This window comes from Amycolatopsis umgeniensis, from assembly GCF_014205155.1.
GTDB lineage: Bacteria > Actinomycetota > Actinomycetes > Mycobacteriales > Pseudonocardiaceae > Amycolatopsis > Amycolatopsis umgeniensis.
In genome coordinates this window covers 3,536,239-3,591,365 of sequence record NZ_JACHMX010000001.1, presented here as the reverse complement: position 1 = coordinate 3,591,365, position 55,127 = coordinate 3,536,239, and the positions used below count along the sequence as shown (strand labels likewise).

The window sequence follows — 55,127 nt, the reverse complement described above, 5'->3', positions numbered from 1 at the left end:
CGTTCCTGGTGGTCAGCCTCGAAGGCGCGTTGCGCGGTGCCGGTGACCGGTACGAACGGGTCGCTTCGACGCTGGGCGCCCGGCCGTGGACGGTCTTCCGCCGCGTCACCTTGCCGCTGCTGATGCCCGCGCTCGGCTCGGGAATCGTGCTGAGCTTCGCGCGGGCGCTGGGCGAGTTCGGCGCCACGATCACCTTCGCGGGCAGCCTGGAGGGCGTGACCCGGACCTTGCCGCTGGAGGTCTACACCCAGGCCGAGGTCGACGTCGACAGCGCCGTGGCGCTCGCGCTGCTGCTCATCCTGGTCGCCGTCGCGGTGATCGCGCTCGCCCGGCCGCGCGCGCTCGAAGGAGTCCGGTCGTGACCCTTTCGGCCGAGATCGCCCTCCGGCGCGGCGAGTTCGAACTCGCCGTCGAGTTCGACGTGCCCGACGGCGGGGTGCTCGCGCTGCTCGGCCCGAACGGTTCGGGGAAGTCCAGTGTGCTCGGTTGCCTCGCCGGTCTGCTCCGGCCGGACAAGGCGCGGATCACCCTGGACGGCCGCGATCTGAACGGCCTGCCGCCGCACGCGCGCGGCATCGGCCTGCTCTCCCAGGACGCCCTGCTCTTCCCGCATCTGTCCGCTTTGGACAACGTCGCCTTCGCGCCGCGTTCGACCGGCGTCGGACGCGCCGAGGCGAAGGTGCGCGCGCGGGAGTGGCTGGCCGAAGTGGACGCGCTCGAACTGGCGGCCCGGCGGCCCGCACAGCTTTCCGGCGGTCAGGCGCAGCGGGTCGCGATCGCGCGGGCGCTGGCGGCCGAGCCGGGACTCCTGCTGCTCGACGAGCCCTTCGCCGCTCTCGATGTCGACGCGGCGCCGGCGATCCGCGGCCTGCTCCGGCGCGTGCTGCGGTCCGGACCGCCGACCGTGCTGGTCACCCACGATCCGCTCGACGCGCTGGCGCTGGCCGATCACGTCGCCGTCCTCGACGGCGGCAGGATCGTCGAACGCGGCGAGACCCGGAAGGTCCTCGCCGCGCCGCGCACCGCGTTCACCGCGCGGATCGCCGGGCTGAACCTGGTGCCCGGAGTCGCCGTCGAGGGCGGTTTGCGCACGTCAGGCGGGCTGTCGCTGGCCGGGATCCCGGCGGAAGACGTCGCCGAGGGCGAAGCGGCTGTCGCCGTCTTCGCGCCCAGCGCAGTTGCCGTGTACCTGAAGGACGGGGAGCATCGAGGCAGCCCGCGTAACACCGTCGAGGGATTCGTCGACGCGCTCGAACCACACGGACCGGTGATCCGCGTCCGCGCTCGCGGGGACGGCTGGGCGGCGGGCCTCGCCGCCGACCTGACCCCCGCCGCGGTCGCCGAACTGGCGCTCGAACCCGGGACACCGGTCAATCTTTCGGTCAAGGCGGCGTCCGTGGCTGTTCACGCCGTCGCGGATCATTAGGCCCGGACCCCGCCCCACCACCGCCCTCAACTGACAGGCTTCGCCTGGCTGTCTAGATTGAGAGCATGAACGAGCGCCGTTGGACGTACCTCAGCGACATGGATGGCGTGCTGGTCAAGGAGGAGCACCTCGTGCCCGGCGCGGACGAGTTCCTCAAGGAACTGCGCGCCAACGACATCGGCTTCCTGGTGCTGACCAACAACTCGATCTACACCCCGCGTGACCTGCGGGCGAGGCTCGAGCGGACCGGTCTCGACATCCCCGAGGAGGCCATCTGGACCTCCGCGCTGGCGACGGCGAAGTTCCTCGCGTCGCAGCGGCCGAACGGCTCGGCGTTCGTGATCGGCGAAGCCGGGCTCACCACGGCGCTGCACGAGGTCGGCTACGTGCTGACCGAACGCGACCCGGACTACGTCGTCCTCGGCGAAACGCGCACGTACAGCTTCAGCGCGATAACCCGCGCGATCAGGCTGATCGAGGGCGGCGCGAAGTTCATCGCCACCAACCCTGACGCGACCGGCCCCAGCGTGGAGGGCTCCATGCCCGCCACCGGCTCGGTCGCCGCGCTGATCGAAAAGGCGACCGGCCGTTCGCCGTACTACGTCGGCAAGCCGAACCCGCTGATGATGCGCTCGGCGCTGCGGCGGCTCGGTGCGCATTCGGAGTCGACGCTGATGATCGGCGACCGGATGGACACCGACGTCCACTCGGGAATCGAGGCCGGGCTGCAGACGATCCTGGTGCTGACCGGCATCTCCAGCAGGGAGAGCGCCGAGCACTATCCGTACCGGCCGACCATGATCATCGACTCGATCGCCGATCTCGTCGGGCGCACCGGCGACCCGTTCGGAGAAGGCTGAGCGAGGCATTGGCGGGCGGAGGGATTATCGTCACAGAGATGCACGACGATCAGCCTCCGTCCCCGACCTATGTGGTCGGTGACGTGCACGGACACCGGGACGAGCTGGCCGGGGCGCTCCGGGAGAAGGGGCTGCTCGACGCCGACGACGACTGGGCCGGTGGTGAAGCGACCCTCTGGTTCCTCGGCGACTTCGTCGACCGGGGGCCCGACGGCGTCGGCGTCATCGACCTGGTGATGCGGCTGGAACGCCAGGCCGCCACGGCGGGCGGGCGCTGCGGGACGCTGCTGGGCAACCACGAGATCCTGCTGCTCGGGATGTACCACTTCGGCGACACGGAGGTGCCGTCCGACTTCGGGCCGCGCAGCTTCGCCCGCAGCTGGGAGATCAACGGCGGGCTGCTCGCCGACCAGGACAGGCTCACCCCGCAACATATCGAATGGCTGACTTCGCGCCCGATGCTGACGCTGGCCGCGGACCACCTGCTGATGCATTCGGACACGCTCGAGTACCTCGACTGGGGCGAGGACATCGACGGCATCAACGCGCGCGGCCGCGAGATCCTCGAAGGCAGCGACATCCAGGCCTGGTGGGACGTGTGGCGGCGGATGACCACGCGCTACGCGTTCCGCGGCCCGGAAGGCGCCGACGTCGCGCAGCAGCTCATGGACCGGCTCGGCGGCGAGCGGATCGTGCACGGGCACAGCGTCATCGCCGACCAGCTCGGGATCCACCCCGCGCAGATCGAAGGGCCGTACCTCTACGCGGGCGGGAAGGCGCTGGGGATCGACGGCGGCTTGTTCGTCGGCGGTCCGTGCCTCATCGTTTCGCTGCCGTGGGAGCCCGAGGACTGAGCTTTACGGGAGCTCCACGATCTCCTTGCCGAGGGGCATCAGCGAAACCGGGATCATCTTGAAGTTCGCCACGCCCAGCGGGATCCCGATGATCGTGACGCACAGCGCGACCCCGGTCAGCACGTGCCCGATCGCGAGCCACAGCCCGGCGAAGACGAACCAGATGACGTTGCCGATCGTCGACGCCGCGCCCGCGTCGCGCCGTTCGACCACCGTGCGGCCGAACGGCCACAGCGCGTAGGCCGCGATCCGGAACGACGCCAGCCCGAACGGGATGGTGATGATCAGGATGCAGCAGATGACGCCGGCGACGACGTAGCCGAGTGCCATCCACAGGCCGCACAGCACGAGCCAGATGACGTTCAGGATCAGGCGCATCAGACGTGCAACTCCCCACTGGCCACGGTGACCGCCTGCCCCGACAGCAGGACACGGTCACCTTCTAGACTCATCCGTACGATGCCGCCGCGAGCCGAAGCCTGCTCGCCGACGAGCTCGTCCTTACCGAGGCGCGCGGCCCAGTACGGCGCCAGGGCGCAATGCGCGGAGCCGGTGACCGGATCCTCGTCGACACCGACGCCCGGCGCGAAGAACCGGCTGACGAAGTCGACCCCGCCGGCGTCGCCGGGAGCGGTGACGATCAGCCGTCCGGTCCACCGCGCGCGCAGCGCGACCAGGTCCGGTTCGAGCGAACGGACCACCGAAGCCTTCTCCGCTACCGCGAACAGGTTCTGGTGACTGCGCGCGACGTAGGAGAAGGCGACTCCCGGCAGGATCGCCGACAGGTCGTCGTCGGACTCGCGGGGCGGATCCGACGGGAAGTCCATCGACACCCAGCCGTCTTCGGCGCGGCAGCGCAATTCGCCACTTCTCGTCGTGAAGGTCTGTTCGCCACCCAGGACGTGCGTGGTGGCCAGCGTCGCGTGCCCGCACAGGTCGACCTCGGCCTCGGGCGTGAACCAGCGAAGCGACTTCGGGCCGTCGCCGCCGACCTCGACGAAGGCCGTCTCGGCGTGCTTCAGCTCGGCCGCGACGGACTGCATCCAGCCCGCGTCGCCCGGCGAGTCCAGCAGCACGACTCCGGCGGAGTTACCGGCGAAGGCCTCGGAGGTGAAGGCATCGACGATGTAGAGGCGCATGTCCTCGACGATATCGGGCACCGCCGGACGCGGCCTCCGGGTTTCCCCTGAGGTGGCGAGGGTCTCCACTTGCAGGTGGCCGCGGTCATGCCGCGTTCCTAGACTCGACGCGTCGATGCCGCCGAACGCAGGAGTCTCCATGTCCGACGCCCCCGCAGTACCGAGCTACGCATCGGGAATCTCGGACACCCCGCTGCTGGGGGACACCATCGGCGACAACTTCGACCGCACCGTCGCCGCCTTCGGGGATCGGGACGCGCTCGTCGACCGCGCGGCCGGGAAGCGCTGGACGTACACCGAACTCGCCGCCGACGTGAACGCGCTCGCGCTGGGCCTGCTGGACCTCGGCATCGCCAAGGGCGACCGTGTCGGCATCTGGTCGCCCAATCGCGCGGAGTGGACGCTCACCCAGTACGCAACCGCGAAGATCGGCGCGATCCTGGTCAACATCAACCCGGCGTACCGTTCGCACGAACTCGAGTACGTGCTGAACCAGGCCGGGATCAAGCTCATCGTGGCCGCGAACTCGTTCAAGACCTCCGACTACGCGGGCATGATCGCCGAGGCGGGGCCGAAATGCCCGGCGCTGGACCATGTCGTGCTGCTCGACAGTCCGGCGTGGTCGTCACTGCTGGAGATCGGCGGCAAGGCCGACCACGCGCCGCTGGCCGAACGCCAGGGCGCGCTTTCCGCGGACGACCCGATCAACATCCAGTACACCTCCGGCACCACGGGGTTCCCCAAGGGCGCCACGCTCAGCCACCACAACATCCTCAACAACGGCTACTTCGTCGGCGAGCTCTGCAACTACACCGAAGCCGACAAGGTGTGCATCCCCGTGCCCTTCTACCACTGCTTCGGCATGGTGATGGGCAATCTCGCCGCGACGACCCACGGCGCGTGCATGGTCATCCCGGCGCCCGCGTTCGAACCGAAAGCCACCCTCGAAGCCGTCGCGGCCGAGAAATGCACGTCCCTGTACGGGGTTCCGACGATGTTCATCGCCGAACTGGCCGACCCGGACTTCGGGTCCTTCGACCTTTCTTCGCTGCGCACCGGGATCATGGCGGGTTCGCCGTGCCCGGTCGAGGTGATGAAGCAGGTCATCGACCGGATGGGGATGGCGGAGGTGTCGATCTGCTACGGCATGACCGAGACGTCACCGGTGTCCACGCAGACCCGCGCGGACGATTCGGTGGAGCGGCGGGTGTCGACCGTCGGCCGCGTCGGGCCGCATCTGGAGGTCAAGGTCGTCGATCCGGAGACCGGCCTGACCGTTCCCCGCGGCGTGCCGGGCGAACTCTGCACACGCGGGTACTCGGTGATGCTCGGCTACTGGGAGCAGGCCGACAAGACGGCCGAGGCGATCGACGCGGCGCGGTGGATGCACACCGGCGACCTCGCGATCATGGACGACGGCGGGTACGTCAACATCACCGGCCGGATCAAGGACATGGTCATCCGCGGTGGGGAGAACCTGTACCCGCGCGAGATCGAGGAGTTCCTCTACACCCATCCGGACATCCTCGACGCGCAGGTCATCGGCGTCCCGGACGTCAAGTACGGCGAGGAACTGATGGTGTGGGTCCGGATGCGCGAAGGCGCGACGCCGCTGACAGCCGAGGCGATGCGGGAGTTCTGCGAGGGGAAGCTGGCGCGCTACAAGATCCCGCGCTACGTCCACGTCGTCGACGAGTTCCCGATGACGGTGACCGGGAAGGTGCGCAAGGTCGAGATGCGCGAGGAGTCGATCAGCATCCTCGGCCTGGAGGCGGCGGCCGCCGAGAAGCACGCCTGACCGGTCCCTTCGGAGGCCTGTCCGCGTCGGATGGGCCACTCGCGAGGTGTGATCGTTCACCGCGTTCGTACGCATGAGACCTCGCGACGACGGGCAGCCTGAGATCAGGACGGTGACAGCGTCCAGACCGGAAACCTTGTAGTCGTAAGGAAAAAGGTGAGCTCTATATGCGTACGATCCGCCGCACCATGGTCGCCTCGGCACTGGCGTTGCCGCTGATGATCGGCGCCGCCGGAATCGCTTCGGCGGACAGCTTCGGCAGCACCCAGGTCCAGGCAGGCCCGGACGGCGTGGCGTCGCACAGCGTGCAGGCCGACACCCATCGCGGGTCGAGTTCGTTCCATGAGCACTCGTCCGCGGCGGGCCCGGACGGCGTGGCGTCGCAGCACAAGTCCGCTTCGGCCGACCGTGACGGTGGCTCGAAGTACCAGGAGCACAGCGGCTGGGCGGGCCAGGACGGTGCCGGCTCGAGTGAGACCCACTCCAGCACCGATGGCGGCCACGACCAGGGCGTCCTGAGCGGCGTCCTCGGCCTCTGACCGTAGGGAGCTGAAGGGCCCTTTCCCCGCATGCGATGTGGGGAAAGGGCCCTTCGCCGCGTCAGATGCGGTCATGGGCCCCTTCAGCCCAAGTTGACACTTCGAGGCAACCTGTCACTTCCGTGACGCGTGTTCCCTTCGCGGCGAATCCGAACCGCCGCGAAGGGGAGAAGACATGTCACACGAGTTGAGCAGACGAGTTCTCGCTTTGGGTATGTCGCTGGTGGCGCTGCCGTTGATCGTGCCGGGAGTGGCCGCGGCGGTGCCCGCGATCGCCCCGGTCGACCTCGGAACCCTGCCGGGGGACCAGTTCAGCCAGGTCGTCGCGATCAACGGCGCCGGCGTCATGGTCGGTTCGTCGACACCGCTCGAAACCCAGATCAAGGACCACGCGGTGAAATGGGACGCGCGGGGCAGGATCACCGCGCTGCCCACCCTCGGCGGGGAACAGAGCAACGCCGTCGACATCAACGACCGGGGGGTCGCGGTCGGCTGGGCGCACAAGGACGCCAACTGGAACCAGGCGGCGGTCAAATGGGCGCCCGACAACACGGTCACCGCGCTGCCGTACCTGGCGGGCGGGGACTACGCGACCGCGAACGCGATCACCGACAGCGGGATCGTCGTCGGATCCGCGCGAGCGGCGAACGGGACGATCCACGCCGTGCGGTGGAACCCGGACGGCAAGGTGGTGGAACTCGGCGGGCTGCCGGGTGGTGAGTACGGCAACGCGCAATGGATCAGCGAGAACGGCCGGATCATCGGCGGGACGGCGGCCGACGCGGAGGGGCGCCACCACGTCGTGCGCTGGAACCACGCCGGTGTCATCACCGACCTCTCGCCGGGCAATCCCCGCAGCACCGGGAACGACATGAACGAAGCCGGGGTGATCGTCGGGAGCGCCACGGATCCCATCGGGAACCAGAAACCCGTGCGATGGGAGCGCGACGGGCGGATGACCTGGCTCGACTGGCCGGAGCGGGACAGCGGCTGGGCGAACGCGGTCAACGAAGCCGGAGTGGTCGCCGGAGGCGGGAATCTCGTCTTCGGCACGGACAGCCCGGTCAAGTGGAACCGGGCGGGGACCCGGACGACGCTTTCGACCGAACGCGGCTTGGGGAACGACGTCGACCGCGCCGGGACGATCGTGGGTCTCGAGAACGGCATCGCGACCAAGTGGGACGCCCGCGGCACGCGAACGGTGCTCGGTGCCTTGCCGGGCAGCGAGTACAGCAGCGCGACCCGTGTCGGGACGAACGGCACGATCATCGGCACGTCCGACAACGAGAACCGCCGTTGGCACGCCGTCTACTGGCCCGCCAAGTAGGTCCGTGAAGGCCTCCTTGAGGGAGGCAACTCGAGTGGGGAGGATTTGGGACGTTGAACGTCCCAAATCCTCCCCACTCGACCGCCACGCCAGTGGGCAAGCAAGTACGAGTCCCTCAAGGAGGCCTTCACAGCATGTCAGGCCGCGGTGTTGGCAGCGGCCGCGGCGATCGCCTTCGCGTCTTCTTCGCCGAAGGTCTCTTCGAGGTTCTCCGGCGAATAGTCGAGGTCGATCTGCTCCACCGGCGTTCCTCGCGCGGACTCGATCGCGCCCAAGCGCCGCTGCGCCCGGTCCGCCGCGTACTGCAGGATCTCCTCCGGATCGGTGTCGAACGGGACCTCGTCGAACTGGTCCTGCACCCACTGGATCATGTTGAGCGCGTGGGGAAGCAGCTCGCCCATCCGCTGCTGCACCGCGTCCCACAACGAGTCGTCCGCGGCGACGTGACGGCGGCAGGTGAAGGTGCCCCAGGCCATGTGACGGCGTTCGTCGTCGCCGATGCGGCGCACCAGTTCCTGCATACCGGGCAGGATGTCGTGCTGCGTGCAGATCAGCTGCCACGAGTAGTACCCGGTCAGCGCGAGACTGCCTTCGATGACGTGGTTGTAGGTGACGCTCGCGCGGATCTGGTTGAGCGGGCTGGGATCGTCTTCCAGCGCGCGCAGTGACTGCGGCAGTTCTTCGTAGAAAAGCTTGCGGTAGTGGGGATTTTCCGCGACATACGGATGCAGGTCCTCGGTCAGCCCGACGGCGTCCATCCAGCGGCGGAAGACCTCGGTGTGCTTGGCCTCTTCGAAACAGAACTGCGTCAGGTACATCTCGTCGCCGAAACGGCCGGTCGCGGACATCGCCCGCATGAACGGCTGGATGTCTTCGGTGACCGCCTCTTCCCCCGCGATGAACTGCGCCACCAGATACGTCGCCGATCGCTGCTGATCCGGGTTGAGGGTGTCCCAGCCCTCGCGTTCACGGGAGAAGTCGATGTCGGCGGGATTCCAGAACTTCTTGTTGCCCTTGGTGAACAGCCGCAGCGGGAACGAGTCCCAGTTCAGCCCGCCCTCGCGCAACGAGGAAAAACCGGTCCGCAGCTCGGAAAGCGTATCGGTCACAATGTCTCCTTCGAATCGGTCGTCAGCGCCCGGATGGCCGGCGCCAGCACAGCGACGACGGAGGTCGCCGCGTCGTCAGCCGGATGCGTCGGCATGACGAGGTGGGACAGGGAAAGCCGTACGACGGTCTCCGCCAGCAGCGCGGCGGACTCCGGCGAGAGCGACGGTTCGAACTCGCGGTACTGCCCGGCCGCGACCTCGGTGGCCGCGGTCAGGATCGGTTCGCCCTTGGTGGTGAGCAGGGGCAGGAGGTCTTCACCCGCTCCCGTACCCAGCGCGGTGGCGACCAGACGGTTCTCGCGGGCGTGCTCGATGGTGTAGACGACGGCCTCGCGGATGCCGCCGAGCAGATCGTGCGCGTCCTGGACGCGGAGCCGGATGCCTTCCAGGAACTCCGAGGTCGTCCGGAGGACCACGGCCTCGGCGAGCGCGGCCTTGTTGCCGAACTCGTTGTAGACGGTCTGCCTGCTCACGCCTGCGTGAGCGGCGACGTCGGCCATCCGCAAGGCCGTGAAACCGCGCTCGGCGAGCAGCTCGGTGGCGGCGTCGAGCAGGGCCTCCCGCAGAGAGGCTTTGGTCCGATCGGAGAAACTCGTGATCTCGCCCACACTCACAGCTTGACACAGATCACATTCATGTCAACGGCGTTGACGATTGTCTGGCCGGTGTAAATCAGTCGGTGGTGGCGGCTACCGTGACGGACGTGGGCATCACCGTGGGGTTCGACCTCGACATGACACTGATCGATCCGCGGCCGGGCATGGTCGCGGTGATGAACGCGCTCGGCGTGGAATCCGGCCTGCCGCTGGACGGCGAGTTCTTCGCGGCCAACCTCGGTCCGCCCCTCGACGACAGCCTGCGCGGCTTTGGGGCGCCGGAAGAGCGCATCCCGGAGCTGGTGACGCGGTTCCGGGCGATGTACCCGGAGACCGTCGTGCCCGTGACGATCGCGCTGCCCGGGGCGGCCGAAGCGCTGCACGCGGTCCGCGAAGCAGGCGGGCGCACCGTCGTCGTCACCGGCAAATACGCGCCCAACGCGAAACTTCACCTGGACGCCCTCGGTTTCGAGGTGGACGTCCTGGTGGGAGAGCTGTGGTCCACGCAGAAGGCCGCCGCGCTCACCGAGCACGGCGCCAGTGTCTACGTGGGGGATCACGTCGGTGACGTCCGCGGCGCGCTGGCGGCGGGCGCGGTACCCGTCGGGGTCACGACGGGTCCGTGCACGAAGGCCGAACTGCTCGCGGAAGGAGCCGACATCGTGTTCGACTCGCTGACCGAGTTCCCCGGCTGGTTCAGCTCTTTCGGCGAGCCTCGCGAACCAGCGCGATCAGGCCGAGGGCCAGACCGAGCGGAGTGACCACGCCCGCCGCGGCGGACAGCCACACCGGCAGGTTCTCCAGTCCGGCGGCGAACAGGACGAACACGGCTGTGACGGCGATCATGCCGATCGCGAACAGGCCGATGCCCACGCGCATGAGAATCGGTTTGCCGGGCTTTTCGGGGACGGCCACAGCGGCCTCCTTTACTGCGGTCTCCATGACGCAGAGGGTATCCGCCGGTATCGGCTTCTCCACAGGGCATGTGTCGAGATACGCTTATGGGACGCGCGCCCTGGGTACGCCCCCGGGCGCGTTCGTTGTGAGCGGGACAGCAAAGGATTGGTGAGGGAAGTGCCGACCGGCAAGGTCAAGTGGTACGACGCGGAGAAGGGTTTCGGTTTCGTCACCCAGGATGGGGGCGCCGACGTCTACATCCGTAAAGCCGCGCTGCCGCAGGGCGTCGAAGGGCTCAAGGCGGGCCAGCGCCTCGAGTTCGGTGTCGCCGACGGCCGCCGCGGCCCGCAAGCGCTCTCCGTCCGGCTGCTGGACCCGCCGCCCTCGGTCGCCGAGGCGCGTCGCCGTCCCGCCGAGGAGCTGCACGGGCTCATCGAGGACATGATCAAGCTGCTCGAGCTCAAGGTGCAGCCGGACCTGCGGCGCAATCGCTACCCGGACCGGAAGCACACCAAGCAGATCGCCGAGATCATGCGCGCCGTCGCCCGGGACCTCGATCCCTGATCGGCGCGCCCCTCGTGAGTGGCGTTTCGTCTTCTAACCCGAATCGCCACTCACGACCCCGATGCGAGGCTGGCCCTTTCGCGTGTCCAGAGGGACGACACGCGTGTCGTCCCTCTGGACACGCGAACCGCCCACCCCACGCACCGCGGTAGGTATCTAAGACACCCTTGGCTCTAACCCGAAACGCTACTCGCGGGAGCCGCGGCGGGCGGTTCGACCTGCAGCGACCAGATCGCCGTCGTGACGGCCTCGGCGTCTTCCGGACGTCCGGTCTGGCTGATCACCGAAGCCTGCGCGACCTCGACGACGAGGATCTGGTCGTCGGGCCGGGGCGTCGTCACGGTGTAGGCGAACCGGTCCAGCGACGTGATGATGTCCTGCTTGAGTTCCTGCGGCTCGCCTTGGGCGTTCACGTACTGCACCGTGACCTTCCACGGCGTTTCCGCGATCCCGCTCGGCACCGAGATCTGCACCGGCTTCCCCGGCCGGACGCGCAGCTTGCCCGCGGCGTCGGGTTTGGTGGTGCACTGGGCGCTCTTGACGTCGCAGGACGCCAGCGGGACGACGTTCACCGTCTTCCCGTCGGCGAAGAAGGTCACCTCTTCGGGGCCGGGCGCCGAGCAACCGGCCACCACGAAACCACCCGCCGCGAGCAGGGCCAAAATACGAAGTCGCCGCATACGGTGAAGATTACGAGCTAGGCCGCCACCGGGAGTCACCGGCCTCCGACGGGATGGGCGATTCGCTGGTCGGGTCCGGGCGCAGCGGGCGGTCGCCGCCGAGGCCGGGGATCAGCGAAGTGCCGCGCCGGACCATGAACGTCTGCGTGAACCCGACGGCCAGCAGGATCGACAGCACCAGGAACCCGATCCAGTAGGTCGGCGGCAGCAGCAGGCCGACGGCACCGCCGAAGCACCAGCACATCTGCAGCACGGTCTCCGACCGGCCGAAAGCCGAAGCGCGTGACTCCTCCGGCAGGTCTTCCTGGATGACGGCGTCGAGACTGATCTTCGCCAGCGCGCTCGCGGTCGCGCCGACGAGCGCGACGATCGCCGCCGTCGCCAGCCCGGCCGCCACGGTGGCGATGACCGACATGCCAAGACAGGCGCCGACGCAGGCCAGGATCACCTGATCCGGTTTGCCGAAGTGCAGCCGCGAGCCCAGCGCGTTCCCGAGGAACCCGCCGGCACCGGCCGCGGCGCCGATGATGCCGAGCAGCAGCAGCTGGTTGAACGGGCTCTGCCCGCTGCCCTCGGTCTGCGCCTTCACCGCGAACGCGGAGAACATCATCAGGAACCCGGTCAGCACCCGGACGGAACCGTTGCCCCACAACGAGACGACGATATGCCGCCCCATCGGCTGCCGCTGCTTCTTGACCCGCCGCTCCGGATGCGCGGACAGCGAAGCGGGCACCTCGCCCTCGGTCTTCTCGACCCACGACGGGATCCGCATCGACTGCACGGCGGCCGCGACGCAGATCAGCACGGTGAACCACAACGCGCCCGAAGAACCCCAGATCGCGTTGACACCGCTCGCCAGCGCGCCGAACGCGCCGGCGGCGACCAGGCCGAACACGGTGAGCCGGGCGTTCGTCTTCGACAGGGTGATCTCGGGTGGCAGCACCCGGGGTGTCACCGCCGCCTTGAGCACGGTGAACGACTTCGACAGCACCATCATGCCCAGCGCCGCCGGGTACAGGAGCCAGTCGTCGAAATGGAGCGCCATCACGACGGCCATCAGCGCTTGACCAGCCGAAGACACGCACATCGCGAGCCTGCGGCCGCGCTGGATCTTGTCCAGCGCCGGCCCGATCACCGGCGCGACCAGCGCGAACGGGGCGATCGTGATGAGCAGGTAGAGCGCGACCTTGCCCTTGCTCTCCCCGCTGGTCGCGGCGAAGAACAGGGTGTTGGCCAGCGCGATCGCCATCGCGGCGTCGCTGGCGTAGTTCAGCATCACCGCGTACGTCAGCGAAGTCAGGCCCGACTTGTCGGCACCGTCCGCTTTCGTCGCGCGCTGGAACGCCCCCACGGCCTGCCCGGTGAGCTGACGGCTGCGCATCGCCGCGACCCGGGTGACGGTGATCTTCTTCGGCATCTTCGGCAGGGAGCCCGCCCGCGGCGGAACCGCGGTCGTCGGGTTCTCGTGCGGAGGCTCCGGCGCTTCACGCGGCTCGCCCGCGTAGCCGCCCGTGTCGTAGTGGTCGTACTCGCCGCTGCCCGGCGCGTGCTCGTCGTAGAACCCGCCGGGACGACGCCGGACGGGTTCGGTCTGCCGCTGCGAAGGATCCGGGTACGGCCGAGCGCCGCGGGGCGGTGTTTGCGGCGGTGTCGGTGGTGTCGGTGGTGTCCTCGGAGGGGGCGGTGGAGGCTGGTGGTGGCCCATCGGGATCGCGCCGGTGCGCGCCTCGTCGGCTGTCGGCCCGGCCGGATGTGGCTGGTACTGGGGCTGCGGGCGGGCCGGGCGCGGCGGGACCGGCTGCTGGTCGACCCTGGTCGGCGGCGGCGCGGACCAGCTGCGCGCCTGGGGCGCGCCGGGCTCCGGCGTCCACTTCCGCTTGCTCTTGCGGCCGCGCTCCTTGCCCGACCGGCCGGAACGCGTGCCGTCGGGTCCAGAGTTCGAGCCGAAGATTCCCACCAGTCAATCCTGCCTTACGCGGGACCCGCCGCGCGCGTTCACCACTGCTTTCTAGGCGGCCGGGACGAACTTCACCCTGAACATCTTGGGCCAGAGCTTGCCGGTGATCAGGAATTCGTCCGTCCCCGGCACCGCCGCGATACCGTTGAGGACGTCCGCGGAGCTCTTCTCGCTCGCGTCGAGCAGCCCCGACGCGTCGATCTCGCCGGTCACGCGCCCGGACGCGGCGTCGATCCGCAGGATCCGGTCCGTCTGCCAGACGTTCGCGTACACCGAGTCCCCGACGCATTCCAGTTCGTTCAGCTGGTCGCGCCCGACGTCGACGCTGCCTGTCGGCGCGAAGGTCGCCGGGTCGCGGAAAGTCAGCTTCGACGAGCCGTCGCTCATCACCAGCCGGCCGTCTTGGTGGCACAAGCCCCAGCCCTCGCCGGTGTAGTTCACGCGCCTGAGCTCGGCCAGCGTCTTGGCGTCGCGTTCGATCGCGACACCGTCCTGCCAGGTGATCTGCCAGGCCGTCGGCCCGAGCACTGTGATGCCCTCGCCGAACAGGCCGGGCAGTTCCCGCCGGACCGACGGCGCCGCGCCCGCCTGGCCCGCCCGCATCGACGACTTCCCGACCAGGCCCGTTCCCTCGTACAGCGTCTCGCCGGAGAACTCGAGGCCCTGGGTGAAGGCGCCCGGGTCATGGGGCAAGGACGAGAGCACCCGCACCTCGAGTTTCTCGGGCGCGGGCGGGGCGGCATCGCTCACCGGCGCGGCGGCACAGCCACCGAGGACGGCGGCCAGCAGGAGCGAGGTGGTCATCAGCGTGCGCACGCGGACAGCCTGACACGGACCGCGATATCGCGTGCGGCAGAATGGGGGCATGACCCTGCTGTTGACCCTGGACGACGGCTCTATCCAGCGCAAACTCGCCGAGGCGGTCGATCTCGCCCGCGCGGCGGTGCTGGAGGACGCCGGTGCCGAACAGGTCGGCGCGCACGTCGGCGTCGACCGGGAGGACGCGGTTTCCGCGAGCCACCTGTTCGAGGCGACCGTGACGGGTTATCGAGGCTGGCGCTGGTCGGTGACGGTCGCGCTCGCCGGTGACGACGAGCCGATCACGGTCAGCGAGGTCGTGCTCATCCCCGGTCCGGACGCGCGGGTCGCCCCGGCGTGGGTGCCGTGGGATCGCCGCGTGCAGGCGGGCGACCTCGGCGTCGGCGACATCTTCCCGGTGGAGAAGGACGACCCTCGGCTCGCCCCGGCGTACCTGGAGTCCGACGACCCCGCGGTCGAAGCGGTCGCCAAGGAGACCGGTCTCGGCCGGGTCCACGTGCTGTCCCGGCACGGCAGGCTCGACGCCGCCGCCCGCTGGCACGGTGGCGAGTTCGGCCCGCGGTCGGACATGGCGCGCAGCGCGCCGGACGTCTGCGGGAGCTGCGGGTTCTTCGTGTCGCTCGCGGGGTCGCTCAGCGCGGCCTTCGGCGCTTGCACCAATGACATCTCCCCGGCGGACGGTCACGTCGTCGACATCGAGTACGGCTGCGGCGCGCACTCCGAGATCGAGGTCGAGGTGACCTCGTCGGTGCCGGTGGCCGAGCTGGTCTACGACGACTCGCTGATCGACTTCGAGACCGCGCCGGAGGCCCCCGCCGAGCCCGTCGCGGCCGAGCTCCCAGAGCCCGTCGCGGCCGAGCCCGCCGAGGGCACGGTCGTCGACGAGTCCGAGGCCCCCGTGGTCGAGGTCCCCGAGACCGCCGAGGTCCAGCCGGAGGTCGAACCCGAGGCCGTCGCCGTCTCGGCCGACGCGCCGGAAACCGCCGACGAAGCGCAGGTAGAAGCCGAAAGCGCCAGTGAGCACTGACCCGTTCGGCACCGAGCGGTTACGCGCCGCCGTCCTGCGCGCGTGGGCGGATTCGCCGACGCGGTTCACCGAGGACACGAACACCGAGAACGATCTGCGCGTCGGCGGCTACCGGGACCGGCTGTTCGTCGAACTGGCGCAGAACGCCGCCGACGCCGCGCTGGCCGCCGGTGAACGCGGCAGGCTCCGAGTGTCCGTTGTGGACGGTGAGCTGAGGTTCGCGAACACGGGCGCTCCGTTGGATGCCCGCGGCGTCGAATCCCTTGCCTCCCTTCGTGCTTCCGGCAAGGGCGACGAGACTGTCGGCCGCTTCGGCGTCGGCTTCGCGGCCGTGCTCACGGTTTCCGCCGAACCGCGGATCGTTTCTGCGACCGGCGGGGTCGCGTTCTCCGCGGACCGCACGCGAGCCGAAGCCGCCCGCACCGGAGACGTCCCCGTTCTCCGGCTTCCGTGGCCGGTCTCGGACGGCGAACCGCCCACACCTGAGGGTTTCACCACCGAGGTCCGGCTTCCGGTGCGCGAGGGTGTCGACGTCCCCGCCCTGCTGGCGGATCTGAAGAACGACATCGGCGACCTGCTGCTCACCTTGTCCTGGCTGGAAAGCATCGAGATCGAGGGCGGCGTGTGGCGCCGCGCCGATCTCGGCGACGGCGTCGTCGGACTCTCGTCGCCGGACGGTTCCGCCGAGCACTGGCAGGTCCATCGCGGCGACGTCGTGTGGGCGGTCCCGCTGGACGAAGCCGGTTCGCCGCGGCCGCTCGGCGAAGACGTCCTGCACGCGCCGACCCCCACCGACGACGAGCTTTCCCTGCCCGCGCGGCTGATCGCGACGCTGCCGATCGAGCCGTCCCGCCGTCGCGCGCTGCCGGGCCCGGAGCTGACGGCGGCGCTGAAGAACGCCGCGCGGGAGTACGTCGATCTCGTCTGTTCCCTGCCCGCGGCCGAACGCCTGGCGCTCGTACCCGGTGGCGGATTCCCGCGGTCCACTGTGGACGGAACGCTGCGCGAGGCCATCCTCGAGAACCTCGCGAGCTCGCCTTGGCTTCCCGCGCAAACAGGTGACGACTTGCCGGGGCGTCAAGCGCGGGTCCTGTCGGTCGACGTGCCGGGTCTCGCGCCGCTGCTGGCCGATCTCGTACCCGGACTGGTTTCGCTGTCCGGTGTGGACCTTCGCGCCGTCGGCGCGCAGGCGCTTTCGTCCGCCGAGGCCATCGAGCTGCTCACCGGCGTCCAGCGCGAGCCCTCGTGGTGGCACTCGCTTTACGACGTGCTGCTCCCGGCGCTCGAAGCGCATGACGTCGCCAAGGACGACCTCGGCGCCCTGCCGGTGCCGATGTCGGACGGCCGCACCCTGCCCGGCGTGCGCGACGCGCTGCTCGTCGGCGGATCGGCGGAACTGCTCGAACTCCTGTCCGATGTGGACATCATCGGGCTCCGGCTCGTGCATCCGGTCGCGGCACATCCGCTGCTGGAACGCTTGGGCGCCAAGCACTCCGAGGCGAGCGACCTGCTCGGAGCCGACGCGCTGAGCGCCGCCGTCGAGCGAAGTGTCGAAGACGTCCGGTCCGGTTTGGACGGTATGGCGCTCGCGGGAGCGGTGCTCCGCCTGATCGCCGAGGTCGGTGACGAGGCCCCGGACTGGGCGGGTGCGCTGGCCCTGCCGAGTGAGGACGGCTGGCGGCGCGCGGACGAACTCGTCCTGCCCACCTCGCCGCTCGGTGACATCTTCGACCCCGAGGTGTTCGAAGAAGACGGCGCTTTGTCCGTGCTGGACGAGGAATTCGCCGAGGACTGGCCGGTGGGCACGCTCGTCGCTGTCGGTGTACTCGATTCCTTCGCGATCATCACCGACGACGATCCGCTGGAACCCGAACACGGCCTGCCCGAAGAGCACGACTGGTGGGACTCGCGGGAACGCCCGCCGTCCCGGGTGCTGGCCGTACGCGACCTCGACCTCGTCGGCGACGACGCGTGGCCGGAGGCGTTGCGCCTGCTCGCGTCCCGCCCCGAAACCTGGCGTGCCCTCACCGAACCCGGCGGGCACACCGGCTGGTGGCTCGCGCGGTACGCGCTGCTGGACGGGCACGCGCCGCTCGACTGGCGGATGCCGGAAGCCGCCGCGCTGGCCGGGCTCTACGACGTCGTCCCGGATTCGGGGCTGAGCAACGAGATCCTGCTCGCCGCCGGGGTCCGGACGGAACTGGGAACGGACGCCGAAGACGTCGAAGATCTCTTGGACCGGTTAGGCGACCCCGAGCGCAAGGTGAGCCCGGGCCTCGCGTCCAGGGCGCATGCGGCGCTCGCGGAGTACACAGTGGACGTCGCGGCGCCGGATCGTGTCCGGGTCGCGGACGGTTCGGCCGCCGACGCTCGCGACGCCGTCGTCCTCGACGTGCCGTGGTTCGCCGCCGTGCTGGCGCCGGAGCGGATGGTCGTCTCGGCGAGCGGTGCCGGTGCGCTGGCGGAGTTGCTGGACCTTCCGGTGGCGAGCGGTCTCGACGCCAAAGTCACCGAAGACGGCGAGTACGTGCCGTGGACGGAGCTTTCCGCGCTTCGGCTGGCCGCCGATCAACTGGGTGTCGAGCCTCCCGACGGCGGAGTGCTGCTGCACGAGGCGCTGACGGTGACTTTCGAGGACGCGGAGCACGAGGTCGCCTGGTGGTCCGACGGCAGGCTGCACGCCGCCGACACTCCCGAGGGCCTCGCGCGAGCGTTCGCCTGGGCCACGGACCGATGGGCCGACAGGCACGTCCTCACGGCCCTGCTCGAAGACCCTTCTCCCTCGGCGCTCCTGAACTGACGCGTTTCGTCCTCTGGATGCGGTCCTTGCACGCGCAAGTACCGCATCCAGAGGACTAATGGCGGGAACTTCAAAGGTGTCGTGTTGCCGCACTCGCCCGCGTTCCGGCTCCTGATGTCGCGAAAGCCACTTTCGGGACATCAGGTGTCCCGAAAGTGGCTTTCGCGACACCCGTCGGCTCCGGGACGCCCGGTGGGAGGTGTTGTGAAAGCGACTTTCACAACGTTGAAGGTTGCGAAAGTCGCTTTCACAACATCCCCGCGAACTCAGAGGCGCTGAACGCGGGAAAGCTCAGAGGCGCTGAACGCGGAAAACTCAGAGGCGCTGAACGTGAGGACTAAAGGCGTTGGGCGCTCTTCGAGCCGCGCCGGGCGGCCGCGCGCTGCCAGGCGATGATCGCGAGGCCGATGAAGCCGAGCACGAGGCCGGAGAAGGCCGTCTGCACCCAGATGCCGTCGGTCACAAAGAACAGGACCACGGTCGCGACGGCCCACAGCGAGGTACCTACGATCACGACCGGCGTCAGGTCGGTCAGCCTCTTCGGCAGCTCCGGCGTTGGCCGCAATGAACCGTTTACTTCCCCGGAATTGATCGATTCGCCCACGTGGGGAAGGGTACCCGGCAACGGGCGAAGGGTGGTACGCGATGGCGGAGCAGCGCACCCGGTCCACACTGGACCGGTATTTCAAGATCAGCGAGCGCGGCTCGACACCGGGGCGTGAGGTCCGCGGCGGGATCGTCACCTTCTTCACGATGGCGTACATCGTCGTCCTCAACCCGCTGATCATCGGCAGTTTCGCCGCCGACGACGCGGGCGCGCACAAGGACGTCCTCGGCAACATCCTCCCCGTGCCGCAGGTCGCGGCGGTGACCGCGCTGGTCGCCGGTGTGCTGACGATCATCATGGGGCTGGTCGCGAACTACCCGTTCGCCATCGCCACCGGTCTCGGCATCAACAGCCTGATCGCGGTCACCTTCGCCTCCCAGATGACCTGGCCCGAAGCGATGGGCCTGGTGGTGATCGAGGGTCTGGTCATCGTCCTGCTGGTCTTCGCCGGTATCCGGACAGCGGTGTTCAACGCCGTGCCGCCGCCGCTGAAATCGGCGATCGCGGTCGGCATCGGCCTGTTCATCTGCCTGATCGGCCTGGTCGACGCGGGATTCGTCCGTCGCGTCCCGGATGACGCGAAGACCACCGTGCCGGTCGGCCTCGGCATCAACGGCTCGATCGCTTCGTGGCCGACGGTGGTGTTCGTGGTCGGCTTGCTGCTCACCGGCATCCTGGTGGCGAAGCGGGTCAAGGGCGCCATCCTGATCGGTGTCCTCGGCTCGACCGTGCTGGCGATCGTCATCGAGGCGATCACGAAGGTCGGCCCGTCGAAGGGCGTCAACCCGCAGGGCTGGAACCTCGGCTACCCGGCGCTGCCCGATCAGGTCCTGGGTCTGCCGGATCTCTCGCTGGTCGGCGACATCTCGTTCGGTGCCTGGACACGGCTGCCGATCATCACCGTCGTGCTGCTGGTGTTCACGCTGGTGCTGGCCGACTTCTTCGACACCATGGGCTCGATGACCGGACTCGCCAAGGAGGCCGACCTCATGCCGGCGGACGGCAAGCTCCCGAACGTCGGCAAGGCCCTGTTCGTCGACGGCACCGCCGCGGTGGCGGGTGGCTTCGCGTCGTCGAGTTCGAACACCGTCTTCGTCGAGTCCGCGTCCGGGATCGCCGAGGGCGCCAGGACCGGGCTCGCGAACATCGTCACCGGCGTGCTCTTCATCGCGGCGATGTTCCTGACCCCGCTCTACCAGGTCGTCCCGGTCGAGGCCGCGGCTCCGGCGCTGGTCGTCGTCGGCGCGCTGATGATGAGCCAGGTCAAGGAGATCGACTTCTCCGACTTCACCGTCGCCCTCCCCGCGTTCCTGACCATCGTGGTCATGCCGTTCACCTACTCGATCGCGAACGGCATCGGCGCGGGCTTCGTCAGCTACGTCGTGCTCCGCGCGGTCTCCGGCAGGGCGAAGGGCATCCACCCGCTGATGTGGGGTATCGCGGTGATGTTCCTGGCCTACTTCGCCGTCGGGCCGATCCAGGCCGCGTTCAACTGACCAGCGGTTATGCCATCCGTGGGCGATCTCACGGGCCGATGATCCGATCGTGAGGTATGCTAACTATATGTCCGGAGACACGCACGAGCGCTCACTGGCGAGCCGCCTGCGTCTCGCGGTGGTGCGGCTCAATCGCCGGCTACGGGCACAGCGCGCCAGTGACGGCATCTCGCTGACACAGGTGTCCGCGCTGTCCACGCTGCACAAATGCGGTGCGCTGACCCCTGGCCAGCTCGCCGCGAAGGAAGGCGTCCAGCCGCCCTCGATGACGAGGGTGATCGCCGCGCTCGAGGAGATGGGTTACGTCGAGCGAAGGCCGCATCCGACCGACGGCCGCCAGGCCATCGTCGAGTTGTCGGACCGCGGCCGGGCCTACGTGGTCGAGCAGATCACCGCGCGGGAGATCTGGCTGGACAAGCAATTGGCGGAGTTGAGCGCGGAGGAACGCGAAGTGCTCTCTCGCGCCGCCGAGATCATCGACAGGATGGCGGGGAACTAACAGCGGTGACGACCACGGGTAGCGAAACACAGTGTCCTTCCAAGACCGCCGCTACCCGGGAACCCGCTCCACCACCTACGCGTGAGAAGCCGCGCGCGAGCATGTTCTCGTCGCTGCGGGTCCGCAACTACCGGCTCTTCTTCACCGGCCAGGTCATCTCGAACATCGGCACCTGGATGCAGCGCATCGCGCAGGACTGGCTGGTGTTCACCCTCAGCGGCAACGATCCGATCGCGCTCGGCATCGCGGTCGCGCTGCAGTTCGCGCCGACACTGTTCCTCTCGCTGTGGGCGGGGGTGCTGGCGGACCGCGTCGACAAGCGGCGGCTCCTGATCGGCATCCAGATCGCCGTGCTGGCGCAGGCGGTCGTCCTCGGTGCCCTCGACCTGAGCGGGGTCGCGGCGCTCTGGCACGTGTATCTCCTCTGTCTCACCCTGGGCTGTACGGCGTCGCTGGAAGTGCCCGCGCGGCAGTCGTTCGTCGCCGAGATGGTCGGCAGGGACAAGGTCACCAACGCCGTCGCGCTCAACTCCTCGATCTTCAACATGGCCAGGATCGTCGGCCCGGCCATCGCGGGCTTCGCGATCACCTGGGTCGGCACGGGCTGGCTGTTCATGGCGAACGCGGTGAGCACGGGCGCCGTCATCGCCGCGCTGGTGATGATGAACCCGGACAAGCTCTTCCGCGGCCCGGCCATCCCGCGTGAGAAGGGGCAACTGGTCGAAGGACTGCGCTACGTCCGGCGGCGCAGTGACCTGATGACCGTGATGGTGCTGGTGTTCTTCGTGAGCACGTTCGGCATCACGTACTTCACCTCGCTGCCGATCGTCGCCGCGAACGTCTTCCACACCAACGCCGACGGCTACGGGCTCCTGTCGACGCTGGCGGCCGTCGGCACCTTCACCGGCGCGCTGATGTCGGCCCGCCGCAACACCCGCGGCGGTCCGCGTGTGCGGCTGCTGCTGATCTCGGCGTTCCTGCTCGGTGCTTTCGAGGTGGTCACCGCGTTCATGCCGACGTACCTGACCTTCGGACTCGCGCTGATCCCGCTCGGCTACGCCACGATCACCTTCCTCAACACGGCGAACGCGTTGGTGCAGACCGCCGTCAGCCCGGAGATGCGCGGCCGCGTGATGGGCCTGTACGTCCTGGTGCTGATCGGCGGGAACCCCATCGGCGGCCCGATGACCGGTTGGATGGCCGACGCCTTCGGCGGTCGCTCGCCGTTCTACATCGGTGGTGCGATCTCCGCGCTCGCCGCGGTAGTGTGCGCCGTCGTGCTGATCCGGCGCGGTGGGGTGAGTTTGCCGGTGCGGCGGTTCGGGAACGGGCTGCGCGTGCTGAAGAGGGAGCGGGTGTGAACGAACTCGGTGTCGAACCGTCGGTGACGCGGTGGAACGACGGTGAGGCCCGGTTCCTGGACTGGACGATCGACGGTGTCGCGTTGCGCGACATGGTTCCCACCCAGCATCAGACGCCGTTGTTCCTGGACGACGACAGGTGGCGCGAGTCGGCCGTCGAGACGCTTTGCCGTCTGCTCGGCGACCTGCCGGGCGATTTCGACGACGGACGGGTCGCGTTGCTGTTCTGCCCGCTGTGCGGTGATCTCGGCTGCGGTGGTTACAGCGTCGAGGTCGTCTTCGGTGATGACGTGGTCGAGTGGCGGGCTTTCGACTGGCAGTACGACTACGAACCGCTCGATCCTTCGGAGGAGTACAAGTTCACCGGGGCCCGTTTCGACCGGAAGGCGTACGAGACCCTGCTCCGTGACCTCCTGTCGAACTATCGCGCTTAGGTGTGGTGCGGCGGAGAGTCGTGTTGCGAAAGCCACTTTCGCGACGCCGACACTCGGGTCATCTCGAACCATCGCGCCTAGCGGCCCACGAGCGGCGGCACCATCTTTTCGGCGAGTGCTCGGATATCGCCGGTGCCCGCGAACTTCAGCGTCTTGCCGGACGGGTCGTCGGTGAGCTGCACGACGACACCTCGCCGGTCGACCTGAGCGGGCAGTCCGGCGATGGTCGTGGTCGGGGCGACGGTCGCGGAAAGCTCGCTGTAGTCCGCTGTCGCGCCGTTCAACTCGCATGAGGCGAAGAAGGTCGGCTTCGCTTTGTCGGCGGGGACACCGAGCGCACGGCCGAGTTCTCCGCACAGCAGCCAGGACATCACCGGGTACGGCTTGTCTTTGAGCGGTCCCGCTTCGACCGGTTCCGGCTCGATCTCGCCGCCCTCGCCGATTTTCGGCAACTTCGGTCCGGGCGGCATCGCGGCCGCGATCAACGCTTCGGCGAGTGCCTTCGCCTTGCCCTCGGTCTCGGGAGCCTCGAGGCCCCTGCCGCGGAGGGAGACGTGCAGCACCGGCGACGCGCCGCTGCGCGGCGTGACCTCGACCAGTTCGACGCTCAGGTTGGTGCTGTCCTTGTCGGCGGCGATGACCGCGACCTTGCCCGCGATGGTGGTCATGCGACGGCTCGTGTCCTCGGGCAACCTCGGGACCATCCGCACGTTGACGTCGAGCTGCGTGGTGACCGCATGGCAGGCCGCGTCCACCTCCCGGAGCGTGCGGCCGCCGAGGATCTCCTCCCAGCGTTGCTCCGGGATCACCTGGCACAGCACCTGTGCGCCGGTTTCGTCCGTCAGCGCCGCCACCATCTCGCCCGTCGGCATCGGGACCGGGCGGAGTGCCTCCCCGGAGGGGGACGGCCAGACCTTCGGCAGGCCGGCCTCGGCGCTCGAGTCGTCCTTGTTCAGCAGGCTGATCGCCACGAAGATGCCCACGCCGAACAGCAACAGGACACTCGTCAGCGCGCAACCCGCCCAGATCCACATCGGACGGTCGGTTTTGCGGGCGATGGCACGGTAGTCGTTCGGGGTGGCCACGGGGTGAAGCTAGCCCGTCGGGCGCTTGCTGTCCGGCGAAAACGGTGGACCCGATGGGTGGGCGTCGCGCTCGGCTGTCCTGAAGGCCACCTTTGAGACGATCACCGTCTCAAAGGTGGCCTTCAGGACACCGGCCCCAGAAGCGGCGACCCCAGCAGCTCTCACCGCCACCGGGCCGAGGGAGGCGGCTCCAGCGCCTCCCGCAGGTCCCCGCCCACCGCGTCCGCGATGTCTTCGACGCTCCAAGCGTCCCGCTCGAGAACCGGGTCCTTGATCGCGGTCTGGCGGAGGACGCACAGGATGTCGCCGCGGAACCGGAGGATCTGCCCGGTCACCTCCGCCGAAAGGTCGCTGAGCAGGTAGGTCACCAGCGGCGCCACTCGCTCGGGGGTGTGCTCCGGGGTCTGGACGACGCTCGGATCCCGCCGCGCCATCCGCGTCCAGGCCACCGGAGCGACGGCGTTGACGCGGATGCCGTGGTCCGCCAGGTCGGCCGCCCAGGAAGCGGTCATGGAGGCGACGGCGCCTTTCGAGGCCGAGTACGCGGCCGCGCGCCGCTGGCCGATCATCGAGCCTGAGCCGACGTTCACGATCGCGCCGCCGCCCCGCGCGCGCATCACGGTCGCCGCCGCAGTCCCGCAGAACAGCGGGCCCAGCACGTTGACCTCGACCACTTCGCGCATCCGGGCAGGGTCGTCCGCCCACGGCTCGGCGCGGTAGTTGACGCCGGCGTTGTTGACCAGGCCGTCGATCGTGCCGAACTCGGTGACGCACTTCTCGATCAGTCCGGCGGCCCGTTCCGCGTCGGCGACCGAGTCGCCATTGGACACCGCACGCCCGCCCAGTGCGCGGATCTCACGCGCGACTTCGTCCGCGAGCCCGGCTTCGATGTCGTTCACCACGACCGCGGCGCCCTGTGCGGCCGCGTGGTGCGCGAAGGCCCTGCCCAGGCCCTGTCCGGAGCCGGTGATCACCACGGCCTTGCCGCTCAGAAGACTCATGGGAACAGTTTGCCGTCACTCGGAAGGGTGAGATCGGCGTCTCTCAGGCGAACCCCTTGCCGGGGTAGATGAGGTTAGGCTAACCTCATACATGTCCGCTTCGTGGTGGGAGCGGCAGTCAGTTCGGGAACGGACGAAGCCCCGCAACCGGGTCACCCCCGGAGGCGGGGCTTCGTTCATTCCGGGGGTTCATGGTCGACGACCTCGCCCGTCTGGTCAAGGCCGTACCGGCACCCGGACGAGTTCGATCCCGAACTCCTTCCGGTAGGCGTCCAAAATCTCCTGATCACTCGAAAGCCGGGTCTCCTCGCGGACGCCGTGAGTCGTGACGGTCAGCTTGTCACCCGCCAGGGTGACCCGGCCGTACTTGCCCGGCAGCGAGCAGGCGGGCCCCCGCGTGAAATGCGAGTCCGGCGACGTCGACTGCCAGAACGACGTCGGGACGAACTCGTCCAGCGTCCGTGACCGCTGCTCGAGCCGGTACTGGGGCCTGCCGTCCTGGAGGATGTCGATATCGCCATAGGGCGCGTCGAGGATCAGGTACTCGCCGTCCGGGTCGGCCTGCGCCTCGGTGGCGGACAGCCGCAGCGGGAACCGGCTGAAGCTGCCGAAGCCGACGTCGGACAGCCACGGCTCGTCGAGTTCGACGCGGATGGCCGCGTGGTCGAACGGCGGCCCGAGGGTGCCGTCCGGGCGGAAGACCTTCGCCGCCTTCAGTGTGGCGTCGAAGCCCAGTTCCCGCAGCAAGGCGGTGAAGAGCCCGTTCAGCTCGTAACAGAAGCCACCCCTGCGCCGCCGCACGATCTTGTCGAACAGCACTTCGGTGTCCAGGACGATCGGTTCCCCGAGGTGGATGCTCAGGTTCTCGAACGGCACCACCGCGAGATGGCGCTCCTGCAGCACTCGCAGCGCGGCCACGTCCGCGGTGGCGGGGCGGTCGAGTCCGAGGCGGTCGAGGTATGCGGCGACGTCCATACGTCCACCTTGACACCTCGACTTCGCTGGAGGTCAAGCGAACGAAAACGGGGCCCTCCCGGAAGGAGGGCCCCGCTTCGTGGTGAGAAAGTCAGCCGAGCAGCAGGCCGTTGCCACCGGCGACGGCGTTGTCGAACCGCTTGGAGATCTCGGCCCAGTTGAAGATGTTCCACAGGGCCTCGACGTACTTCGGCTTCACATTCTTGTAGTCCAGGTAGAACGCGTGCTCCCAGACGTCGACCAGCAGGATCGGCGTGGTCGGCAGGACCAGGTTGTTGTGGTGGTCGCGCAGCTGCTGGGTGATCAGCGTCTTGCCGATCGGGTCCCAGGAGAGCGCGGCCCAGCCGTTGCCCTGGATCGTGGTGGCGACCGCGGTGAACTGCGCCTTGAACTTGTCGAAGGAGCCGAACGCCTCGTCGATCGCGGAGGCCAGCTCGCCGGTCGGCTTGTCGCCGCCTTCCGGGGAAAGGATCTTCCACCACACGACGTGGTTGGCGTGCCCCGCGAGGTGGAACGCCAGCGTGGTCTGCAGGCCGACGATGTCGCCGAAGTTGCCGGCGTCACGGGCCTCGGCGATCTTGTCGAGCGTGTCGTTCGCGCCCTTGACGTAGGTCGCGTGGTGCTTGCTGTGGTGCAGCTCGTTGATCTCGCCCGAGATGTGCGGCGCGAGGGCCGCGTAGTCGTAGTCGAGTTCGGGCAGCTCGTAGCGGGCCATTGGCCCTCCTTCTGATTTCGACACGAGTTTCCAATACCGAACTTAGTCGTCTTCACCCGTTTGCGGCGACTGGGGCGCCGCATTCTTCCCTGGTGGAACGACCTGTCCTCAGCAGCTGTACCCGTTGGGCCGACTGCTTGAAACCCACCCTGCTAGCTCCAGTTAGCTGGAGGTCAAGGCGATGTGACGGCGGTCATCAAGCCAGATAGGGCAATCCCACCAGGTGATAGGACGCGATCACGCCGAGGAAGGCCGCCAGTGCCAGGGAAATCACCGTGTAGGTGATGCGGGCGGACGTGTTCCACCAGCCGCGCAGCCAGGCGAGCGCCGTGCAGACGACCGCGGCACCGGTGAGGAGCAACACGACGTTCGGCAGGAGCAAGGTGACGCTCAGCAACGGGGAGTGTCCGGACGTCAGCGCGACGGCGGCGCCGCTGAAGTCACTCATGAGCAGGGCGAACCCGCCCACGAACAGGGTGACGGCGAGCGCCGCGGACCACGCGGCCACGGTCGCGAACCGGGCGCCCGACGGATGCCGTTCCCGGCCGCGCCGGACGAACGCGCGGATCGGCCACCACGCCAGCGCGCCCAGCAGGAGCAGCAGCGCGATACCGAGGATCAGCAGGTGTGTGGACGACGATTCGAGCCACGACATGCGTTCGTAGGAGGAGTTCGGGTCGTCGCCGGAGAAGAGCAGGACCCCTCCGCCGGACTCCCGGAACGCGATCCGCTCGCCACCCTCGTCGGTGAACAACCCGGGCTCGGTCTGTGTCCAGCGCCGGATGCCTTCGCCGAGGCCGGACGTCGTCAGCACGCCGTCACCGTCCGCGGTCACCGAGATGGCGCCCGCGAGCGCACGGACCTTCGTGAAGCTGTCGAAGTCCAGCCGGGTGCTGTTGTAGCTGCCTTCGAACCGTGAGACGTCCCCGGCGAGCGGTTTCGGCGCGGAGACGGATGCGGCGGGATGCAACCGGTCGAGGAACGCCTTCAAGGCCTTGAAAGTGACCGCGGCGGCGTCGCCGGAGAACGCGCCGCCGTTGAACACCAGGTACACGCCGGTGTTCTTCTCCGGGATCAGTTCCAGCACGCTCAGGAACCCCGGCGAGTCACCGGTCTTCTCCACCAGGCGCAGCCCGTTCAACCGCCGTTCCGAGAAGCCGAACCCCATCCCCGTCAGACGAGGATCGTTGCGGAACCGCGCGCCGTGCATCTGGTCGAGCAGGTCGCGGCTGAACGTTCCCGGCACGAGGTTCGCGGAGAGGTAGCGGCCCATGTCCGCGGGGGTGGCGACATTCCCGTCGCCCGCGGGCGGTTCCGGGCCGAAGTTCGCGGGCGGCACGACCTGCGCCGAGCCGTCCCAGCGATAGCCGGTGGCCGGCGAGACGTCCGGGGTGGGCTGCGCGACGCTGCTGTTCTTCATTCCCAACGGTTCGAAGATGTGTTGACGCACGTAATCCGCATAGGGCTGCCCGGAGGCGAGTTCGACGAGATGTCCGGTGAGGGCGTAACCGTAGTTCGAGTAGGCGGTGTGCTCGCCGGGAGGCCGGACGCGGGTGGGGATCTCCGTCGCCAGGTGTTCCGCGAGCGGCGGAAGCTTCTCGTCGCGCGGGGTGAACATCCGGTACACGTGGTCCTCGAACCCCGCGGTGTGGGTCAGCAGCGAGAACAGCGTGACCGGACGGCCGGGGAAGGTGTCAGGCAGCCGGAACGACTTCAGGTAGGTGTTGACGTCGGCGTCCAGCGCCAGCTTGCCCTGTTCGACCAGCTGCATCGCGGCCGTGGCGGCGATCGACTTGCCGACCGAGTTGATCAGGAAGCCGGTGCGCTCCGGGTCCACCTTCGCCTGAGTGTCTATTGAGGACACTCCATAGCCCGCGGAAAAGACGGTCTTGTCCCCTTCGACGACCACCACGGCGGCGCCGGGGATGTGGTGCTCGGCAAGGCTTCGAGGGATGACCTCGTCGAAAACGCCCGCGGCGGAGGCCGGGGTGGCCGCGTGGGCGGCGGGAGCCGTGACGACCGTCGTGAGCGTCAGCAGGGCGGCGAGGGCCGCGATCCGGAACATACCTGGAAAGTTAGGGTTTTCCCGGGATGCGGAGGATCCGGCAGACCGCCGATCGTGGGGTAGGGCGAGCCCTACCCCACGGCCCGCGTCAGGAGAACGAAACCGGGATGAAGACGTCCGAGTTCCGGTTGTTGGACGCGAAGTGGTCGCGCCGGGAAACGATGGCGCAGGTGACCGACGGATCCGAACAGTCGAGGCCGCTGTTGACCGCGGCGATCCGGATCTGGGTGGTGAACGTGCCGTTCGAGGCGATCGGCGAGGAACCGCCGGGGAAGTTGGTGACCCAGGAGGACGGGCCGACGCCGGTGCCGCCCTGGCCGTCGCCGCCCGCGCACGGGCTCGGCTTGGTGCCGTAGCTGTAGTCCTCGGGCACGGCGCACAGCGCGACGTAGTAGCCCTCAGTGGAGCTGTAGCCGCTGCCCGTGATGGTGATGGTCTCGCCGGCGGAGGCGAGGCCGGTGGCGTTGGAGGCGGAGAGGGTCTTGCCGTTGTTGGTCGCACTGCCCGGCGCGGCCGACGCCGGGGCGGCGAGCGCGGTGACGGCCGCGGTGGCGGCGGTCGCGACCAGTGCGGCGCGGAGCAGGACCGATCTCTTCGACATGGAGGGTTCCCTTCGATCACAAGGAGGTCACAGCATTAGGTAAGGCTTACCTATTGCATCGTCCATATGGTTAGCCTTGCCTAATGTTGTCAAGGGGGTTGCTGCCCACGGTCGCTCTGCTCCTCGTCATCGTTGTCAGCGGCTGCTCGACACCGCCCTTGGCGACCACGAAAGCAGCCGGAACCGGTGCCGATCTCCAGCCGCTTTCCCAGGTCGAGCCGTTGGCGGAGCCGAAAACCCGCACCGGACCCGGTACCGCGCGGCTGGCGCGGGCGGATATCACCGGCGACGAACCGGCCGTCCGGCACCTCCCGGCGACGATCACCGATCACCAGGGCACGCCGGTCACGGTGACCGACACCAGCCGGATCCTCGCCTTCGACATGTCCGGCACCCTCGCCGCGACCGTGTTCGGTCTCGGCCTCGGCGGCAACGTCGTCGGCCGGGACGTCTCCACCGGGTTCCCCTCGGCCGAGAAGCTGCCGCTGGTCACCATGAACGGCCATCGGCTCAACGCCGAAGCGATCCTGGCGCTGCGCCCGACCGTGGTGATCACCGACACCACCCTTGGCCCCTGGGACGTCGTGCTCCAGCTGCGCGCGTCCGGTGTGCCCGTGGTCGTCGTGGACGCGAAGCGCTCGATGGACAACGTCGGCGACATCGTGCGCCAGGTCGCCGCCGCGCTGGGCGTGCCGGAGTCCGGCGAACGCCTCGCGACGCGGCTGGCCGGTGAGGTGGACGCCAAGAAGGCGGAGATCGCGAAGCTCGCACCCGCCGATCCGGCGCGCAAACTCCGCGTCGTCTTCCTGTACATGCGCGGTCAGGCCGGGGTGTATCACCTGTTCGGCAAGGGATCCGGCGCCGATTCGCTGATCGGCGCGCTCGGCGCCGTCGACGTCGCCACCGAGGCGGGCATCGAGGGCATGCGCCCGGTCAACCCGGAGGCGCTGGCCAAGGCCAAACCCGACGTGATCCTCATGATGACCAAGGGACTCGAGTCCGTCGGCGGGGTCGACGGCGCGCTCCAGGTGCCCGGGGTGGCGCAGACCCCCGCCGGGCAGCACCGCCGCATCGTCGACATGGCGGACTCGCAGATCCTGAGCTTCGGACCGCTCACCGCCGGCGTGCTCGACGCGCTGGCACGGGCCCTCTACGCGCCGGGCGACCCCGGATGAACCGCGGTATCCGAGTGACGGCGGTCTTCGCCGCGCTGATCGCCGGTGTCGTCGGGATCTCGCTCGTTTCCGCAGGCAGCGGGCAGTTCGGCATCCCGCTGTCACAGGTCTTCGATTCGGTGCTGTACCGGCTCGGGCTCGCGGAACCCGGGCTGGACCCGTTCGCCGAGGGCGCGCTGTGGCAGGTCCGCTTCCCCCGTGTGGTGATGACGCTGCTGGTCGGCGGGGTCCTCGGCGTCTGCGGCGCGTTGATGCAGGGGGTGTTCGGCAATCCGCTCGCCGAACCGGCCGTGGTCGGCGTCTCGTCCGGGGCCGCCGTCGGCGCGAGTCTGTCCATTGTGGCCGGTTGGACCTTCTTCGGTGCCTTCACCACGCCCGCCTTGGGTTTCGCCGGTGGGCTCGTCACGACCCTGCTCGTCTACGCGCTTTCGCGGTCGCGTGGGCGCTCCGAGGTGGTGACGCTGATCCTGACCGGTGTCGCGGTCAACGCGGTCGCGATGGCCGTCATCTCGTTCCTGATGTTCTCCGCCGACCAGGCCGCCCGCGAGCAGATCGTGTTCTGGCAACTGGGTTCGCTGGCCGGTTCGCGCTGGCCGTACGTCGTCACCGTGCTGCCGCTGGTCGCGGTCGGTGTCGTCGTGTCGATCGCGCTGGCTCGGAAACTCGACCTCCTCGCGCTGGGGGAGCGACAGGCCCGGCACCTCGGCGTGGACGTCGAAAAACTGCGGCTCGGCGCTGTCGTGGTCGTCGCGCTGATGGCGGCGGCGGCCGTTTCGTACTCGGGGATCATCGGTTTCGTCGGCCTGATCGTGCCGCACGGGCTGCGGATGCTGCTCGGTCCCGGGCACCGCGTGCTGATCCCGGCGAGCCTCTTCGGCGGCGCGCTGCTGCTCGCCGCGGCGGATCTCGGCGCCAGAACCCTGTTCACCTACGCGGATCTGCCGATCGGCATGCTGACGGCGCTCGTCGGCGGCCCGTTCTTCTTCTGGTTGCTGCTGCGCACCCGGCGTCGCTCGGGAGGCTGGGCATGAAGTTCTTCTCCCGGCGTGAAAACGCCTTGCTCCAGCCCGTCGAACTCGATGCCGAACTCGACCGCGTCTCCTATGCGGTCGACGGGAAAACACTGCTCCGTGAGGTATCGCTGAGAGTGCGCGCGGGCGAAGTGCTCGCGGTCGTCGGCCCGAACGGCGCGGGCAAGTCCACCACGCTCGGGCTGCTCGCCGGGGATCTCCGGCCGGAATCGGGCCGGGTTCTGGTCGCGGGCAAGGAACTGGGCACCTGGAGCGGGATCGAACTCGCGCGCCTGCGTTCGGTCTTGCCGCAGCAGAACACCGTGACCTTCCCGTTCACCGTCGCCGAGGTCGTCCGGATGGGCCGGACCCCTTGGGAGGGAACGGAAGCCGAGGATTTCGACGAAACCGAGATCGCGGCCGCGCTCAAGGCGACCGGGATGACCGAGTTCGCCGAACGCCGGTTCACCACGTTGTCCGGGGGCGAGCAGGCGCGGGCCGCGCTCTCGCGGGTGCTCGCGCAACGGGCGGGGGTCCTGCTGCTCGACGAACCCACCGCCGCACTGGATCTGCGGCACAGCGAGGAAATCCTCGGTCTCGCGACAGCACGGGCCGGGGCGGGGGACGCGGTGCTCGTCGTCCTGCACGACCTCGGACTCGCCGCGGCGTACGCGGACCGGGTCGCGGTGCTGTCCGAGGGCGAACTGGCCGCCGAGGGCACGCCCGCCGAAGTGCTGACGGAGTCGTTGCTCAGCGAGGTCTACCGGCATCCCGTGGAAGTCCTCACCCATCCCCGGACCGGGAAACCGATCGTCCTGCCCCACCGAGCGGCCGAGGAGCGCCGATGAAACAGCTGATGAGAGTGGCCGTGGCGGCCGGTCTGCTCATGATCGCCGCACCCGTGCCCGCCTCCGCGGCGGGTGCGACCGTGACGTTCTCGCCCGGCTCCGCGGATCCGGAGTACGCGACTTCCTTGCAGGTCAAGGGCACCGGATTCCAGTCCGTGCCGAAGGGGTACGGCGGGATCTACCTGCTGTTCGGCTGGGTCGCCGACGGTGTGTGGCAGCCCAGTCAAGGCGGCGCGGCCGGCGCGACGTACCGGTACGTCAAGGACAGGGAAACCAAGGACAACAACGGTTTCCAGCGGTTCCTCGCCTTCCCCGGCAGCGACACCGCGTCCTCGGCCAATGGCGAGCTCGCCGCCGACGGGACCTGGTCCACCAAGATCGTGCTCCCCGGCGCGCGGTTCAAGGCCGCCGACCGGACCGGGAAGATCGTCGACGTCGACTGCCTCCGAGTCCGATGTGGACTGATCACGGTCGGCGCGCACGGCGTGGTCAACGCGAACAACGAGACCTTCACCCCGGTGACGTTCGCGGTACCGAAGGCGCCCACGACGCAGGCCGTCGTGCCGCCGCCTCCTCCGTCTTCACCGGCGCCGCCGCCCTCCTCCGGCGCGGCGCCGGTGTCGTCTTCGGCGCCACCCCCTGTGTCCACTGTGGAATCCCAGCCCGCGGTCGCTCCGGCTCCGGCCGTGCAGCCTGCCGCGCAGAGCGGGGAATCCGGTTCGTGGTGGTGGATCGCCGTCGTGGCGGGCGTGGTGCTGATCGCCGCGCTCGCCGTCCCCCTGATCCGGGCCCGTAAGCGGACCCGAAACGCGGAAGGTGAATGAAGTGTCCTTGCGAAGATGGGGCGCCGTGCTGGCCGGTGCGGCGCTGGTGGCCGGGATCGCCGTCACCCCGGCGCTCGCCGCCGATCCGTTCACGCCGAAGGTGACCGTGACGCCGAGCGCCGGACTCGATCCGGCGGGTACGAAGATCGTCGTCAAGGGCACCGGGTTCGATCCGGACGCCAACGACGCCAAGGGCTTCGGCCTGCGCGTGGGCCCGGCGAAGGCCGACGTCCGCGATCGCACCGGTAAGGACTTCCAGGTCAGCCGCCTGATCAAGAAGGGCGCTGTCGGGACCCAGATCCCGGTCGACGCGGGCGGGAACTGGGAGTACACGGTCACGGTCAAGGCCGAGTACGTCGCGAGCGGCACCACCTACAGCGCGAAGACGCAGCCGTTCAGCGTTTTCGTCTTCGGCTGGGACACCCCGGCGCTCACCTGGGACAGCAAGACACCGTTGACGTTCACCGGGATCGGCGACCCGGATCCCGGACCGGGTGACACCGGCGCCGGGCTCGGCTGGGGAGTCCGGCAGATGTGGCGGAGCTACATCACCCGAGGCGGCGGCACGGTGACGCCGTCGGACGGGGCGGCGCTGGACCCCTCGGCGCCGAACGTCGCGCCGTTCCCGTACAAATGGAAGTACGGATCGTCCACTGTGGACTCCGGTAAGGGCACGGTCTCGTACGCCGGACAGGTCAGGTACACCTTCGAGGCGCACATGATCTGGGACTTCACCATCGCCGACCCGCGGATCACCTTCGCGGGTGACGGCACCGGGAAGCTCACCGCGAAGATCGGCTATGCCTTCTACGGCACCAAAGCCGCACCCAGGGACGTGCGGCCGCCGTCCGACGTCGTGTTCGCCGACCTCAAGCTGAAGGCGCCGACTCAGGTGGGGGACAACGTCGTCGTCGACATCGAGTCGGCGAGCCTGACCAAGGAGGGCGCCGCCGCGTTCGCCGGGTTCTACAACGTCGGTGAGAGCCTGGACGCGGGCCGGATCACCTACCCCGGCAAAAGCGGCCCGGCGCCCACGACGAGCGTGCCGACTTCCACGCCGGCCGCCACCTCCACCCCCGCACCGACCTCGACGCCCTCCTCGTCGGCGTGCGTGTTCACCCCGGATTCGGTGGCGCAGGGAAACCTGTTGTGGGGCTTCAAACAGAGCTTCCGCAGCTACGTCGGGCGTGGTGAGGACACGTCGATCACCGCCTCGGACGGTGTCGAGATCACCGACCTCGACAAGATCGACGGAACGAGGGCGCCGAGCGGCGCGTACCGGTGGGGCTTCGACAGCGCTCAGTACAAGTCGGCGGCCGAGTTCACGACGCAGTTCCGGGGCAAGGTGACCTTCGCTTTCCCGGCCCACAAGTTCGTGTTGTCGATCGGGCGGCCGAAGGTGGTCGTGGCGCAGGGGAAGGGCACGCTCTACGCCGACGTGGAACTGAAGACGACCGGCGACGCGCCTTCACCGCCGGTGAACCAGCCTGGGATCCCGCTGGCTTCGCTGGACCTCGCGACGGCGAAGACCACCGAGGGCGCGGGATCGGTGAGCGTCGCCGGGATCAAGGTCGCCCTGGGCAACGCGGACGCGTTCGCGAAGTTCTACCAGGTCGGGGAGGTGCTCGACGACGCCGCGGTAACCTTGGGCGCCGCTTGCGCGAACCTGCCCGGCGGTTCCGGGCCGGGCTCGGGTGCGGGGCCGGGCGCCGGTTCCGGCACCGATCTGGTGCCGGACGTGAAGTACCGGCCGGACGCGGCGCTGGCGTCCACCGGCGTCGACGGTGGCGTCTGGCTGCTGTGGGGGCTGGTGCTGCTGGGCGGCGGCCTTGGGCTGGTGCTGGTGGTCAGGCGCCGGACGGCCTAGTACGTGAAGGCCCCCTTCCTTGCGTCTAGCGCAAGGAAGGGGGCCTTCACGTACTTAGGGAACGAAACCGAGGTCACGCGGCCCGGTACGAGTCCAGCTCGCTCGCCAGCTCGTCGAACACCGCGATGTTGCACTCGAAGGCCACGATCGCCTCGTCGATCAACCGCGCGCGTTCGTCCTCGCTCCACGGCGCCGAGTTCAACTGCTCGCGGTAGTTGTCGCGGAACTTGGGCGCGCTGCCCAGCTGGTCGAAGTGGTAGAACAGCGAACCCGCCTCGCGCACCTCGTACTTGCGCTCCAGCAGCCGCCGGATGACCTGACCGCCGGCGATGTCGCCGAGGTAGCGGGTGTAGTGGTGGGCGACGAACCCGCCGGACCAGTCGGACGCCTTGGCCACACGCGCCGCGTAGCGCTCCGTCGAGGGCAGCGGGCGGACGGTCTCACGCCAGTTCGGGCCGACGAGGTGTTCGAGATCGCGCTCGAGGCTCGGCAGCCGCCGCAGCTCCTCGAAGACGAACTTGCCCGCCACCGGGTCCTGCGCCAGCTTGTCGGCGGCTCGCTCGATGGCCTGGTAGATGAAGTAGTACTGGACGGCCAGCCGGGTGTACCCCTCGAGCGAGAGCTCCCCGCCGAGCAGCGCGTTCATGTACACGGAGTGGTTGGCCCGCTCGTGGGCGGCCATGGTGGAGGCGCGCAGGGTCGCGGCGAACGGCCCGGATTCGACGTCGGTGGTCACCGGCATGGGCAGAGCCTCCAAGCATCGTTCTGACATGCTGTCAGAAAGAGCGTAAGGCACAACTACGGGTTAGGCTACCCTAATCTTCAAGGTTTTCCGCCATTCCGACCGCTCTGAGCACGAAGCGGACGGCACCCTCGATGGCTTCGTCCAGCCTTTCGGGTGGCACGTCGACGACCTGGCGGCTGCCCAGCGCGGCGGTGATCATCGGGATCAGCAGGTCGGGGTCCTCCTCCGGCACCCCCTCGGCGAGGATCTCGCGCAGCTGGGAGGTGATGGGGTCGGCGTGCGCGCTGATCCGCCGGTACGCCGCGGGCGCCAGCGCCGAAGCGAGCGCCGTCCCGGGTGGCAGGTGGTACTCGGCCAGCACCCGCAGCTGCAGCCGGACGAACGTCGAAAGCTTCGCGACCGGGGTGTCGGCCGTCGCGACGGCCGCCGTCAGCCTTTCGACGTACCGCGTGGCCTCGTCCTCGACGAAGGCGACCAGCAGGCTCTCCTTGTCGGGGAAGTGGTTGTACATCGCCGTCCGGCCGAGGCCTGCTTCGGCGGCGACACCCGCGAGCGTGATCGCGTCGAAACCGCGCTCGTACAGTTGCCCGCGCAGGACGTCGAACACCCTGCTGCGGACCTCGCGCCGGTGCTCCTCCAGCGACCGGCCGATGATCTTGGGCACGCCCCACCTCCCTGGAAGGGAACCTTAGGCCTCCAGCGACCAGGTGTGCACCGGCGTCTCGGTCGCCGACAGCTCCAGGTACCTGCCCAGCATCCGGTTCAGCGCGGTCTCCCGCTCGACGCCGCGCTCCTCCGCGCGCAGGACGTACTCCCGCTGCCAAGCCGCGCCGGTCCGCCTGGTGAGGCACCGCTGCTCGATGATGCCCAGATAGCGCTCTCTCGCCTCGTCCGAAACGTCCGAACGGCGTAATCCCTCGTGGGCCAGCGGCAGCAGGACACGCAACACGAGCTCGTCCGGCGGGATCCAGCCGATACCCGGCCAGTACAGCTGCGCGTCGAAACCCCTTCGCGCCCCCGCGTACATGTTCTCCTCGGCGGCCTGGAACGACATCTGTGTCCACACTGGACGGTCGGCTTCGGCCAATGCCCTTTGTGCGCCATAGAAGAAGGCCGCGTTCGCGACCATGTCGATGACCGTCGGGCCCGCGGGCAGCACCCGGTTCTCCACTCGCAGATGCGGCAGGCCGTCGACGACGTCGTAGACCGGCCGGTTCCAGCGCCAGACGGTGCCGTTGTGCATCCGCAGTTCGGTGAGTTTCGGGGCCTGCCCGGAGTCGAGCGCCTCGACCGGGTCTTCGCGATCGGTTTCGGGGAGCAGACCGGGGAAGTACCGGACGTTCTCCTCGAACAGATCGAAGATCGACGTGATCCAGCGCTCGCCGAACCACACCCTCGGCCGTACGCCCTGGTTCTTCAGTTCCTCCGGCCGGGTGTCGGTGGCCTGCAGGAACAGCGGGATCCGCGTCTCGTGCCAGAGCGTCTTCCCCAGCAGGAACGGCGAATTCGCGCCGACCGCGATCTGGACCCCGGCCAGCGCCTGCGCCGCGTTCCAATGCGCCGCGAACTCCTCCGGCGCGACCTGCAGATGCAACTGGACCGAGGTGCAGGCGGCCTCGGGCAGGATCGATTCGGAGTAGCTGCGCAGCCGTTCGGGCTGCCTGCCCGGCAGCGGCGCACCCTCCATCGAGAGCACGGTGCGTTCGCCGCGCGCGGCGAAGATCCGGTCGTTGAGCAGCGAATACCGGGCGTTGTTGGTGAGCCACTTCTGGTCGAAGTGCTCGTGCCGCAGCGTCGGGAGGATGCCGATCATCGCCAGCGAGGCGCCGGATTCCTCGGCCTTGCGCGCGGCCGCGCCCAGATACGCGCGGAGATCGTCCTCCAGTTGCAGCGCGGACGCGCCCGCCAGCGGCCGCGGCGGCACGTTGAGTTCCAGGTTGTGCTGGCCGAGTTCCGTGGTGAACGACGGATCGTTCAGCGCCTCGAGGACCGTCGTGTTCGTCATCGACGGGCGCAGTTCGGCGTCGACGAGGTTGAGTTCGACCTCCAGCCCGATGTTCTTGCGAGGGAAGGAAAAACTCCCATCGGTGAGCATACGTGCCAGGGTGTCTAGACAGCGCTGGACCTTCCGGCGGTAACGTCCGCGATCCTGCGGTTTGCAGGAGTCCGCAGAAAGATCCTTACCCATGTTCGTCGAGCTCCTCATTGGCCACGCTCCGCGGGATTCCAGGCGGGACTGCCAGGCGGCCCAACGGTTTCACGCATCGCCGTCGCCCGGCTAGCGGCCAAACTGGTGCTCTCTGTCACTAGGGGTTAACTTACAGCAAAATACGCCCGTTCGTACCACCCTCCGGTAGACGTTCGGAGGCAAACGGTTCGCACGGGGCGGATGACACACTCTCCGGGTGGCTGAACTGATCACCATCGACGACTCCGGCGACCCGCGGCTCGACGATTTCCGCGACCTGTCCACCGCCGATCGGCGGCCCGACAGGCCGGGTGGGCGTGGCTTCGTCATCGCCGAAGGCACCGTCGTGGTCGAGCGTCTTCTCAAATCGCGGTACCCGGTGCGCGCTCTCCTCGGCGTGGAGCGGCGCTTCCACGAATTGGGCGATGACCTGGAAGGCGTCGATGTCCCCGGCTACGTGACGTCGGCCGAAACGATGGCCGACGTGGTCGGATTCCACCTGAATCGCGGGGTGCTCGCCGTCGCGGATCGGCCCGTTCCGGCGCCGACGGTGGAAGACGTCATCGACGGCGCGCGCGTGCTCGCGGTGCTCGAAGGTGTCGGTGACCACGAGAATCTCGGCTCGTTGTTCCGCAACGCGGCCGCGCTCGGTGTCGACGGGATCCTGCTCGGCGGCGGCTGCTCGGATCCTCTGTACCGGCGCAGCGTCCGCGTGTCGATGGGCCATGTCCTGCGCGTCCCGTTCGCCACGTTCGGATCCTGGCCCGCCGACCTGCAATTGCTGCGGGAACGCGGTTTTCGTATCGCGGCCCTCACTCCTCGTGCGGATTCCGTTTCGCTGCGCCAGTTGCGGGATCAAACACCCGGGAAGGTCGCGCTGATGCTGGGCGCGGAAGGCCCCGGCCTGACCGAAGAGGCCATCGCCGCCGCCGACGTCGCGGTGCGGATCCCGATGCCGGAGGGCGTCGATTCGCTGAATGTCGCGACCGCGGGCGCGATCGCGTTCTACGAGACGCGTCCACCGCTATCGTAAGCACCCGAGCGATCACGAGGAGAACCCATGGAATTGCGGATCCGTGAGGGACGCGCGGTGCTGGCGGGGCCTGGCGGCGAAAGTGCTCGCGAGGTGGACCCGCATTCACTCGCGATCGGTTCGGACCTCGCCCAGGCTTTGCACGAATGGGCACGTGTCGCGTCCGCCGTCGGCTCCACCCGCCCCGGCGGTGATCCCGGCGCCGAAGCCGCTTCCGTGGTTTCCCAGCGGGGCCGCCAGCTCGCCCAGCGGGTCGCCGCCACGATGGGCACGTCGGTCCGGTTCGTCGACCCGGTCTCCGGCGACGGCGTCATCATCGACCCGCCCGTCCCCGCACCCCGCAACCAACTCGCGCGGCGGCTTTTCGGCACACCGGATCCGGCCGGGGAACCCACCCCGTGGCTGACCGGCCTGACCATCTCCGCGTTCGTCGCGGCCGTGGTCGTCGTCGCGATGCTGGCGCTGGCGAACACCCTCGCGCGCGAGACCAGCGGCTGGCTGGCGGTGCTCGCGTCCGCCGTCGTGACCGGCGGGATCACGCCGTCGCTGTGGCTCGCGCGGCGCGTCCTGATCGTGCGATGGGCGTCTTTCGGCGCCGCCGCGGGGATCGTGATCGCGTGGATCGGCGTGCTGATCGTCGTCTTCTAGAGGGATACTGGGATCCATGGCCGGTGATCCGCTCGTTTCACTCCGACGGCTCTGCCTCGCGCTGCCGGAAGCCACCGAGCGGCTCAGCCACGGCGAGCCGGCGTGGTTCGTGCGCGGCAAGAAGACCTTCGTCAAGTACGCCGACCGGCATCACGACGACAAGGTCGCGTTCTGGTGCCCGGCGCCGCCCAGGGCGCAGGAGGAACTGGTGGGAGCCGAACCGGAGCGGTTCTTCCGGCCGCCGTACGTCGGGCACAGTGGCTGGATCGGGATCCGGCTGGACGTCGACGTCGACTGGGCCGAGATCGAGCGGATCGTCACCGACGCGTATTGCCTCGTGGCGCCGAAGTACCTGATCGCGCAGGTCCCTGGACGCACGTGATGGCCCCTCCACCGGAAGGGGCCATCACGTGCGAATTCAACCTCGTTGCGATCGGACGCCCAGTAGGACGTCTTCCCAGGATGGAACGATGGGGTGGTTCTTCTTCCCCTTCGCCCTTGGAGCGGGTTCGGCCGCTTCCGCCGGCTCGTCAGCCGGAGGCGGTGGCTCGATGTCTTCTTCCGGCTCTGCTATCGGCGCGTCGATCACCTTCGCGACAGGCTCTTCTGGAGCCGAATCGAGAGTGGGCTGGACGACGGCTTCCTTGGCCGGTTCCAGTGCCCGGACCGTGCGCGGAGCGCGGTAAGCGTTGGGGTTGAGCAGGACTTCGGCGTTCTCGTCGAGTGCCTGCACGGTGCCGCCGTGCGCGCCGGGCGCGAACGACCAGTGCGCGCGGTTGTCCGACCGGCCGGCCTTCCAGCTCAGCACGACGACCCACTTGCCGTCGTCGCCTCGCCAGGAGTCCCAAGTGGCTTGGCTGTAGTCGTGACCGCGGAGGCCGAACGAGTGCGCCATGACCTCGCCGAGCGTCTGCACGTCGGGGCCGTCTTCGCGGATCGGGTGCGCGCGCTGGGCCAGCTCGGCGGTACGCGAACGCTCGAGCAGGACCGGGTACGCGAACCGCTCGACGCGCTGCACGGTGACGCCGGCGCTGCTCGCGACCTGCTCCACGGACTCACCGGCCCGGATTCGTGCCTGGATCTCGCGTGGCCGCATTTGGCTCTCCAACTCGATCTCGATCTGGCCGAGGCGGGTGATGTCACCCCTCGCCGCCGCTCGCAGCCTCTCATCCGCGGGGAGCAGGAAGCGCGTGCGGCTCGCCGGGTCTTCGCACACGATGGACTTACCGTCCTCGTGCAGCCCGACCACCCGTAGCGCTCGCATTCTCGCCTCCCCGATTCTTCACCTTTGTGGGTGTCCACGTTAAAACGGCGCGTCGCCTTGACGTGTGAGGCGCGCCGATGTCATGTGTCCTGCTCACTATTTTGTTCATGACCGCAAGTGCATTCTGCTGGAGCAATCCGCGGCTCGCAGAGTGACTCGCCGGACACGCACCGTCACGATCGGGGGAATCTAAGGCAGTCGCACCCGGACGACCAGTCCGCCGCCCCGGCCGCCGGGTTCCGCGCCCGCCGTCCCGGCGTGCGCCGTCGCGATGGAGCGGACGATCGACAGTCCGAGCCCGGCGTTGCGCGAGTCTCCGGTCCGGTCGCCCGAGAGCCGCCGGAACGGTTCGAACAGCGCGGGGACGGCGTCGAGCGGCACCTGCGGACCGGTGTTGCGCACCACCAGCGCCGGGTCGCCGCCGATGTCGACGTGGATCCAGCCGCCTTTGCGGTTGTAGGTGATGGCGTTGTGCACGAGGTTCGTGACCAGCCGTTCCAGCAGGACGGGGTCGCCGGACACCGTCCGCGGCCGCAGCCGCGACTCCACCGTGACACCCGCTTCCTCGGCCATGGCCGTCGCCGACCGGATCACCGTCGCCGCGATCTCGTCCAGCCGGACGGGACCGCGCGCGGTCAGGCCGCGATCGCTGCGCGCGAGCACGAGCAGGCCCTCGATCATCCGCTCGCTGCGTTCGTTGGTGTAGATCAGGTGTTCGCCGAGTTTCCGGACCTCCGGGCTGACGTCGGGGTCGGCCATCGCCACCTCGACCAGCGTGCGCTGGACGGCCAGTGGGGTCCGGAGTTCGTGGGAAGCGTTGGCGACGAAGCGTTTCTGGCTGTCGAACGACACGGCGAGCCGGTCGAGCATGCCGTCGAAGGTGTCGGCGAGTTCTTTGAGTTCGTCGTCGGGGCCGTCGAGGTCGATACGCCGGTCGAGGTTCTCGGCCCCGAGTTTCCGCGCGGTCGCGGTGATCGCGTGCAGCGGCCGCAGTACGCGGCTCGCCATCAGCCAGCCGAACAGCACCGCGAGCGCGCCGGCGATCGCCAGCGCCACCAGCGATTGCCAAAGCAGCGTCGAAAGGACATCCGAGCGGTACTCGGTGATCGACGTCGCGACCAGTTGCGTGGCCTGGGCGCGCTCGGTGGGAAGGTTGGTCGCCGAGTCCATCGGGTAGGCCTGGGCGCGCTGGACAGCGAGTCCGGGGACGGTTTCGGCGAACGCTGCCGACTCCGGCAACGACGAACTGACCAGCAGGTAGTTGACGATCAGCAACGCGAGCCCGACGATCAGGAACGCCCCGCCGTAGAGCACGGTCAGCTTGGAGCGCAAGGAAAGCCGGAGCGGTTTCATGACCCGAACCGGTAACCGGCGCCGGGCACGGTCTCGATCAACGGCGGTTCGCCGAGTTTGCGCCGCAACGTCATCATCGCCACCCGGACGGCGTTCGTGAACGGGTCGGCGTGCTCGTCCCACGCCTTCTCCAGCAGATCTTCCGCGCTGACCACGGCCCCTTCGGCGCGCATGAGCACCTCCAGTACCGCGAATTCCTTGGGGGACAAGGGAAGGAACCGGCCGTCGCGAGACGCCTGATGCCGGGGAAGGTCGAGGACGACGCCGCCGCGTTCCAGCACCGGCGGCAGCGCCGGCCGCGCTCGGCGCGACAACGCCTGCACCCGCGCGACGAGTTCGGCGAACGCGAACGGTTTCGTCAGGTAGTCGTCGGCGCCGAGGCCCAGCCCGGCGACCCGGTCGTTGACGTCGGCGGCGGCCGTCAGCATGAGCACCCGCGCCTCACCGCCCGTCTTCAGCACCGCGGCGCAGACCTCGTCGCCGTGCACGACGGGAAGGTCCCTGTCGAGCACGACGACGTCGTAGCCGTGCACTCCAACCCGGTCCAGGGCCTGCTCGCCGTCGTAGCAGACGTCGACGGCCATGGAGAACCGTCGCAGGCCCTCGGCGATCGTGTCCGCCAGGAGCCGCTCGTCTTCCACTACCAGCACTCTCACCAGGTCAGTCTGCCCCGGGAGGGGGTAAGCGCGGGATAAGCGCGGATCAGCCGACCGGGTGGAGTGGGTCGCAACTCCGATGAACGCCGCCCGATCACGCGAGTTACGTCTCTGATCACGCATGATCGCCGTCTGATCACGAGTGATCGCCCATCTCGCCCGAACCCGAACACCTTCTTCGCGCTAGAACCGCCGGTGTCGCGAAAGCCACTTTCGGGACATCAGGTGTCCCGAAAGTGGCTTTCGCGACACCGACGGCACCGGTGGACGGCGCGGATCGGCCGACCGGGTGGCGGGCCTCGTGAGTCGGCTCGGTGGTGGGCTGAAGGAGGCTTTCGCCGCATGCCACGCGGGGAAGGGAGCTTTCAGCCCACGGGACAGCCCACGGGACCGGGGCGCAACTGCCGCGCCGGGATCACCTCCTGCAGAGCGCCCGGGCTCGACCACAGCAGTTTCATCGACGCCTCACCGCCTCGTTCGGTGTGTTCGAGCCGGATCGCGTACGACCTCCCGGCAACCAGGTCCAGTGTCGCTTTGTCGACACTCGAACCGTGTTGTATCGCCAGCGTCAGTGAACCGCCTGAGATGGGCCACTCGAACACCGAGGCGTAGAGCGTGTTGCCGCGCCTGCTGACGACGCCCCATCGAGTCGTAAGCGGCGCATAAGCGACTTCGCTTACCGCGCCGGAATCGCCGCCTCCGTAGAAATCGGGGCGCCAAGACGACCGAAGGAGCAGCGATGCGGAAACGACCGATGGCGGCACTGATCGCCGGAGCGGTCCTCGCACTGGTGGCCGGCTGCGGTAGCGGCGGGGATGGCGGCGACAAGGTCGCCTCGATCTCCTCCCCGCCCGCCGCCGGCGCCGGTGACGGGAAGCAGGCCGACAACGTGTCCGACGAGGACAAGAGGCGCAACTTCGCGAAGTGCATGCGCGAGCACGGGATCAACATGCCGGATCCGAAGAGGGACGCCAACGGCCAGGACACGGTCACCTTCGAGGCGGTCGAGGGCGGCGGGATCGACGAGAACAAGATGAAGGCGGCGGACGAGGCGTGCCGCAAGCTGCTGCCGAACGGCGGCGAGATCAAGCCGCCAACGCCGGAAGAGCTCGACAAGATGCGCAAGGAAGCCAAGTGCATGCGCGACCACGGCATCGACTTCCCGGACCCCGAGCCCGCGGGCAAGGGCGGCGCCGCCATCGCGCTGGGCGACGCGTCCGGTGACCCCAAGAAGTTCGAAGAAGCGGCGAAGGCCTGCGGTCTCGGCATGAGCATGAGGGCGGCCCCGGCGAAATGAGCGAACACGAAGGACCCGGCGGCGCACGGCGTTCGCGCCGGGCGCGCTGGTTCGTCATCGCGGCGGTCCTCGTCGTCGTGGTGGGGACGATGTCGGTGGTCGTGCTGACCAGGGTCACGTCGGAGGCCCAGCAGGTCGGGCAGGCGCCGCCGCCGGTCGAGACCGCGAAGGTCGAGAAGACCGACCTGCAGGAAGAGGAGGAGGCGAACGGAACTCTGGGCTACGGCGCGGAAAGCGCCCTCGCGGGCCGGAAGCAGGGCACCATCACGTCGTTGCCGGACGCGGGTTCGGTGCTCACCCGCGGCAAGGTCGTGTACGGCGTCGACGCCAAACCGGTGCCGCTGTTCTACGGCACGCTGCCGTTCTTCCGGGACCTCGCGGACGGGGCTACGGACGGTCCGGACGTCAAGCAGCTCGAAGAGAACCTGAAGGCGCTCGGTTTCGGCGGTTTCGGCACCCCGGACAAGAAGTTCACCTCGGCCACCACCGCCGCGATCAAGAAATGGCAGAAGTCGCTGGGAGCGGAGCAGACCGGCACCTTCGGACAGGGCGACGCCGTCCTCGCACCCGGTGAGATCCGGGTTTCGCAGATCGCCGCGCAGCTCGGCGGACCCGGGGGCGGTGAACTGCTGAAGTACACCGGCACCGAGCGCGTCGTCGAGGTCAAGCTCGACGCCGCCAAGCAGGCCATCGCGAAGCAGGGCGACAAGGTCGGGATCGACATCACCGGCGGCAAGACCGCGACCGGCGTGATCACCGAGGTCGGCAAGGTCGCGGAGACCGGCAAGGACGCCGCCGGACAGGACGACGGCAAGCCGAAGATCAAGGTGAAGATCAAGCTGGACGATCCGGCCGCGGCGGGGTCGCTCGATTCGACGCCGGTCTCGGTGCGGTTCACCAAGGAAGTCCACAGTGGAGTGTTGGCGGTCCCGGTCGGGGCGCTGCTCGCGCTCGCCGAGGGCGGGTACGCCGTCGAGGTCGACGAAGGCGGCAAACGGCGCCTCATCGCGGTGAAGACCGGCTTGTTCAGCGGTGGCCGCGTCGAAGTCACCGGAACCGGCCTCGCCGCCGGGATGCGGGTGGTGACGACGTCATGACCCCGGTGCTGGCCGTGCGCAACGCCTCGCGCACCTATCCCGGCGGCGTGCGCGCCCTGCACGAAGTCACACTGTCCATAGAGGACAGGGAGATGGTCGCCATCCTCGGGCCGTCCGGCTCCGGCAAGTCGACCTTGCTGCAGCTGATGGGCACGCTCGACAGGCCGACCAACGGCGTCATCGAACTGCGCGGGCACGACGTCGCGAAGCTGCCCGACCGCAAACTGTCCGCGTTGCGGTCGCGGTGGATCGGTTTCGTGTTCCAGCAGTTCTTCCTCAGTGAGGGGGTGAGCGCGGTCGACAACGTCGCGACGGGGCTGCTGTACGCGGGGGTGCCGCGGCGGAAACGCCACGAACGGGCGCTGGCGGCGCTCGACAGGGTCGGCCTCGCGCATCGGGCGAGTCATTTCCCGAACGAGCTCTCCGGCGGGGAACGGCAGCGGGTGGCGATCGCGCGGGCGGTCGTCAACTCGCCGTCGATCCTGCTGGCCGACGAGCCGACCGGGAACCTCGACACGGGCAACGGCGCGGCGATCCTCAATCTGCTCGCCACGTTGAGTTCGCAGGGGACGACGGTCGTGATCATCACGCACGACCGGGAGATCGCGGCGGGTATCCCGCGGCGGATCGAGTTGCGGGACGGCCGGATCCGGCTCGACACCGGGACGGGGGTGCTGGTGTGAGCGCACCCGTCCTCGACAAGGTGCCGACGCCGAATCCGGCCAGGCTCGGCCCGCGCGACGTGCTGACCCTCGGCGCGCACGGGATGCGGACGCGGCCGATGCGCGCGGTGCTGTCCGCGCTCGGCATCGGGATCGGGATCGCCGCGATGGTGGCGGTGCTCGCGATCCCGGCGTCGGGCGCGAAGGCGTTGCAAGATCAGCTGGCCGCGCTCGGCACCAACCTGCTTTCGGCGGGACCCGGCAAGACGATGTTCGGCGGCGACGCGACCTTGCCGGACAGTGCGGTGCCGATGGCGAAGCGGATCGCCCCGGTGACGGCGGCGTCCGCGACCGGCGGCACCGGCGCTTCCGTCCGGCGGTCGGACAAGATCCCCAAGGATGAGACGTCCGGCCTGTCCGTTTTCGCGGCGACACCGGATCTGCTCGACGTCATCGGCGGTGCCGTTCGTGACGGGCAGTTCCTCCGTGACGCGACTCGCGATTACCCGGTCGTCGTGCTGGGTTCGGTCGCGGCCGCGCGGCTCGGGATCGATCACATCGACCCCGCCAAGCCGCCGCAGGTGTTCCTCGGCGGGAAGTGGTTCACCGTGGGCGGGATCCTCGGGCCGACGCCGCTGGCGCCCGAGATCGAGCGTTCGGCGCTGGTCGGCTGGGACGTCGCGAAGCGGCTCCTCGGCTTCAAGGGGCACCCGACCACCGTGTACGTCCGGGCGAAGGACTCGCAGGTCGAGAACGTCCGCTCGGTTCTCGCGCAGACGATGAACCCGGAAGCGCCGAACGAGGTCGAGGTGCGGCGTCCGTCGGAGGCGTTGGAGGCGCAGAAGCTGACCGAGAACACCTACAGTGCCTTGTTCCTCGGGCTCGGCGGTGTGGCGTTGCTGGTCGGCGGTGTCGGGGTGGCCAACACGATGGTGATCTCGGTGCTGGAGAGGCGACGGGAGATCGGCCTCAGACGCGCGCTCGGCGCGACGAAACGGCAGGTGAGAGGCCAGTTCTTGGCCGAGTCGGTGTTGTTGTCCGGGCTCGGCGGGATCGCCGGGGTGCTGGTCGGCGTCCTCGTGACGTCCGGGTACGCGCTGAGTCAGGGCTGGCCCGCGGTGCTGCCCGTCGGTGCCCTGCTCGGCGGGGTCGGGGTCTCGGCCCTGGTCGGTGCCGTCGCCGGCGCCTATCCGGCGATGCGCGCGGCGCGGCTCCCGCCGACCCAGGCCCTCGCCTAGCTCGCGTTTCGTCCTCTGGATGCGGTAGTTGGTAGTGCCAACTACCGCATCCAGAGGACTAACGGCGTGGTGGCGGTGGGTAACCTCGCCGGGTGCTGGTGGGATTGTCGGGGCGGAAACTCGCGGGGGCGCTGATCGCGCTCGAAGTCGTCGTGGTCGGCGTCCTGTTCACGCTCAAGGTGTTCGACGGCCAGGACCTCGAGGTCTACATCGGCGGCGCGCGGCTGCTGCTCGACTCGGGCGACCCGTACGGCATGTGGGTGCAGACGCACGGGGGCTGGCTGCCCTTCACCTACACACCGTTCGCGGCGGCGGTGTTCGTGCCCGGCACCCTGCTTTCCGCCGCGCTCGCCACGAGACTGGTCGGGCTCGCGTCGATCATCGCGGGCGGGATCGTCGTGTACCTCTTCGTCGCGACGCTCAACGGCTCGCTCACCGACCGTTCCGCTGTCCGGGGTCGCGCGATCGCCGCGCTGGCGGCGATCGGGGCGCAGGCGGCGGGCGGGATCATGGAGCCTGTCCGCTCGACGCTCGGCTTCGGCCAGATCAACACCCTGCTGATGCTGCTGGTCGTGCTCGACGCCCTGCTGCCGGGCCGGGCCCGCACGAAGGGATTGCTGATCGGCGTCGCCGCGGCGATCAAGCTGACCCCGGCGTTCTTCATCTTGTTCTTCTTGTTCCGCAAGGACTTCCGCTCCGCCGCACGGGTCGTGGCCGGTTTCCTCGGCGCGGGTCTGCTGATGTTCGCGTTCGCGCCCGGCGCGTCGGCGAAGTTCTGGACGAACATCCTTTTCGACACCAGCCGCATCGGCGACAGCGGTTACGTCGGCAACCAGTCCTTGCGCGGGATGCTCGCGCGGTTCGGGCTCGGATCGGCGGAGTCCGTCGTCTGGGTGATGGCCGCGATCGTGGTAGTCGCGCTGACCGGGTTCGTGATCGTGCGGGTCGCGGAACCGGTGTTCGCGCTGACCGCTTGCGCGATCGGCGGGCTGCTGGCGTCGCCGGTTTCCTGGACGCACCACTGGATCTGGTGCGTGCCGATCCTCGTGCTGCTGGTCTGGCTGCGATCGGTCGTTTCGTACGCGCTCGCGGTGGTGACGGCGGCGCTGTTCGTCGTCGCGCCGATGTGGCTCGCGCCGCGGCCCGCCGGGAGCTTCGGCTGGTGGCTGGCGACGGAATCCTTCGTGCTGTACGGCCTTCTGCTCCTGGTGCTGGCCGCGATCTTCTCCGAGCGCGTGAAGGCCCCCTTCCCTCGGCTGGTCCGAGGGAAGGGGGCCTTCACGCGCAGCTAGCTCAGCCGAGGCGCTCGACTACGTACTCGATGCTCTGGGTCAGCTTCGTGATGTCGTCCGGGTCGATGGCCGGGAACAGACCGACGCGCAGCTGGTTGCGGCCGAGCTTCCGGTACGGCTCGGTGTCGACGATCCCGTTGGCGCGCAGCACCTTCGCCACCGCGGAGGCGTCCACCTCGTCGGCGAAGTCGATGGTGCCGACGACCTGCGAGCGCAGCGACGGATCGGTGACGAACGGCGTCGTGTACGAGGTCTTCTCGGCCCATTCGTACAGCCGGGTCGACGAGTCGCGCGTGCGTGCGGTGGTCCACTCGAGACCGCCGTTCGAGTTCATCCACTCGATCTGGTCGGCCAGCAGGAACAGCGTCGACACCGAGGGGGTGTTGTACGTCTGGTCCTTGCGGGAGTTGTCGAGCGCCGTGGTCAGCGACAGGAACTCGGGGATCCAGCGGTCGCTCGCGCCGATCTCGCCGATGCGCTCGACCGCGGCGGGCGAGGCCAGCGCGATCCAGAGGCCACCGTCGGAGGCGAAGGACTTCTGGGGCGCGAAGTAGTAGACGTCGAAATCTTCGGCCTTGACCGGCAGGCCGCCCGCGCCGGAGGTGGCGTCGATGGCGACGAGTGCGCCTTCGCTGCCTTCGGGGCGGCGGACCGGCACGGCGACACCGGTCGAGGTCTCGTTGTGCGCCCAGCCGACCAGGTCGGCACCGGCTTCGTAGGCGATCTCGGGCGCGCCGCCCGGGTCGGCCTTGACGACGATGGGGTCGGCGAGGAACGGGGCGCCCTTGGTCACCGTGGCGAACTTCGAGGAGAACTCGCCGTAGGTGAAGTGCTGCGCACGTTCCCGCACGAGGCCGAACGCGGCGGCGTCCCAGAATGCGGTCGTCCCGCCGTTGCCGAGGACCACTTCGTAGCCTTCGGGCAGCGAGAACAATTCGGACAGACCCGCACGCACGCGGCCGACGAGGGACTTCACCGGCTTCTGACGGTGCGAGGTGCCGAGGTAGGTGGCACCGGATTTCGCCAGGTTGGCGAGCTGCTCGTCACGGACCTTGGACGGTCCGCAGCCGAAGCGGCCATCGGCAGGCTTCAGGTCCGCGGGGAGGGTCAACTCAGGTGCGTCGGTCATGGGCCCAGTCTCTCAGGTCGGGACGGGCCTGCTGACAGTTGGTGCCGCGTGTCCGGCATGTGGGATCGGCGAACTCCCTCCCGCCGCTGCCGACCGCCGGGTAGCTTCTCGCCCCATGGCGACAGTGCACGAGCGATTCCCCCTGCCCCCCGAGGCGTTGTGGCAGGCCCTCCCGAACGGGGTCACCGCGGTCAAGGGACAGAACCCGTACTACGACGCGGCCGCCGGCTACGTCACCTTCTCGACGAAGCTGGGCCTCTTCAGCTACGGGCAGACCGTCACCGTGAAGGTCGAGCGGACGCAGGAGGGCTCGGGGCTGGCGATCCAGACGAGCCTGAAGTTCGGCTTCGTCGACTGGGGCGAGGGCAAGCGCATCGCCCGCAAGTTCATCGAGGCCGTCGGGCACGCCCCGGCCGCGTGACGCTGTCGCTGAGCCCCGCCGCAAGTCCGTGAAGGCCTCCTTGAGGGACTCTGGGCCCTCAAGGAGGCCTTCACGGACCTCGACCGGACGGGTCAGCGCCAGCCGTCGGGGTCGACGCCGCCCGGGATGGGCGCGGCGGGGTCGAACGGGGTCCGCGAGAAGATGAACGTCGCGAGGTCGAGGTGGTTCGGCTTGCCCGCCGAGTCCCGTCCGACCCGCAGCGTCTCGCCCGCGTAGTACGCGTCGAGGCCGACCCAGGTGTCTTCACCGACAGGCGCGAACCGCGACGCGCGGCCGGGGCCGTCGGTCGGCGCGAGGGAGAACAGGCCGTCCGGGAGCAGCCGCAGGTGATACGGCGTCGGGCCCCAGTGCCACAGCCCGGTCAGTTCCAGGAGCTTCGGGTCCACAGTGGACGGTTGCCACTCCGCGGGCAGCGACGGCTCGTGGGTCTCGGTCAACGTGATCAAGTCGAGGCACAGCTGCGTGATGCCGACGCCGGCCGTCGAGTTCGTCAGGACGAGCGCGCCGATGCCCGCGTTCGCGTCGATCAGGGAGCAGGCGAGGAAGCCCGGCATCGACCCGGTGTGCCCGGCCAGCCGCCTGCCCTGCGTGCGGACCAGCATGACGCCGAGGCCGAATCCGGTGGTCCAGGTGTCACCGTCGTCCACGGTGACCATCTCGCGCATCTCCGCGACGGTCTGCTCGCTCAGCACGCCGCCGGTGTTGCCGCCCAGGAACGCCGTCCAGCGGGCGAGGTCGGTGACCGTCGACCACAGCTGTCCCGCCGGTGCCATCGCGCCCGCGTCCGGCGAAGGCTCCGGCATGAGGAGATCGGCGAAGGGATGCACGGCGAACCCGCTCGCGTGCGCGCCTTCCGGATGCGGCGAGGTCCGGGTCATCCCGAGCGGGCCGAGGATCTCGGCGCGGACGACGTCGAGCCACGACTGCCCGCGGTGGCGGGCGACCAGTTCGCCGAGCACCCCGTAACCGACGTTGCTGTAGTGGAACCGGCTGCCCGGCCTGAGCCGCGTCGCGCCGTCCTTGAGGCTTTCGACGAGCGCGGCCCAGTCGGCGCCCACCGTGCGCTCCCACCAGGAACCGGGGGATTCCGCCGTCAGGCCCGAGGTGTGCGAAAGCAGCTGCGCGATGGTGGCCGAGCCGAACGCGGTGCCCGGCAGGTGCTTTTCGAGCGGGTCGTTGAGGTCGAGCTTGCCCTCGTCGCGCAGGCGCATGACGGCCGTCGCGACGAGTGTCTTGGTGATCGAGCCGAGCCGATACTGCGTGTCTTCGTCCGGTGTTTCGCCGTCGACGCGACCACGCGCCCCTGACCAGGCGATTTCACCGTCACGGACGACGGCGGCGACGAGGGACGGGGCGCGGCACGAGGATTGCTCGTGCGCGAGGCGGCGTAGCAGCGCCAATTCGGTCGTGGCAAGCATGAGATGCATTCTGCCTACCCGAGCAGGCCCAGGCGCATAGCGGTGGTCACGGCGGCCGTCCGGTCCGAAACGTCCAGTTTCCCGAACACGCGCAGCAGGTGGGTCTTGACTGTCGCCTCGCTGATGTGGAGCGCCCGGCCGATGTCGGCGTTCGTGCTTCCCTGCGCCACCAGCTTGAGCACCTCGATCTCGCGCGCGGACAACGGCGACGCCGTCGGGTTGCGCACCCGGTTCACCAGCTTCCCGGCGACCGAAGGCGCCAAGACCGTCTCGCCGCGTGAAGCCGCCCGGATCGCACCGGCCAGCTCCGTGCGCGAAGCGTCTTTCAGCAGGTAGCCGGAGGCGCCCGCTTCGACCGCGCGCAGGATGTCCGCGTCCGTTTCGTAGGTGGTGAGCACGACGACTCGCTGCCCCGGCCGGTCGGCGAGGATCTTCCGGGTCGCCCCGACGCCGTCGAGTCCGGGCATCCGCAGGTCCATCAGGATCACGTCCGGCTGCTTGACGCGGCTCAGCGCGACGGCCTCGTCGCCGGAGCCCGCCTCCCCGATGACGCTCAGATCCGGTTCGGCCTCCAGCATGCCGCGCAGGCCTTCCCGCACCACGGGGTGATCGTCGACCAGCATGATCGTGATCACGCGGGCACCTCCAGTTCCAGCGTCGTCCCCGCACCGGGCTCACTCTTCACCGTCACGATGCCACCGACCTGATCCGCCCGAGTCCGCATCCCCGCCAGACCGAAGCCGCCGGTGGGCTCGGCGGGGTCGAAACCCGCGCCGTCGTCGGTCACGCCGAGCCGGACCCTTCCGTCCACAACGGACAGACTGAGCGAAACCCTGGTGGCGCGGGAATGTTTGCGGATGTTGCTCAGCGCCTCCTGCGCCCCGCGCAGCAGGACGACCTCGGTGGCCATCGGCAACGCGGGCAGCGGGCCGTCGATCTCGATCGACGCCTCGATCCCGGCCTCCTCGGTCAGCCGTTCGGCCTGCCGCCGCAAGGCCTCCTCCAGCGAAGCGGAGGCCAGCGCCGACGGTAACTCCGCCGCGACCATCGCCCGCGCCTCGGCCAGGTTCTCCCGCGCCGTCCGCGCCGCCAGTTCGAGGTGGCGCCGGGCGGCCTTCGGGTCAGTGTCCATTTCGGACTCGATGGCCTGGGTGAGCGTGACGATACTGGTGAAGCCCTGGGCGAGCGTGTCATGGATCTCGCGGGCCATGCGCTCGCGCTCGGCGGCCGTGCCCGCCTCCCGCGAGAGCCGGGAAACCTCCGCCTGGCTGGCTTCCAGCTGTTCGATCAGCGCGGCCCTGCCCTTGCTCTGCTCGATGATCCCGCTGGTGTAGCGCCCGGCAAGGAGGCTGAAGATGATCAGGATCGCCGTCATCGGCAGCAGGATGCGCAAGGCGGGCTGGTCGAGGCCGCCCCGGACGATCGAGGCCACCGGGCCCAGCAGGACCGCGATCGTGGTGAGGACCGACGCCAGCCTCGTCGACAGCGTCATGTAAAGCACCGGGCAGACCAGGAACAGGATGAAACTCGACGTGGTGGAGGCGAAGATCGCGCCCGCCACCAGGAGCATCATGACCCCGACGAACAGCCACGGCGTGTCGTCGTACCGCGGGCCTTTGATGAGGCGGCGTGCTCCGGCGAGGTACGCCACCCCGAGTCCGGTGATGCATGCGATGGCGACCGTTTTGTCAGTGGTCGTCCCGTCTTCGGCGAGCACCAGTGCCACTGTCGCGGCGAAGGTGATCACGAAGAGGACCTCCCAGAGCCAGAAGAACCGCTCCCAGGCGTTCACTTGCCTTCGTTCGACCAGCGGAACGTCAGCTTCGCCAGCAGCAGCCCCGCGACGCACCACGCCGTCAGCACCAGTGCCACCATCGGAAGTTCCCATGTCCCCGCCATCTCCTGTGTCGCGGCTTCGGCCGGCAGGAACACCGAGCGGAAGCCCTGGCAGATCCACTTCACCGGGAAGAACGAAGCGATGTCGACCATAACCTTCGGCAGGTTGGTGATCGGCGTGACGAACACCCCGGAGATGAACTGGAGCGCGATGTAGATCAGGTTGGTCACCGCGACAGCGCCGCTGACCGTCCTGGTCACCGAACCGAGCGCGATGCCCAGCAGCGTGCAGCAGGTGACGCCGAGCAGGAAGACCCAGAGCGCGGTCAGCAGTTTCATCGGGTCGGTGGGCAGTTCCAGGTCGAACAGCAGGCTGCCGACGATCGACATCAGCACCACCTGGGCGACACTCGAAACGCCGACCAGGATGATCTTGCCGATGAAGTAGGACGCGGCGGGCATCGGCGTGCCGCGCAGGCGTTTCAGCGCCCCGGCCTCACGGTCCGACGCGAGGCCGATACCGATGCTGTTGAACGACGTCGAGACGATGCCGGAGCCGATCATGCCCGCGGCCAGCACCTGCCCGGTGGTGATCGCCATACCGGGCATCGACGTGTTCAGCATCGAGCCGAGCAGGATCATCAACAGGGACGGGAAAGCGAAGGTGAAGATCACCTGCTCCCGGATGCGGAAGAACTGCCGGAGCTCCGCGGCGCCCCGGATGAGGCCGAGCGAGAGCGTGGTGGGGAGCTTGCCCTGGTGGGTCAGCGTCGTCATCGGGCTTCTCCGATCAGATCGAGGTAGGTCTCCTCGAGGGTGGGGCGGTGGACGGTCAGCTCCGACGGCTCGCGGCCGTCGGCGGAGAGTGCGCGGATGAGCTTGGCCGGGTAGTGCGTGCGTTCCTGGTGGCTGCCGCTCTCGTCGGCCCAGCGGACGGTGGCCTCCGCGGTCGCGCGGCCGCCCAGCGTCTGCGGCGTCCCCTCGGCGACGATCTCGCCGCGGGCGATGACCGCGACGCGATCGGCCAGCGCCTCGGCCTCGTCGAGATAGTGGGTGGTCAGCAAAATCGTGGTGCCCTCGTGGGCGAGACTCTGGATCAGGTCCCAGAACTGACGCCGGGCCGCCGGATCGAAGCCGGTCGTCGGCTCGTCCAGGAACACCAGTTCGGGCCGCCCGATGATCCCGAGCGCGACGTCCACGCGTCGCCTTTGGCCGCCCGAAAGGCTTTTGACGCGGGCGCCCGCCTTCTCCGTCAGGCCGACCTTCTCGATCACTTCGCCGACGTCACGGGGATTCGGGTAGTAACGGGCGTAGTGCCGGACGGTCTCGGCGACGGTGAGCTCGGCGGCGTCGTTGGCCGTCTGCAGCACGATCCCCAGCCTCGACCGCCAAGCCCGGCCGGCGGTGCCGGGATCCTCGCCCAGGACGTCGACCTCGCCGTCCGTCCGCTTCCGGTGCCCTTCCAGGATCTCGACCGTCGTGGTCTTGCCCGCGCCGTTGGGCCCGAGGAGCGCGAACACCTCGCCCTGCTCGATGTCGAGGTCGATTCCCCCGACGGCCGTGTGGCCGGGGTACTCCTTGCGCAGGCCGCGCACTTTCACTGCCGTTTTCATACGTCGATCGTGCTGCGCGGGGGAGGGTGCGCGGGACGTCCGCTGGACTGAACCCGGCTGTCAACCGATCGATGGACACCGGTGTCACCGCCCACCCTTGGGGTCTCACCGCGATGCAGCGGTTATCGCGAAGTCAAGCAGCGTTTATCGCACTCTGGGTGCGACAAACGCTGCGAACAGAGGTAAAGTTCGCTGTGTGGAGATGCGGCAAGCGCTGGGTCTGATCAGTGAGTTCACCGCTGACCAGTGGGGCATGGTCAC

Annotated in this window: 58 protein-coding genes (2 of these 58 only partly in view); 30 read left to right on the top strand and 28 right to left on the bottom strand. The window is 69.0% G+C overall.

All coding sequences use genetic code 11. The features are described from left to right. From HDA45_RS16565 to HDA45_RS16550, 4 genes are all read left to right on the top strand, one after another. A protein-coding gene (locus HDA45_RS16565) for an ABC transporter permease (RefSeq protein WP_184896293.1) crosses the window boundary here: on the top strand, positions 1-362 show its final stretch. Its footprint begins 415 nt before the window's first position; 362 of the gene's 777 nt are visible here — the last part of the coding sequence; the start codon falls outside the window, past its left edge; its stop codon occupies positions 360-362. Beyond that, a complete protein-coding gene (locus HDA45_RS16560) occupies positions 359-1,426 on the top strand; it encodes an ATP-binding cassette domain-containing protein (RefSeq protein WP_184896291.1) in 1,068 nt (355 codons plus the stop codon). The genes HDA45_RS16565 and HDA45_RS16560 overlap by 4 nt, the downstream gene beginning before the upstream one ends. 65 nt (positions 1,427-1,491) lie before the next feature. Further along, positions 1,492-2,286, top strand: coding sequence for an HAD-IIA family hydrolase (locus HDA45_RS16555; RefSeq protein ID WP_037318851.1), 795 nt, complete (start codon positions 1,492-1,494; stop codon positions 2,284-2,286). 38 nt (positions 2,287-2,324) lie between these two features. Then, positions 2,325-3,140 carry a metallophosphoesterase gene (locus HDA45_RS16550; RefSeq protein WP_184896289.1) on the top strand — a complete coding sequence of 272 codons (816 nt, stop codon included), beginning with the start codon at positions 2,325-2,327 and terminating at the stop codon, positions 3,138-3,140. 3 nt (positions 3,141-3,143) lie between these two features. Here HDA45_RS16550 and HDA45_RS16545 read toward each other — a convergent pair whose 3' ends face one another. Both HDA45_RS16545 and HDA45_RS16540 read right to left on the bottom strand, forming a co-directional pair. Then, positions 3,144-3,518 carry a YccF domain-containing protein gene (locus HDA45_RS16545; protein WP_184896287.1) on the bottom strand — a complete coding sequence of 125 codons (375 nt, stop codon included), beginning with the start codon at positions 3,516-3,518 and terminating at the stop codon, positions 3,144-3,146. Beyond that, complete coding sequence (locus tag HDA45_RS16540) at positions 3,518-4,279, bottom strand: PhzF family phenazine biosynthesis protein (RefSeq protein WP_184896285.1); 762 nt, start codon at positions 4,277-4,279, stop codon at positions 3,518-3,520. Before HDA45_RS16540 ends, HDA45_RS16545 begins: the two co-directional genes overlap by 1 nt. A gap of 139 nt (positions 4,280-4,418) precedes the next feature. Here HDA45_RS16540 and HDA45_RS16535 point away from each other — a divergent pair, with 139 nt between their 5' ends. From HDA45_RS16535 to HDA45_RS16525, 3 genes are all read left to right on the top strand, one after another. Further along, positions 4,419-6,077: an AMP-binding protein gene (locus tag HDA45_RS16535; RefSeq protein ID WP_184896283.1), complete on the top strand. Its 1,659-nt coding sequence runs from the start codon at positions 4,419-4,421 to the stop codon at positions 6,075-6,077. 167 nt (positions 6,078-6,244) lie between these two features. Then, positions 6,245-6,616, top strand: coding sequence for a hypothetical protein (locus HDA45_RS16530; RefSeq protein WP_184896281.1), 372 nt, complete (start codon positions 6,245-6,247; stop codon positions 6,614-6,616). A gap of 175 nt (positions 6,617-6,791) precedes the next feature. Continuing rightward, positions 6,792-7,943: a hypothetical protein gene (locus HDA45_RS16525; RefSeq protein ID WP_184896279.1), complete on the top strand. Its 1,152-nt coding sequence runs from the start codon at positions 6,792-6,794 to the stop codon at positions 7,941-7,943. Positions 7,944-8,080: 137 nt separating this feature from the next. Here HDA45_RS16525 and HDA45_RS16520 read toward each other — a convergent pair whose 3' ends face one another. Next, complete coding sequence (locus HDA45_RS16520; RefSeq protein ID WP_184896277.1) at positions 8,081-9,052, bottom strand: R2-like ligand-binding oxidase; 972 nt, start codon at positions 9,050-9,052, stop codon at positions 8,081-8,083. Next, complete coding sequence (locus HDA45_RS16515; RefSeq protein WP_184896275.1) at positions 9,049-9,660, bottom strand: TetR family transcriptional regulator; 612 nt, start codon at positions 9,658-9,660, stop codon at positions 9,049-9,051. The genes HDA45_RS16520 and HDA45_RS16515 overlap by 4 nt, the downstream gene beginning before the upstream one ends. Before the next feature lie 95 nt (positions 9,661-9,755). On the opposite strand from HDA45_RS16515, the gene HDA45_RS16510 reads away from it, so the two are divergent. After that, complete coding sequence (locus HDA45_RS16510; RefSeq protein ID WP_184896273.1) at positions 9,756-10,409, top strand: haloacid dehalogenase-like hydrolase; 654 nt, start codon at positions 9,756-9,758, stop codon at positions 10,407-10,409. Here HDA45_RS16510 and HDA45_RS16505 read toward each other — a convergent pair. Continuing rightward, positions 10,345-10,590: a hypothetical protein gene (locus tag HDA45_RS16505; protein ID WP_101610879.1), complete on the bottom strand. Its 246-nt coding sequence runs from the start codon at positions 10,588-10,590 to the stop codon at positions 10,345-10,347. The genes HDA45_RS16510 and HDA45_RS16505 overlap by 65 nt on opposite strands. A 132-nt stretch (positions 10,591-10,722) precedes the next feature. Between HDA45_RS16505 and HDA45_RS16500 the strand changes: the two genes are divergently transcribed. Next, a complete protein-coding gene (locus HDA45_RS16500; RefSeq protein WP_007033367.1) occupies positions 10,723-11,109 on the top strand; it encodes a cold-shock protein in 387 nt (128 codons plus the stop codon). A gap of 173 nt (positions 11,110-11,282) precedes the next feature. Here HDA45_RS16500 and HDA45_RS16495 read toward each other — a convergent pair whose 3' ends face one another. From HDA45_RS16495 to HDA45_RS16485, 3 genes are read right to left on the bottom strand one after another with little or no spacing between them, the layout of a single operon-like run. Next, complete coding sequence (locus tag HDA45_RS16495; RefSeq protein ID WP_184905708.1) at positions 11,283-11,771, bottom strand: DUF2771 family protein; 489 nt, start codon at positions 11,769-11,771, stop codon at positions 11,283-11,285. A gap of 28 nt (positions 11,772-11,799) precedes the next feature. Further along, positions 11,800-13,746 (bottom strand): MFS transporter, encoded by a 1,947-nt coding sequence (locus HDA45_RS16490; RefSeq protein ID WP_184896271.1) that lies wholly within the window; start codon positions 13,744-13,746, stop codon positions 11,800-11,802. A 51-nt stretch (positions 13,747-13,797) separates the two neighbouring features. Further along, a complete protein-coding gene (locus tag HDA45_RS16485) occupies positions 13,798-14,562 on the bottom strand; it encodes a glutaminyl-peptide cyclotransferase (protein WP_184896269.1) in 765 nt (254 codons plus the stop codon). Between the two features lie 49 nt (positions 14,563-14,611). On the opposite strand from HDA45_RS16485, the gene HDA45_RS16480 reads away from it, so the two are divergent. Further along, positions 14,612-15,592, top strand: a complete 981-nt coding sequence (locus tag HDA45_RS16480; RefSeq protein WP_184896267.1) for a DUF3027 domain-containing protein — start codon at positions 14,612-14,614, stop codon at positions 15,590-15,592. Next, complete coding sequence (locus tag HDA45_RS16475; protein WP_184896265.1) at positions 15,582-18,392, top strand: sacsin N-terminal ATP-binding-like domain-containing protein; 2,811 nt, start codon at positions 15,582-15,584, stop codon at positions 18,390-18,392. Before HDA45_RS16480 ends, HDA45_RS16475 begins: the two co-directional genes overlap by 11 nt. Positions 18,393-18,729: 337 nt before the next feature. On the opposite strand, the gene HDA45_RS16470 is transcribed toward HDA45_RS16475, so the two are convergent. Continuing rightward, positions 18,730-18,957, bottom strand: a complete 228-nt coding sequence (locus tag HDA45_RS16470; RefSeq protein ID WP_101610871.1) for a DUF2530 domain-containing protein — start codon at positions 18,955-18,957, stop codon at positions 18,730-18,732. Positions 18,958-19,037: 80 nt separating this feature from the next. Between HDA45_RS16470 and HDA45_RS16465 the strand changes: the two genes are divergently transcribed. The 4 genes from HDA45_RS16465 to HDA45_RS16450 all read left to right on the top strand — a co-directional run bounded on the left by HDA45_RS16465 (position 19,038) and on the right by HDA45_RS16450 (position 22,789). Then, a complete protein-coding gene (locus HDA45_RS16465) occupies positions 19,038-20,495 on the top strand; it encodes an NCS2 family permease (protein WP_184896263.1) in 1,458 nt (485 codons plus the stop codon). 67 nt (positions 20,496-20,562) lie between these two features. Continuing rightward, on the top strand, positions 20,563-20,994 hold the full coding sequence (locus tag HDA45_RS16460) for a MarR family winged helix-turn-helix transcriptional regulator (RefSeq protein ID WP_184896261.1): 432 nt from the start codon (positions 20,563-20,565) through the stop codon (positions 20,992-20,994). 101 nt (positions 20,995-21,095) lie between these two features. Further along, positions 21,096-22,355: an MFS transporter gene (locus HDA45_RS16455; protein ID WP_184896259.1), complete on the top strand. Its 1,260-nt coding sequence runs from the start codon at positions 21,096-21,098 to the stop codon at positions 22,353-22,355. Next, positions 22,352-22,789, top strand: a complete 438-nt coding sequence (locus HDA45_RS16450) for a hypothetical protein (protein ID WP_184896257.1) — start codon at positions 22,352-22,354, stop codon at positions 22,787-22,789. Before HDA45_RS16455 ends, HDA45_RS16450 begins: the two co-directional genes overlap by 4 nt. 77 nt (positions 22,790-22,866) lie before the next feature. Here HDA45_RS16450 and HDA45_RS16445 read toward each other — a convergent pair whose 3' ends face one another. The 6 genes from HDA45_RS16445 to HDA45_RS16420 form a co-directional block, all read right to left on the bottom strand. Then, the gene (locus tag HDA45_RS16445; protein WP_184896255.1) at positions 22,867-23,874 is read right to left on the bottom strand and encodes a hypothetical protein; all 1,008 of its coding nucleotides are present in this window, start codon (positions 23,872-23,874) and stop codon (positions 22,867-22,869) included. 161 nt (positions 23,875-24,035) lie between these two features. Further along, positions 24,036-24,875, bottom strand: a complete 840-nt coding sequence (locus tag HDA45_RS16440) for an SDR family NAD(P)-dependent oxidoreductase (protein WP_184896253.1) — start codon at positions 24,873-24,875, stop codon at positions 24,036-24,038. Between the two features lie 216 nt (positions 24,876-25,091). Beyond that, a complete protein-coding gene (locus HDA45_RS16435; RefSeq protein ID WP_184896251.1) occupies positions 25,092-25,850 on the bottom strand; it encodes an arylamine N-acetyltransferase family protein in 759 nt (252 codons plus the stop codon). A gap of 91 nt (positions 25,851-25,941) precedes the next feature. After that, on the bottom strand, positions 25,942-26,565 hold the full coding sequence (locus HDA45_RS16430; protein ID WP_184896249.1) for a superoxide dismutase: 624 nt from the start codon (positions 26,563-26,565) through the stop codon (positions 25,942-25,944). Between the two features lie 196 nt (positions 26,566-26,761). After that, positions 26,762-28,630 carry a serine hydrolase domain-containing protein gene (locus tag HDA45_RS16425; RefSeq protein ID WP_184896247.1) on the bottom strand — a complete coding sequence of 623 codons (1,869 nt, stop codon included), beginning with the start codon at positions 28,628-28,630 and terminating at the stop codon, positions 26,762-26,764. A gap of 88 nt (positions 28,631-28,718) precedes the next feature. Further along, positions 28,719-29,231: a hypothetical protein gene (locus HDA45_RS16420; RefSeq protein WP_184896245.1), complete on the bottom strand. Its 513-nt coding sequence runs from the start codon at positions 29,229-29,231 to the stop codon at positions 28,719-28,721. 83 nt (positions 29,232-29,314) lie between these two features. On the opposite strand from HDA45_RS16420, the gene HDA45_RS16415 reads away from it, so the two are divergent. The 5 genes from HDA45_RS16415 to HDA45_RS16395 are packed head-to-tail and all read left to right on the top strand — an operon-like array spanning position 29,315 to position 34,955. Then, a complete protein-coding gene (locus HDA45_RS16415) occupies positions 29,315-30,406 on the top strand; it encodes a heme/hemin ABC transporter substrate-binding protein (RefSeq protein ID WP_184896242.1) in 1,092 nt (363 codons plus the stop codon). Beyond that, positions 30,403-31,437 carry a FecCD family ABC transporter permease gene (locus HDA45_RS16410; RefSeq protein WP_184896240.1) on the top strand — a complete coding sequence of 345 codons (1,035 nt, stop codon included), beginning with the start codon at positions 30,403-30,405 and terminating at the stop codon, positions 31,435-31,437. Before HDA45_RS16415 ends, HDA45_RS16410 begins: the two co-directional genes overlap by 4 nt. Next, positions 31,434-32,264 (top strand): heme ABC transporter ATP-binding protein, encoded by an 831-nt coding sequence (locus tag HDA45_RS16405; protein ID WP_184896238.1) that lies wholly within the window; start codon positions 31,434-31,436, stop codon positions 32,262-32,264. The genes HDA45_RS16410 and HDA45_RS16405 overlap by 4 nt, the downstream gene beginning before the upstream one ends. Continuing rightward, positions 32,261-33,088, top strand: a complete 828-nt coding sequence (locus HDA45_RS16400) for a hypothetical protein (RefSeq protein WP_246480726.1) — start codon at positions 32,261-32,263, stop codon at positions 33,086-33,088. Before HDA45_RS16405 ends, HDA45_RS16400 begins: the two co-directional genes overlap by 4 nt. 1 nt (position 33,089) lies before the next feature. Continuing rightward, the gene (locus HDA45_RS16395; RefSeq protein WP_184896236.1) at positions 33,090-34,955 is read left to right on the top strand and encodes an HtaA domain-containing protein; all 1,866 of its coding nucleotides are present in this window, start codon (positions 33,090-33,092) and stop codon (positions 34,953-34,955) included. Between the two features lie 73 nt (positions 34,956-35,028). Here the strand turns inward: HDA45_RS16395 and HDA45_RS16390 are convergent, their stop codons facing one another. From HDA45_RS16390 to HDA45_RS16380, 3 genes are all read right to left on the bottom strand, one after another. Further along, positions 35,029-35,697: a biliverdin-producing heme oxygenase gene (locus HDA45_RS16390; protein WP_184896234.1), complete on the bottom strand. Its 669-nt coding sequence runs from the start codon at positions 35,695-35,697 to the stop codon at positions 35,029-35,031. Between the two features lie 73 nt (positions 35,698-35,770). After that, positions 35,771-36,364: a TetR family transcriptional regulator gene (locus HDA45_RS16385; RefSeq protein WP_184896232.1), complete on the bottom strand. Its 594-nt coding sequence runs from the start codon at positions 36,362-36,364 to the stop codon at positions 35,771-35,773. 24 nt (positions 36,365-36,388) lie between these two features. Beyond that, positions 36,389-37,888, bottom strand: coding sequence for a glutamate-cysteine ligase family protein (locus HDA45_RS16380; protein WP_184896230.1), 1,500 nt, complete (start codon positions 37,886-37,888; stop codon positions 36,389-36,391). Between the two features lie 217 nt (positions 37,889-38,105). Between HDA45_RS16380 and HDA45_RS16375 the strand changes: the two genes are divergently transcribed. From HDA45_RS16375 to HDA45_RS16365, 3 genes are read left to right on the top strand one after another with little or no spacing between them, the layout of a single operon-like run. Beyond that, entirely contained in the window at positions 38,106-38,921 is an 816-nt protein-coding gene (locus HDA45_RS16375; RefSeq protein WP_184896228.1) for a TrmH family RNA methyltransferase, read from the top strand. Between the two features lie 27 nt (positions 38,922-38,948). After that, a complete protein-coding gene (locus HDA45_RS16370) occupies positions 38,949-39,569 on the top strand; it encodes a DUF2537 domain-containing protein (protein ID WP_184896226.1) in 621 nt (206 codons plus the stop codon). A 16-nt stretch (positions 39,570-39,585) separates the two neighbouring features. After that, the gene (locus HDA45_RS16365; RefSeq protein ID WP_184896224.1) at positions 39,586-39,951 is read left to right on the top strand and encodes an MmcQ/YjbR family DNA-binding protein; all 366 of its coding nucleotides are present in this window, start codon (positions 39,586-39,588) and stop codon (positions 39,949-39,951) included. 36 nt (positions 39,952-39,987) lie between these two features. On the opposite strand, the gene sepH is transcribed toward HDA45_RS16365, so the two are convergent. The 4 genes from sepH to HDA45_RS16345 all read right to left on the bottom strand — a co-directional run bounded on the left by sepH (position 39,988) and on the right by HDA45_RS16345 (position 43,444). Then, on the bottom strand, positions 39,988-40,833 hold the full coding sequence (gene sepH / locus HDA45_RS16360) for a septation protein SepH (protein ID WP_184896222.1): 846 nt from the start codon (positions 40,831-40,833) through the stop codon (positions 39,988-39,990). A 189-nt stretch (positions 40,834-41,022) separates the two neighbouring features. Then, on the bottom strand, positions 41,023-42,186 hold the full coding sequence (locus HDA45_RS16355) for an ATP-binding protein (RefSeq protein WP_184896220.1): 1,164 nt from the start codon (positions 42,184-42,186) through the stop codon (positions 41,023-41,025). Then, complete coding sequence (locus HDA45_RS16350; protein ID WP_184896218.1) at positions 42,183-42,842, bottom strand: response regulator; 660 nt, start codon at positions 42,840-42,842, stop codon at positions 42,183-42,185. Before HDA45_RS16350 ends, HDA45_RS16355 begins: the two co-directional genes overlap by 4 nt. 365 nt (positions 42,843-43,207) lie before the next feature. Further along, complete coding sequence (locus HDA45_RS16345) at positions 43,208-43,444, bottom strand: PA14 domain-containing protein (protein WP_343072077.1); 237 nt, start codon at positions 43,442-43,444, stop codon at positions 43,208-43,210. 137 nt (positions 43,445-43,581) lie between these two features. Between HDA45_RS16345 and HDA45_RS16340 the strand changes: the two genes are divergently transcribed. From HDA45_RS16340 to HDA45_RS16320, 5 genes are all read left to right on the top strand, one after another. Next, entirely contained in the window at positions 43,582-44,139 is a 558-nt protein-coding gene (locus HDA45_RS16340) for a hypothetical protein (protein WP_184896216.1), read from the top strand. Continuing rightward, positions 44,136-45,236: a peptidoglycan-binding protein gene (locus HDA45_RS16335; RefSeq protein ID WP_184896213.1), complete on the top strand. Its 1,101-nt coding sequence runs from the start codon at positions 44,136-44,138 to the stop codon at positions 45,234-45,236. Before HDA45_RS16340 ends, HDA45_RS16335 begins: the two co-directional genes overlap by 4 nt. Continuing rightward, positions 45,233-45,919 (top strand): ABC transporter ATP-binding protein, encoded by a 687-nt coding sequence (locus HDA45_RS16330; RefSeq protein WP_184896211.1) that lies wholly within the window; start codon positions 45,233-45,235, stop codon positions 45,917-45,919. Before HDA45_RS16335 ends, HDA45_RS16330 begins: the two co-directional genes overlap by 4 nt. Then, positions 45,916-47,136, top strand: a complete 1,221-nt coding sequence (locus HDA45_RS16325) for an FtsX-like permease family protein (RefSeq protein ID WP_184896209.1) — start codon at positions 45,916-45,918, stop codon at positions 47,134-47,136. Before HDA45_RS16330 ends, HDA45_RS16325 begins: the two co-directional genes overlap by 4 nt. 92 nt (positions 47,137-47,228) lie before the next feature. Then, the gene (locus HDA45_RS16320; protein ID WP_184896207.1) at positions 47,229-48,428 is read left to right on the top strand and encodes a glycosyltransferase 87 family protein; all 1,200 of its coding nucleotides are present in this window, start codon (positions 47,229-47,231) and stop codon (positions 48,426-48,428) included. A 1-nt stretch (position 48,429) separates the two neighbouring features. Here the strand turns inward: HDA45_RS16320 and serC are convergent, their stop codons facing one another. Then, complete coding sequence (serC, locus tag HDA45_RS16315; protein ID WP_184896205.1) at positions 48,430-49,557, bottom strand: phosphoserine transaminase; 1,128 nt, start codon at positions 49,555-49,557, stop codon at positions 48,430-48,432. A gap of 115 nt (positions 49,558-49,672) precedes the next feature. Between serC and HDA45_RS16310 the strand changes: the two genes are divergently transcribed. Further along, positions 49,673-49,978 carry a hypothetical protein gene (locus HDA45_RS16310; protein ID WP_184896203.1) on the top strand — a complete coding sequence of 102 codons (306 nt, stop codon included), beginning with the start codon at positions 49,673-49,675 and terminating at the stop codon, positions 49,976-49,978. A 92-nt stretch (positions 49,979-50,070) separates the two neighbouring features. On the opposite strand, the gene HDA45_RS16305 is transcribed toward HDA45_RS16310, so the two are convergent. Genes HDA45_RS16305 through HDA45_RS16285 form a run of 5 tightly spaced genes read right to left on the bottom strand, consistent with a single transcriptional unit; the run spans position 50,071 to position 54,866 of the window. After that, complete coding sequence (locus HDA45_RS16305; protein ID WP_184896201.1) at positions 50,071-51,417, bottom strand: serine hydrolase domain-containing protein; 1,347 nt, start codon at positions 51,415-51,417, stop codon at positions 50,071-50,073. Between the two features lie 14 nt (positions 51,418-51,431). Beyond that, a complete protein-coding gene (locus HDA45_RS16300; RefSeq protein ID WP_184896199.1) occupies positions 51,432-52,052 on the bottom strand; it encodes a response regulator in 621 nt (206 codons plus the stop codon). Next, entirely contained in the window at positions 52,049-53,209 is a 1,161-nt protein-coding gene (locus tag HDA45_RS16295; RefSeq protein WP_184896198.1) for a histidine kinase, read from the bottom strand. Before HDA45_RS16295 ends, HDA45_RS16300 begins: the two co-directional genes overlap by 4 nt. Next, a complete protein-coding gene (locus HDA45_RS16290) occupies positions 53,206-54,030 on the bottom strand; it encodes an ABC transporter permease (RefSeq protein ID WP_184896196.1) in 825 nt (274 codons plus the stop codon). Before HDA45_RS16290 ends, HDA45_RS16295 begins: the two co-directional genes overlap by 4 nt. Then, positions 54,027-54,866, bottom strand: coding sequence for an ABC transporter ATP-binding protein (locus HDA45_RS16285; RefSeq protein WP_221471143.1), 840 nt, complete (start codon positions 54,864-54,866; stop codon positions 54,027-54,029). Before HDA45_RS16285 ends, HDA45_RS16290 begins: the two co-directional genes overlap by 4 nt. Positions 54,867-55,068: 202 nt before the next feature. On the opposite strand from HDA45_RS16285, the gene HDA45_RS16280 reads away from it, so the two are divergent. After that, positions 55,069-55,127, top strand: the 5' end (the start) of a protein-coding gene (locus HDA45_RS16280; protein ID WP_221472041.1) for a type IV toxin-antitoxin system AbiEi family antitoxin domain-containing protein. The gene runs 631 nt beyond the window's last position; 59 of the gene's 690 nt are visible here — the first part of the coding sequence; its start codon is at positions 55,069-55,071; the stop codon falls past the right edge of the window.

Excerpts from the sequence above, each read along its gene's own strand:
- HDA45_RS16365 (WP_184896224.1), top strand. The coding sequence starts at position 39,586 with ATGGCCGGTGATCCGCTCGTTTCACTCCGACGGCTCTGCCTCGCGCTG.
- HDA45_RS16305 (WP_184896201.1), bottom strand. The coding sequence starts at position 51,417 with ATGCTTGCCACGACCGAATTGGCGCTGCTACGCCGCCTCGCGCACGAG.
- HDA45_RS16290 (WP_184896196.1), bottom strand. The coding sequence starts at position 54,030 with ATGACGACGCTGACCCACCAGGGCAAGCTCCCCACCACGCTCTCGCTC.
- HDA45_RS16480 (WP_184896267.1), top strand. The coding sequence starts at position 14,612 with ATGACCCTGCTGTTGACCCTGGACGACGGCTCTATCCAGCGCAAACTC.
- HDA45_RS16340 (WP_184896216.1), top strand. The coding sequence starts at position 43,582 with ATGCGGAAACGACCGATGGCGGCACTGATCGCCGGAGCGGTCCTCGCA.
- HDA45_RS16330 (WP_184896211.1), top strand. The coding sequence starts at position 45,233 with ATGACCCCGGTGCTGGCCGTGCGCAACGCCTCGCGCACCTATCCCGGC.
- HDA45_RS16535 (WP_184896283.1), top strand. The coding sequence starts at position 4,419 with ATGTCCGACGCCCCCGCAGTACCGAGCTACGCATCGGGAATCTCGGAC.
- HDA45_RS16390 (WP_184896234.1), bottom strand. The coding sequence starts at position 35,697 with ATGCCGGTGACCACCGACGTCGAATCCGGGCCGTTCGCCGCGACCCTG.
- HDA45_RS16550 (WP_184896289.1), top strand. The coding sequence starts at position 2,325 with ATGCACGACGATCAGCCTCCGTCCCCGACCTATGTGGTCGGTGACGTG.
- HDA45_RS16465 (WP_184896263.1), top strand. The coding sequence starts at position 19,038 with ATGGCGGAGCAGCGCACCCGGTCCACACTGGACCGGTATTTCAAGATC.
- HDA45_RS16525 (WP_184896279.1), top strand. The coding sequence starts at position 6,792 with ATGTCACACGAGTTGAGCAGACGAGTTCTCGCTTTGGGTATGTCGCTG.
- sepH (WP_184896222.1), bottom strand. The coding sequence starts at position 40,833 with ATGCGAGCGCTACGGGTGGTCGGGCTGCACGAGGACGGTAAGTCCATC.
- HDA45_RS16415 (WP_184896242.1), top strand. The coding sequence starts at position 29,315 with ATGTTGTCAAGGGGGTTGCTGCCCACGGTCGCTCTGCTCCTCGTCATC.
- HDA45_RS16285 (WP_221471143.1), bottom strand. The coding sequence starts at position 54,866 with ATGAAAACGGCAGTGAAAGTGCGCGGCCTGCGCAAGGAGTACCCCGGC.
- HDA45_RS16505 (WP_101610879.1), bottom strand. The coding sequence starts at position 10,590 with ATGGAGACCGCAGTAAAGGAGGCCGCTGTGGCCGTCCCCGAAAAGCCC.
- HDA45_RS16420 (WP_184896245.1), bottom strand. The coding sequence starts at position 29,231 with ATGTCGAAGAGATCGGTCCTGCTCCGCGCCGCACTGGTCGCGACCGCC.
- HDA45_RS16430 (WP_184896249.1), bottom strand. The coding sequence starts at position 26,565 with ATGGCCCGCTACGAGCTGCCCGAACTCGACTACGACTACGCGGCCCTC.
- HDA45_RS16455 (WP_184896259.1), top strand. The coding sequence starts at position 21,096 with ATGTTCTCGTCGCTGCGGGTCCGCAACTACCGGCTCTTCTTCACCGGC.
- HDA45_RS16380 (WP_184896230.1), bottom strand. The coding sequence starts at position 37,888 with ATGGGTAAGGATCTTTCTGCGGACTCCTGCAAACCGCAGGATCGCGGA.
- serC (WP_184896205.1), bottom strand. The coding sequence starts at position 49,557 with ATGACCGACGCACCTGAGTTGACCCTCCCCGCGGACCTGAAGCCTGCC.
- HDA45_RS16370 (WP_184896226.1), top strand. The coding sequence starts at position 38,949 with ATGGAATTGCGGATCCGTGAGGGACGCGCGGTGCTGGCGGGGCCTGGC.
- HDA45_RS16310 (WP_184896203.1), top strand. The coding sequence starts at position 49,673 with ATGGCGACAGTGCACGAGCGATTCCCCCTGCCCCCCGAGGCGTTGTGG.
- HDA45_RS16425 (WP_184896247.1), bottom strand. The coding sequence starts at position 28,630 with ATGTTCCGGATCGCGGCCCTCGCCGCCCTGCTGACGCTCACGACGGTC.
- HDA45_RS16405 (WP_184896238.1), top strand. The coding sequence starts at position 31,434 with ATGAAGTTCTTCTCCCGGCGTGAAAACGCCTTGCTCCAGCCCGTCGAA.
- HDA45_RS16440 (WP_184896253.1), bottom strand. The coding sequence starts at position 24,875 with ATGAGTCTTCTGAGCGGCAAGGCCGTGGTGATCACCGGCTCCGGACAG.
- HDA45_RS16545 (WP_184896287.1), bottom strand. The coding sequence starts at position 3,518 with ATGCGCCTGATCCTGAACGTCATCTGGCTCGTGCTGTGCGGCCTGTGG.
- HDA45_RS16335 (WP_184896213.1), top strand. The coding sequence starts at position 44,136 with ATGAGCGAACACGAAGGACCCGGCGGCGCACGGCGTTCGCGCCGGGCG.
- HDA45_RS16530 (WP_184896281.1), top strand. The coding sequence starts at position 6,245 with ATGCGTACGATCCGCCGCACCATGGTCGCCTCGGCACTGGCGTTGCCG.
- HDA45_RS16400 (WP_246480726.1), top strand. The coding sequence starts at position 32,261 with ATGAAACAGCTGATGAGAGTGGCCGTGGCGGCCGGTCTGCTCATGATC.
- HDA45_RS16355 (WP_184896220.1), bottom strand. The coding sequence starts at position 42,186 with ATGAAACCGCTCCGGCTTTCCTTGCGCTCCAAGCTGACCGTGCTCTAC.
- HDA45_RS16555 (WP_037318851.1), top strand. The coding sequence starts at position 1,492 with ATGAACGAGCGCCGTTGGACGTACCTCAGCGACATGGATGGCGTGCTG.
- HDA45_RS16410 (WP_184896240.1), top strand. The coding sequence starts at position 30,403 with ATGAACCGCGGTATCCGAGTGACGGCGGTCTTCGCCGCGCTGATCGCC.
- HDA45_RS16540 (WP_184896285.1), bottom strand. The coding sequence starts at position 4,279 with ATGCGCCTCTACATCGTCGATGCCTTCACCTCCGAGGCCTTCGCCGGT.
- HDA45_RS16460 (WP_184896261.1), top strand. The coding sequence starts at position 20,563 with ATGTCCGGAGACACGCACGAGCGCTCACTGGCGAGCCGCCTGCGTCTC.
- HDA45_RS16435 (WP_184896251.1), bottom strand. The coding sequence starts at position 25,850 with ATGGACGTCGCCGCATACCTCGACCGCCTCGGACTCGACCGCCCCGCC.